This window comes from Microbacterium sp. BWR-S6Y, from assembly GCF_041379845.1.
In the GTDB taxonomy this organism is placed as follows: Bacteria; Actinomycetota; Actinomycetes; order Actinomycetales; family Microbacteriaceae; genus Microbacterium; species Microbacterium hydrothermale.
The window spans coordinates 1-54,295 of record NZ_JBFECV010000003.1 but is presented as its reverse complement, the minus strand read 5'-3'; the positions used below and the strand labels follow the sequence as shown (position 1 = coordinate 54,295).

The 54,295-nt window shown below is 68.5% G+C and carries 59 protein-coding genes, 2 tRNA genes and 2 pseudogenes (1 of these 63 cut by a window edge); 28 read left to right on the top strand and 35 right to left on the bottom strand.

The features are described 5' to 3' along the window. From nadD to rplU, 7 genes are all read right to left on the bottom strand, one after another. Window positions 1–386: the 5' portion of a nicotinate-nucleotide adenylyltransferase gene (nadD, locus tag AB1K56_RS07295; protein ID WP_371205113.1), read on the bottom strand. 211 nt of this gene lie to the left of the window's left edge; 386 of the gene's 597 nt are visible here — the first part of the coding sequence; it begins with the start codon at window positions 384–386; its stop codon lies beyond the left edge, outside the window. 10 nt (window positions 387–396) lie between these two features. Further along, entirely contained in the window at window positions 397–621 is a 225-nt protein-coding gene (locus AB1K56_RS07290; RefSeq protein ID WP_076675817.1) for a hypothetical protein, read from the bottom strand. A gap of 55 nt (window positions 622–676) precedes the next feature. Continuing rightward, the gene (locus AB1K56_RS07285; protein WP_371205112.1) at window positions 677–1,936 is read right to left on the bottom strand and encodes a glutamate-5-semialdehyde dehydrogenase; all 1,260 of its coding nucleotides are present in this window, start codon (window positions 1,934–1,936) and stop codon (window positions 677–679) included. A gap of 4 nt (window positions 1,937–1,940) precedes the next feature. Further along, window positions 1,941–2,777, bottom strand: a complete 837-nt coding sequence (gene proB / locus AB1K56_RS07280) for a glutamate 5-kinase (protein WP_136585534.1) — start codon at window positions 2,775–2,777, stop codon at window positions 1,941–1,943. Beyond that, window positions 2,774–4,318: a GTPase ObgE gene (gene obgE / locus AB1K56_RS07275; protein WP_371205111.1), complete on the bottom strand. Its 1,545-nt coding sequence runs from the start codon at window positions 4,316–4,318 to the stop codon at window positions 2,774–2,776. Before obgE ends, proB begins: the two co-directional genes overlap by 4 nt. Before the next feature lie 150 nt (window positions 4,319–4,468). Next, complete coding sequence (gene rpmA / locus AB1K56_RS07270; protein ID WP_058596273.1) at window positions 4,469–4,726, bottom strand: 50S ribosomal protein L27; 258 nt, start codon at window positions 4,724–4,726, stop codon at window positions 4,469–4,471. A gap of 18 nt (window positions 4,727–4,744) precedes the next feature. Then, window positions 4,745–5,053, bottom strand: a complete 309-nt coding sequence (gene rplU, locus AB1K56_RS07265) for a 50S ribosomal protein L21 (RefSeq protein ID WP_076675829.1) — start codon at window positions 5,051–5,053, stop codon at window positions 4,745–4,747. A 214-nt stretch (window positions 5,054–5,267) separates the two neighbouring features. Here rplU and AB1K56_RS07260 point away from each other — a divergent pair, with 214 nt between their 5' ends. Further along, a complete protein-coding gene (locus tag AB1K56_RS07260) occupies window positions 5,268–5,546 on the top strand; it encodes a DUF4031 domain-containing protein (protein ID WP_136585532.1) in 279 nt (92 codons plus the stop codon). A gap of 138 nt (window positions 5,547–5,684) precedes the next feature. Here the strand turns inward: AB1K56_RS07260 and AB1K56_RS07255 are convergent, their stop codons facing one another. Then, on the bottom strand, window positions 5,685–8,309 hold the full coding sequence (locus AB1K56_RS07255) for an Rne/Rng family ribonuclease (protein WP_371205110.1): 2,625 nt from the start codon (window positions 8,307–8,309) through the stop codon (window positions 5,685–5,687). A 292-nt stretch (window positions 8,310–8,601) separates the two neighbouring features. On the opposite strand from AB1K56_RS07255, the gene AB1K56_RS07250 reads away from it, so the two are divergent. Genes AB1K56_RS07250 through AB1K56_RS07220 form a run of 7 tightly spaced genes read left to right on the top strand, consistent with a single transcriptional unit; the run spans window position 8,602 to window position 12,510 of the window. Next, window positions 8,602–9,009: a YbaB/EbfC family nucleoid-associated protein gene (locus tag AB1K56_RS07250; protein ID WP_371205109.1), complete on the top strand. Its 408-nt coding sequence runs from the start codon at window positions 8,602–8,604 to the stop codon at window positions 9,007–9,009. Continuing rightward, window positions 9,006–9,305, top strand: a complete 300-nt coding sequence (locus AB1K56_RS07245; RefSeq protein ID WP_371205108.1) for a WXG100 family type VII secretion target — start codon at window positions 9,006–9,008, stop codon at window positions 9,303–9,305. The genes AB1K56_RS07250 and AB1K56_RS07245 overlap by 4 nt, the downstream gene beginning before the upstream one ends. Continuing rightward, the gene (locus AB1K56_RS07240; protein ID WP_371205107.1) at window positions 9,302–9,751 is read left to right on the top strand and encodes a hypothetical protein; all 450 of its coding nucleotides are present in this window, start codon (window positions 9,302–9,304) and stop codon (window positions 9,749–9,751) included. The genes AB1K56_RS07245 and AB1K56_RS07240 overlap by 4 nt, the downstream gene beginning before the upstream one ends. After that, window positions 9,748–10,065 carry a hypothetical protein gene (locus tag AB1K56_RS07235; RefSeq protein WP_371205106.1) on the top strand — a complete coding sequence of 106 codons (318 nt, stop codon included), beginning with the start codon at window positions 9,748–9,750 and terminating at the stop codon, window positions 10,063–10,065. The genes AB1K56_RS07240 and AB1K56_RS07235 overlap by 4 nt, the downstream gene beginning before the upstream one ends. Further along, window positions 10,062–11,588 carry a hypothetical protein gene (locus AB1K56_RS07230; protein WP_371205105.1) on the top strand — a complete coding sequence of 509 codons (1,527 nt, stop codon included), beginning with the start codon at window positions 10,062–10,064 and terminating at the stop codon, window positions 11,586–11,588. Before AB1K56_RS07235 ends, AB1K56_RS07230 begins: the two co-directional genes overlap by 4 nt. Window positions 11,589–11,634: 46 nt before the next feature. Beyond that, window positions 11,635–12,231 (top strand): vitamin K epoxide reductase family protein, encoded by a 597-nt coding sequence (locus tag AB1K56_RS07225; protein WP_371205104.1) that lies wholly within the window; start codon window positions 11,635–11,637, stop codon window positions 12,229–12,231. A 42-nt stretch (window positions 12,232–12,273) separates the two neighbouring features. After that, entirely contained in the window at window positions 12,274–12,510 is a 237-nt protein-coding gene (locus AB1K56_RS07220; protein WP_371205103.1) for a PLDc N-terminal domain-containing protein, read from the top strand. A 465-nt stretch (window positions 12,511–12,975) separates the two neighbouring features. On the opposite strand, the gene ndk is transcribed toward AB1K56_RS07220, so the two are convergent. From ndk to AB1K56_RS07175, 9 genes are all read right to left on the bottom strand, one after another. Further along, entirely contained in the window at window positions 12,976–13,392 is a 417-nt protein-coding gene (gene ndk / locus AB1K56_RS07215; protein WP_013586434.1) for a nucleoside-diphosphate kinase, read from the bottom strand. A 3-nt stretch (window positions 13,393–13,395) separates the two neighbouring features. Then, complete coding sequence (locus AB1K56_RS07210) at window positions 13,396–13,809, bottom strand: DUF4233 domain-containing protein (protein WP_371205102.1); 414 nt, start codon at window positions 13,807–13,809, stop codon at window positions 13,396–13,398. Further along, window positions 13,797–15,149, bottom strand: coding sequence for a folylpolyglutamate synthase/dihydrofolate synthase family protein (locus AB1K56_RS07205; protein ID WP_371205101.1), 1,353 nt, complete (start codon window positions 15,147–15,149; stop codon window positions 13,797–13,799). The genes AB1K56_RS07210 and AB1K56_RS07205 overlap by 13 nt, the downstream gene beginning before the upstream one ends. Then, window positions 15,146–18,550: an isoleucine--tRNA ligase gene (ileS, locus tag AB1K56_RS07200; RefSeq protein ID WP_371205100.1), complete on the bottom strand. Its 3,405-nt coding sequence runs from the start codon at window positions 18,548–18,550 to the stop codon at window positions 15,146–15,148. The genes AB1K56_RS07205 and ileS overlap by 4 nt, the downstream gene beginning before the upstream one ends. 394 nt (window positions 18,551–18,944) lie before the next feature. Next, the gene (locus AB1K56_RS07195; protein ID WP_371205099.1) at window positions 18,945–20,567 is read right to left on the bottom strand and encodes a dipeptide ABC transporter ATP-binding protein; all 1,623 of its coding nucleotides are present in this window, start codon (window positions 20,565–20,567) and stop codon (window positions 18,945–18,947) included. Then, window positions 20,564–21,400 carry an ABC transporter permease gene (locus AB1K56_RS07190; protein ID WP_371205098.1) on the bottom strand — a complete coding sequence of 279 codons (837 nt, stop codon included), beginning with the start codon at window positions 21,398–21,400 and terminating at the stop codon, window positions 20,564–20,566. The genes AB1K56_RS07195 and AB1K56_RS07190 overlap by 4 nt, the downstream gene beginning before the upstream one ends. Continuing rightward, a complete protein-coding gene (locus tag AB1K56_RS07185) occupies window positions 21,397–22,374 on the bottom strand; it encodes an ABC transporter permease (RefSeq protein ID WP_371205097.1) in 978 nt (325 codons plus the stop codon). The genes AB1K56_RS07190 and AB1K56_RS07185 overlap by 4 nt, the downstream gene beginning before the upstream one ends. A 14-nt stretch (window positions 22,375–22,388) precedes the next feature. After that, window positions 22,389–24,002: an ABC transporter substrate-binding protein gene (locus tag AB1K56_RS07180; RefSeq protein ID WP_371205096.1), complete on the bottom strand. Its 1,614-nt coding sequence runs from the start codon at window positions 24,000–24,002 to the stop codon at window positions 22,389–22,391. Between the two features lie 462 nt (window positions 24,003–24,464). Beyond that, a complete protein-coding gene (locus tag AB1K56_RS07175) occupies window positions 24,465–25,055 on the bottom strand; it encodes an endonuclease domain-containing protein (protein WP_371205095.1) in 591 nt (196 codons plus the stop codon). Window positions 25,056–25,904: 849 nt separating this feature from the next. Between AB1K56_RS07175 and valS the strand changes: the two genes are divergently transcribed. Both valS and AB1K56_RS07165 read left to right on the top strand, forming a co-directional pair. Next, on the top strand, window positions 25,905–28,475 hold the full coding sequence (gene valS, locus AB1K56_RS07170; RefSeq protein WP_371205094.1) for a valine--tRNA ligase: 2,571 nt from the start codon (window positions 25,905–25,907) through the stop codon (window positions 28,473–28,475). Next, complete coding sequence (locus AB1K56_RS07165; RefSeq protein WP_136585521.1) at window positions 28,475–28,723, top strand: hypothetical protein; 249 nt, start codon at window positions 28,475–28,477, stop codon at window positions 28,721–28,723. The genes valS and AB1K56_RS07165 overlap by 1 nt, the downstream gene beginning before the upstream one ends. 225 nt (window positions 28,724–28,948) lie before the next feature. On the opposite strand, the gene AB1K56_RS07160 is transcribed toward AB1K56_RS07165, so the two are convergent. Together AB1K56_RS07160 and AB1K56_RS07155 are read right to left on the bottom strand one after the other, a co-directional pair. Beyond that, window positions 28,949–29,161, bottom strand: a complete 213-nt coding sequence (locus AB1K56_RS07160; protein WP_371205093.1) for a hypothetical protein — start codon at window positions 29,159–29,161, stop codon at window positions 28,949–28,951. Next, window positions 29,158–29,748: a helix-turn-helix domain-containing protein gene (locus tag AB1K56_RS07155; protein ID WP_371205092.1), complete on the bottom strand. Its 591-nt coding sequence runs from the start codon at window positions 29,746–29,748 to the stop codon at window positions 29,158–29,160. The genes AB1K56_RS07160 and AB1K56_RS07155 overlap by 4 nt, the downstream gene beginning before the upstream one ends. A 79-nt stretch (window positions 29,749–29,827) precedes the next feature. On the opposite strand from AB1K56_RS07155, the gene AB1K56_RS07150 reads away from it, so the two are divergent. Then, complete coding sequence (locus AB1K56_RS07150) at window positions 29,828–31,876, top strand: M3 family metallopeptidase (RefSeq protein WP_371205091.1); 2,049 nt, start codon at window positions 29,828–29,830, stop codon at window positions 31,874–31,876. Window positions 31,877–31,978: 102 nt separating this feature from the next. Here the strand turns inward: AB1K56_RS07150 and AB1K56_RS07145 are convergent, their stop codons facing one another. The 7 genes from AB1K56_RS07145 to AB1K56_RS07115 all read right to left on the bottom strand — a co-directional run bounded on the left by AB1K56_RS07145 (window position 31,979) and on the right by AB1K56_RS07115 (window position 37,810). Further along, window positions 31,979–32,500 (bottom strand): hypothetical protein, encoded by a 522-nt coding sequence (locus AB1K56_RS07145; protein WP_371205090.1) that lies wholly within the window; start codon window positions 32,498–32,500, stop codon window positions 31,979–31,981. A 41-nt stretch (window positions 32,501–32,541) separates the two neighbouring features. After that, on the bottom strand, window positions 32,542–33,810 hold the full coding sequence (gene clpX / locus AB1K56_RS07140) for an ATP-dependent Clp protease ATP-binding subunit ClpX (RefSeq protein WP_136585516.1): 1,269 nt from the start codon (window positions 33,808–33,810) through the stop codon (window positions 32,542–32,544). A 324-nt stretch (window positions 33,811–34,134) separates the two neighbouring features. Then, entirely contained in the window at window positions 34,135–34,797 is a 663-nt protein-coding gene (locus AB1K56_RS07135; protein WP_136585515.1) for an ATP-dependent Clp protease proteolytic subunit, read from the bottom strand. 23 nt (window positions 34,798–34,820) lie between these two features. Continuing rightward, a complete protein-coding gene (locus AB1K56_RS07130; protein WP_058231493.1) occupies window positions 34,821–35,405 on the bottom strand; it encodes an ATP-dependent Clp protease proteolytic subunit in 585 nt (194 codons plus the stop codon). A gap of 79 nt (window positions 35,406–35,484) precedes the next feature. Further along, window positions 35,485–35,973, bottom strand: coding sequence for a tetratricopeptide repeat protein (locus tag AB1K56_RS07125; RefSeq protein WP_371205089.1), 489 nt, complete (start codon window positions 35,971–35,973; stop codon window positions 35,485–35,487). A 178-nt stretch (window positions 35,974–36,151) separates the two neighbouring features. Further along, window positions 36,152–37,663 (bottom strand): trigger factor, encoded by a 1,512-nt coding sequence (tig, locus tag AB1K56_RS07120; RefSeq protein ID WP_371205088.1) that lies wholly within the window; start codon window positions 37,661–37,663, stop codon window positions 36,152–36,154. 73 nt (window positions 37,664–37,736) lie between these two features. Beyond that, window positions 37,737–37,810 (bottom strand) — tRNA-Pro (locus tag AB1K56_RS07115). A 199-nt stretch (window positions 37,811–38,009) separates the two neighbouring features. Here AB1K56_RS07115 and AB1K56_RS07110 point away from each other — a divergent pair. From AB1K56_RS07110 to AB1K56_RS07100, 3 genes are all read left to right on the top strand, one after another. Further along, window positions 38,010–38,083, top strand: a tRNA-Gly gene (locus tag AB1K56_RS07110). 143 nt (window positions 38,084–38,226) lie between these two features. Continuing rightward, a complete protein-coding gene (gene xerC, locus AB1K56_RS07105) occupies window positions 38,227–39,327 on the top strand; it encodes a tyrosine recombinase XerC (protein ID WP_371205087.1) in 1,101 nt (366 codons plus the stop codon). A gap of 468 nt (window positions 39,328–39,795) precedes the next feature. Beyond that, complete coding sequence (locus AB1K56_RS07100) at window positions 39,796–40,512, top strand: hypothetical protein (protein ID WP_371205086.1); 717 nt, start codon at window positions 39,796–39,798, stop codon at window positions 40,510–40,512. 103 nt (window positions 40,513–40,615) lie between these two features. Here the strand turns inward: AB1K56_RS07100 and AB1K56_RS07095 are convergent, their stop codons facing one another. Further along, a complete protein-coding gene (locus tag AB1K56_RS07095) occupies window positions 40,616–41,383 on the bottom strand; it encodes a hypothetical protein (protein WP_371205085.1) in 768 nt (255 codons plus the stop codon). Window positions 41,384–41,500: 117 nt separating this feature from the next. Here AB1K56_RS07095 and AB1K56_RS07090 point away from each other — a divergent pair, with 117 nt between their 5' ends. The 7 genes from AB1K56_RS07090 to AB1K56_RS07060 all read left to right on the top strand — a co-directional run bounded on the left by AB1K56_RS07090 (window position 41,501) and on the right by AB1K56_RS07060 (window position 45,180). Beyond that, entirely contained in the window at window positions 41,501–42,091 is a 591-nt protein-coding gene (locus AB1K56_RS07090) for a hypothetical protein (protein WP_371205084.1), read from the top strand. Continuing rightward, window positions 42,088–42,624: a hypothetical protein gene (locus AB1K56_RS07085; protein ID WP_371205083.1), complete on the top strand. Its 537-nt coding sequence runs from the start codon at window positions 42,088–42,090 to the stop codon at window positions 42,622–42,624. Before AB1K56_RS07090 ends, AB1K56_RS07085 begins: the two co-directional genes overlap by 4 nt. Further along, window positions 42,624–42,998 (top strand): hypothetical protein, encoded by a 375-nt coding sequence (locus AB1K56_RS07080; RefSeq protein WP_371205082.1) that lies wholly within the window; start codon window positions 42,624–42,626, stop codon window positions 42,996–42,998. Before AB1K56_RS07085 ends, AB1K56_RS07080 begins: the two co-directional genes overlap by 1 nt. Window positions 42,999–43,531: 533 nt before the next feature. After that, window positions 43,532–43,714: a hypothetical protein gene (locus AB1K56_RS07075; RefSeq protein WP_371205081.1), complete on the top strand. Its 183-nt coding sequence runs from the start codon at window positions 43,532–43,534 to the stop codon at window positions 43,712–43,714. Between the two features lie 20 nt (window positions 43,715–43,734). After that, the gene (locus AB1K56_RS07070) at window positions 43,735–43,926 is read left to right on the top strand and encodes a hypothetical protein (protein WP_371205080.1); all 192 of its coding nucleotides are present in this window, start codon (window positions 43,735–43,737) and stop codon (window positions 43,924–43,926) included. Beyond that, a complete protein-coding gene (locus AB1K56_RS07065; protein ID WP_371205079.1) occupies window positions 43,926–44,204 on the top strand; it encodes a WhiB family transcriptional regulator in 279 nt (92 codons plus the stop codon). Before AB1K56_RS07070 ends, AB1K56_RS07065 begins: the two co-directional genes overlap by 1 nt. A gap of 49 nt (window positions 44,205–44,253) precedes the next feature. Beyond that, on the top strand, window positions 44,254–45,180 hold the full coding sequence (locus tag AB1K56_RS07060; RefSeq protein ID WP_371205078.1) for a tyrosine-type recombinase/integrase: 927 nt from the start codon (window positions 44,254–44,256) through the stop codon (window positions 45,178–45,180). Window positions 45,181–45,213: 33 nt separating this feature from the next. On the opposite strand, the gene AB1K56_RS07055 is transcribed toward AB1K56_RS07060, so the two are convergent. The 3 genes from AB1K56_RS07055 to AB1K56_RS07045 form a co-directional block, all read right to left on the bottom strand. Then, window positions 45,214–45,939 carry a hypothetical protein gene (locus tag AB1K56_RS07055; protein WP_371205077.1) on the bottom strand — a complete coding sequence of 242 codons (726 nt, stop codon included), beginning with the start codon at window positions 45,937–45,939 and terminating at the stop codon, window positions 45,214–45,216. A gap of 20 nt (window positions 45,940–45,959) precedes the next feature. After that, window positions 45,960–46,508: a hypothetical protein gene (locus AB1K56_RS07050; protein WP_371205076.1), complete on the bottom strand. Its 549-nt coding sequence runs from the start codon at window positions 46,506–46,508 to the stop codon at window positions 45,960–45,962. Window positions 46,509–46,607: 99 nt separating this feature from the next. Beyond that, on the bottom strand, window positions 46,608–47,159 hold the full coding sequence (locus tag AB1K56_RS07045) for a hypothetical protein (RefSeq protein WP_371205075.1): 552 nt from the start codon (window positions 47,157–47,159) through the stop codon (window positions 46,608–46,610). A gap of 38 nt (window positions 47,160–47,197) precedes the next feature. Between AB1K56_RS07045 and AB1K56_RS07040 the strand changes: the two genes are divergently transcribed. Beyond that, window positions 47,198–47,371 (top strand): hypothetical protein, encoded by a 174-nt coding sequence (locus tag AB1K56_RS07040; protein ID WP_371205074.1) that lies wholly within the window; start codon window positions 47,198–47,200, stop codon window positions 47,369–47,371. Between the two features lie 83 nt (window positions 47,372–47,454). Here AB1K56_RS07040 and AB1K56_RS07035 read toward each other — a convergent pair whose 3' ends face one another. Further along, window positions 47,455–47,673, bottom strand: a complete 219-nt coding sequence (locus AB1K56_RS07035; RefSeq protein ID WP_371205073.1) for a helix-turn-helix transcriptional regulator — start codon at window positions 47,671–47,673, stop codon at window positions 47,455–47,457. Between the two features lie 14 nt (window positions 47,674–47,687). Here AB1K56_RS07035 and AB1K56_RS07030 point away from each other — a divergent pair. The 4 genes and pseudogenes from AB1K56_RS07030 to AB1K56_RS07015 form a co-directional block, all read left to right on the top strand. After that, window positions 47,688–47,870: pseudogene (locus AB1K56_RS07030) on the top strand (DUF2510 domain-containing protein); the annotation flags it as partial. 57 nt (window positions 47,871–47,927) lie between these two features. Further along, on the top strand, window positions 47,928–48,149 hold the full coding sequence (locus AB1K56_RS07025; protein WP_371205443.1) for a hypothetical protein: 222 nt from the start codon (window positions 47,928–47,930) through the stop codon (window positions 48,147–48,149). 227 nt (window positions 48,150–48,376) lie between these two features. Next, window positions 48,377–48,616, top strand: coding sequence for a hypothetical protein (locus AB1K56_RS07020; protein ID WP_371205072.1), 240 nt, complete (start codon window positions 48,377–48,379; stop codon window positions 48,614–48,616). Window positions 48,617–48,717: 101 nt separating this feature from the next. Continuing rightward, window positions 48,718–48,834 (top strand): recombinase family protein, encoded by a 117-nt coding sequence (locus AB1K56_RS07015; protein WP_371205071.1) that lies wholly within the window; start codon window positions 48,718–48,720, stop codon window positions 48,832–48,834. Between the two features lie 59 nt (window positions 48,835–48,893). On the opposite strand, the gene AB1K56_RS07010 is transcribed toward AB1K56_RS07015, so the two are convergent. After that, window positions 48,894–50,300 carry a hypothetical protein gene (locus tag AB1K56_RS07010; RefSeq protein ID WP_371205070.1) on the bottom strand — a complete coding sequence of 469 codons (1,407 nt, stop codon included), beginning with the start codon at window positions 50,298–50,300 and terminating at the stop codon, window positions 48,894–48,896. Between the two features lie 386 nt (window positions 50,301–50,686). Between AB1K56_RS07010 and AB1K56_RS07005 the strand changes: the two genes are divergently transcribed. Together AB1K56_RS07005 and AB1K56_RS07000 are read left to right on the top strand one after the other, a co-directional pair. Then, window positions 50,687–50,953 carry a tyrosine-type recombinase/integrase gene (locus AB1K56_RS07005; protein WP_371205432.1) on the top strand — a complete coding sequence of 89 codons (267 nt, stop codon included), beginning with the start codon at window positions 50,687–50,689 and terminating at the stop codon, window positions 50,951–50,953. Between the two features lie 20 nt (window positions 50,954–50,973). Next, window positions 50,974–51,255, top strand: a pseudogene (locus tag AB1K56_RS07000) (tyrosine-type recombinase/integrase); the annotation flags it as partial. Window positions 51,256–51,265: 10 nt separating this feature from the next. On the opposite strand, the gene AB1K56_RS06995 reads toward AB1K56_RS07000, so the two are convergent. The 3 genes from AB1K56_RS06995 to AB1K56_RS06985 are packed head-to-tail and all read right to left on the bottom strand — an operon-like array spanning window position 51,266 to window position 53,826. Beyond that, on the bottom strand, window positions 51,266–52,393 hold the full coding sequence (locus tag AB1K56_RS06995; protein WP_371205069.1) for a hypothetical protein: 1,128 nt from the start codon (window positions 52,391–52,393) through the stop codon (window positions 51,266–51,268). A 3-nt stretch (window positions 52,394–52,396) separates the two neighbouring features. Next, window positions 52,397–53,044, bottom strand: coding sequence for a metallophosphoesterase (locus AB1K56_RS06990; protein WP_371205068.1), 648 nt, complete (start codon window positions 53,042–53,044; stop codon window positions 52,397–52,399). 17 nt (window positions 53,045–53,061) lie between these two features. Then, window positions 53,062–53,826, bottom strand: a complete 765-nt coding sequence (locus tag AB1K56_RS06985; protein WP_371205067.1) for a nucleotidyltransferase domain-containing protein — start codon at window positions 53,824–53,826, stop codon at window positions 53,062–53,064. Between the last annotated feature and the right edge of the window lie 469 nt (window positions 53,827–54,295).

Sequence of the window (54,295 nt, the reverse complement as noted above, 5' to 3'; positions counted from 1 at the left end):
GCCAGGTCCCACAGATCCTGATGGTTGCGCCAGCTGAGGATCTGCGCGACGGCATCGGCTCCCGTGATGAAGAAGAGCTCCGCGCCCGGACGCTGCTCCTGCAGGTCGCGCAGGGTGTCGATCGTGTAGGTGGGCCCCGCGCGGTCGATGTCGACGCGGCTCACCGTGAACTGGGGGTTGGATGCCGTCGCGATCACCGTCATGAGGTAGCGGTGCTCGCTCTCGGTGACGTCGTCCTTCTGCCACGGGCGACCCGTCGGCACGAAGACGACCTCGTCGAGATCGAACGATTGGGCGACCTCACTGGCCGCGACGAGGTGACCGTGATGGATGGGATCGAACGTCCCACCCATGACCCCGATACGAGGGGCGCGCGTCACCGACATACGGTGGCCCTCAGTGGCCGTGTGCCTCGGGCGTGGGCGTGCCGTGCTTCTGCGTGTAGGCCTCGGCCTTGTGCGCGTGACGGTTGGACACGTTGCGGTAGGACAGGGTGACCAGGCTCAGCGCGACGAAGACGACGAAGGCCACCACGCCGTACCAGAAGGTCGAGGCCTGGACGTTGCCCCCGTGGTGGGCGCCCTCTTCAGCGGCCTGGGCGAGAAGTGACACGAAAGTCATCAGTGCTCCGTTCGAAGTGTGCGCGCATCGCGATGCGCCTTGCCATTTTAGGCGGTCAGGCGCGGACCTGGCCGCCGCCGCGCCCGAGCCACTTGGTGCTCGTCAGTTCGGCGAGCCCCATGGGGCCACGGGCGTGGAGTTTCTGGGTCGAGATGCCGACCTCGGCGCCGAAGCCGAACTCGCCCCCGTCGGTGAAACGCGTCGAGGCGTTGACCAGCACGACGGCCGAATCGACCTCGGCCAGGAAGCGGTCGGCGGCGGTCTGGTCGGCCGTGACGATCGCCTCGGTGTGCTGCGTGGAGTACCGGCGGATATGCGCGAGCGCCTCGTCGAGGTCGTCGACCACCCGCACCGCGAGGTCGAGAGTGCCGTACTCGCGTGCCCAGTCGTCGTCGGTGGCCGCCACCACGCGGTCGTCGCGAGCCCGGGTCGCCTCATCGCCGTGCACCGTGACGCCCGCGTCGGACAGGGATGCCAGCAGCTCGGGCAGCAGGCGATCGGCGGCGGCGCGGTGCACGAGGACCGTCTCGACGGCGTTGCACACGCTCGGCCGCTGCGCCTTGGCGTTGAGCACGATGTCCCGCGCCCAGTCGTCTCGGGCGGTGGCGTCGAGGAAGACGTGCACGACTCCGGCCCCGGTCTCGATCACGGGGACGGTCGACTCGGTCACCACGGTCTCGATGAGCGAAGCGCTCCCCCGCGGCACGAGCACGTCGACCAGCCCCCGGGCGTTCATGAGGGCACGCGCCCCGTCGCGGCCGAAGTCGTCGACGCTTTGAATCGCCTCGGGCGTGACGCCCTGAGCGCTCAGAGCCTCGCGCATGACGCGCACGAGCGTGGCGTTGCTGCTCTGCGCGGCCGAACCGCCCCGCAGCACGACGGCGTTGCCGGAGCGGAGGGCCAGCGAGGCGATGTCGACGGTCACATTGGGACGCGCTTCGTAGATCGAGCCGACGACGCCGAACGGCACCGCGACTTTCTGCAGCGCGAGGCCGTTGGGCAGCGTGCGCTCGTCGAGGATCCGGCCGACCGGATCCGGCAGCTCCGCGACGGCGCGCACCGCGGCGGCCAGGGCGGCGACCCGGGCGTCGTCGAGGCGCAGTCGGTCGAGGAGGGCCTCGCCGATGGCATCCGCTCGTCCCCGCTCCAGATCGTCGGCGTTGGCCGCGACGATGTCGGCGGTGGCGGCGACGAGGCCGTCGGCCACCGCGTTCAGCACGGCGCTCTTGCGCGGCCCGTCGAGCAGGGCGATCTCGCGCGCCGCGTCTTTGGCCAGACGCAGGCGCTCGTCGACGGAGGCGGCGATCACGGTCATGCGCTCAGTGTACCGGCGCACCCACGGCGCCCACGGGGCCCGTGGCGAGGGTGACGGGGTCGGGATTCGGGGCGAACCAGGTGCCGACGGCGTCGCCGTCGAGAGCGGATGCCACGAGGTCGGCGCTGGTCACGAGGACCCCCACTCCCGCGGTCGACGCGAGCTTGGCTGCGGAGGCCTTGGTGGCCGCTCCCCCGGTGCCGACGCCGTTGACGACGCCCGCGCCGAACTCGAAGTCGGACAGGTCGTCGCCCCACGCGACATCGGTGATCGGGCGCGCGCCGGGCTCGCTCGGCGGCCGGGTGAAGAGGGTCTCGATGTCGCTGAGCAGCACGAGCGCGTCGGCGCCGATCAGCTGGGCCACCAGCGCGGCCAGCCGGTCGTTGTCGCCGAAGCGGATCTCGTGGGTCGCGACGGTGTCGTTCTCGTTGACGATGGGGAGGATGCCGAGACCGAGGAGCCGCTCCATGGCCCGGCGGGCGTTGGAACGGTGCGTGGCGTTCTCGAGGTCGCCGGCGGTCAGCAGCACCTGTCCGGCGAGGAGGCCGAAGCGGTCGAGGGAGGTCTGGTAGCGCCACATGAGGACGTTCTGCCCGACCGCGGCCGCGGCCTGCTGCGTCGCCAGGTCGTTCGGACGCCCGCCGAGATCGAGCAGCGGGAGGGCGGTGGCGATGGCGCCCGACGACACGAGCACGACCTCGGTGCCCGCACCGTGGGCGCGCGACAGGGCCTCGACGATCGTGTCGATGCGGTGCGCACCGTCTCCGCTGATCGACGACGAACCGACCTTCACCACGACGCGGGCGGCGCCGGGGATGTCGGCGCGCGTCGTCGCGGTCATCGCTCCTCGTCCTCGAACGTCAGCGCGGACGAGTCGCCGTCGGGCGAGATCCCCGCGGCCCGCGCCGCGCGGCGCTCGGCCTCGAGTTCGGCGCGGGCGTCGGCCTTGGCATCCATGCGCTCGTGATACTGCTCACGACGCTCGGACGACGTGCGGCGGTTGTTCTGCACGAGGCGCGGGTCGGTACCGCGCGGGGCCGTCATGAGCTCGGCCGCCGAGGTGAGGGTGGGCTCCCAGTCGAAGACGATGCCGTCGCCGGGGCCGATCACCACGGTCGCGCCCGCGACCGCACCGGCGCGGAACAGCCCGTCCTCCACGCCGAGGCGCGCGAGGCGGTCGGCGAGGTAGCCCACGGCCTCTTCGTTCTGGAAGTCGGTCTGCTGCACCCACTTGACTGGCTTCTCGCCGAGGATCCGGTAGACGGGGCCGTACGTGCCGCCCTCGACCTTGATCTCGAAGTCCTTCTCAGCGCCCTTGGGGCGGATGACGACGCGCTCCGCCGGAGCGGCATCGACCGTGGCGCGGCGGTGCTGCTCGACGATGTCGCCGAGGGCGAAGGTGAGTTCGCGCAGGCCCGCACGGCTGACCGTGGAGATCTCGAAGACGCGGAAACCGCGGGCCTCGATGTCGGGGCGGACGAAGTCGGCGAGCTCGTGCGCCTCGGGGACGTCGATCTTGTTGAGCACGACGATCTGGGGCCGCTCGAGCAGCGGGAGCTGCCCCTCCGGCACGGGGTAGGCGGCCAGCTCGGCGAGGATGATGTCGAGGTCGCTCAGCGGGTCACGACCCGGGTCGAGGGTGGCGCAGTCGAGCACGTGGACGAGGGCCGTGCAGCGCTCGACGTGACGGAGGAACTCCAGGCCCAGGCCCTTGCCTTCGCTGGCCCCCTCGATGAGGCCCGGCACATCGGCGATCGTGTAGCGCGCATCGCCCGCCTGCACCACGCCCAGGTTGGGGTGGAGGGTGGTGAAGGGGTAGTCGGCGATCTTCGGACGTGCCGCCGACACCGCGGCGATGAGGCTCGACTTGCCCGCGGAGGGGAAGCCGACCAGCGCCACGTCGGCGACGGTCTTGAGCTCGAGGACGACGTCGCCCTCCCAGCCCGGGGTGCCGAGCAGCGCGAAGCCCGGGGCCTTGCGCTTGGGAGACGCCAGCGCCGCGTTGCCGAGACCGCCGAGGCCTCCCGGGGCGGCGACGAAGCGCATTCCCGGGGTGAGCATGTCGACCAGGACGTTGCCGTCGGGGTCTTTCACGACGGTGCCGAGCGGGACCGGCAGTTCCTGGTCTTCGCCGAGGGCGCCGGAGCGGTGGTCGCCCATGCCGAATCCGCCGTTGCCGGCGGAGCGGTGCGGCGAGTGGTGGTACGACAGCAGGGTGGTCACCTGCGGGTCGGCGACGAGTACGACGTCGCCGCCGCTGCCCCCGTTGCCGCCGTCGGGACCGGCCAGCGGCTTGAACTTCTCACGGCGCACCGAGACGCAGCCGTTGCCGCCCTTGCCCGCACGCAGGTGCAGGGTCACGCGGTCGACGAAGGTGACCATGGCGGGTCCTTCCGGGTGGGCGGCGGCGGGGCCGACGCGGCGGAGACGGGGATGCCGTCGGTGCAGGCGGGTTCGGGTCGCCCCTGCACGGGAAAAAAGACGAGGGGGCGGGCAGTGCCCACCCCCTCGGAAGCGCCGGAGCGCTGAGGATTACTCCGCAGCGGCGACGATGTTGACGACCTTGCGGCCGCCCTTGTTGCCGAACTCGACCGCACCGGCGGCCAGAGCGAACAGCGTGTCGTCGCCACCACGGCCGACGTTGGCGCCGGGGTGGAAGTGCGTGCCGCGCTGGCGGACGAGGATCTCGCCGGCGTTGACGGCCTGGCCGCCGAAGCGCTTCACGCCGAGGCGCTGTGCGTTGGAGTCACGACCGTTGCGGGTGGAGCTTGCGCCCTTTTTGTGTGCCATCTCTGCGTCTCCTGGCTCTTACTTGATGCCGGTGATCTTGACGCGCGTGAGGTCCTGACGGTGGCCCTGGCGCTTCTTGTAGCCGGTCTTGTTCTTGAACTTCTGGATCACGATCTTCGGACCGCGCTCCTCGCCGAGCACCTCGGCCGTGACCGAGACCTTCGCGAGCTTGTCGGCGTCGGTCGTGACCGCGTCACCGTCGACGAACAGGACGGCGGGCAGCTGGATGCTCTCGCCGACCTTCGCCTTCTGGCGGTCGAGCACGACGACCGTGCCGACCTGGACCTTCTCCTGGCGGCCGCCGGCGCGCACAACTGCGTAAACCACTTCACACCTGTTTTCGTTCGGGAGCGCACGGCTCCGGTTGTCTGATGACGTCGGGAGGGTCTGACGACCCAAGTCTCGGTGCGATCCGGCCGACGAAAGTCAGCGGGGTCACGCTCCGACGAGAGCGGACGCGACGCACCAAGGGTCGAGTTTAGCTCACCCGGAGGCATCCGGCAAAAGCATCCGCCCCGCGTGTCGCCCGTAGGATCGCGGGATGGCGATCCTCATCGACGACCCGCAGTGGCCCGCGCACGGACGGCTGTGGGCGCATCTGGTGAGCGACAGCGATCTGGCCGAACTGCACGCGTTCGCCGAGGCTGCGGGGATCCCCCGCCGCGCCTTCGACCTCGATCACTACGACGTCCCCGACGAGCGGCACGCCGACCTCGTCGCCGCGGGCGCGGAGCACGTGGGCGGCAGAGAGCTCGTCCGGCGTCTGCGCGCCTCCGGGCTGCGCATCACCGCGCGCGAGCGCCGCGACGCGGGACGCTGACACCGACCCCGCGGGAGATCGAGTCGGACGCGGACGCGCGCGAGCGCGGCATCCGCCCCTCCGACGTGCGCGAGGGGCCGCACGCTGCCGCCGGAACGAGGTCCGGCGACGGGGTGCGACCCCTCACGGACGGCGGGTTCAGGACTCCTGGGTGGGCTGCGCGTTGACCGGCGTGCCGGTGAGGGCGGCGGTGGTCACCCGACGACGCGAGCGCCCCTGACCGGGGGCCTTGGGCTCGGGGAGAGCCTCGAGCACCGACTCGAGGAGGGCGTCCTTCTCGGTGCGCGGGGCCTTGGGCTCGCGCTTCTTGCGGGGGCGCTTCTCGCGGGCGGGCGCGGCCGGCGCCTCGCTCTCGGCCTTGGCCTCGAGGACGGCCTCGACGGAGGCGACGACAGCCGCCTCGACGACGGCGGGGTCGTCGAGGGTCGGCTTGACGGTGGATGCCGCGATCTGTGCGAGCGCGGACTTCACACCCTCGGTGATCACGTGCGTGCCGCCCGCGGCGGCCGCGGACGCGCCGCCGTTCTGCGCGGAGCCGTTCGCGCCGCCGTGGGAGCCGCCGTTGCCGTTTCCGTTGCCGTTCGGGGAGCCGCCGTTGCCGCCCCGCCCGCGGCGGTTGGAGCCGCCGTTGCCGTTCCCGTTGGCGTTGCCGTTGCCGCCGTTGCCCGACGAGGAACCGGACGCGCGGTGGCGCACGACGGGGTCGTGGTGGACGATGACGCCGCGGCCGGCGCACACCTCGCACGCCTCGCTGAAGGTCTCGAGCAGGCCGAGGCCGAGCTTCTTGCGCGTCATCTGCACGAGACCGAGCGAGGTGACCTCGGCGACCTGGTGCTTCGTGCGGTCGCGGCTCAGGCACTCGATGAGGCGTCGCAGGACGAGGTCGCGGTTGGACTCGAGCACCATGTCGATGAAGTCGACGACGATGATGCCGCCGATGTCGCGCAGGCGCAGCTGCCGCACGATCTCTTCGGCCGCCTCGAGGTTGTTCTTGGTGACGGTCTCTTCGAGGTTTCCGCCCGACCCGACGAACTTGCCGGTGTTGACGTCGACGACGGTCATGGCCTCGGTACGGTCGATGACCAGCGAGCCGCCGGAGGGCAGCCAGACCTTGCGGTCGAGCGCCTTCTCGATCTGCTCCGTGACGCGGAAGGCGTCGAAGGGGTCCTGCTCGCCCTCGTACTTCTCGACGCGCTCGAGCAGGTCGGGGGCGACGCCCTTCAGGTACGACGAGATGGTCTGCAGCGCCTCGTCGCCCTGGATGAGCATGCGCGTGAAGTCCTCGTTGAAGACGTCGCGGACGATCTTGACCAGCAGGTCGGGCTCGGAGTGCAGCAGGGCCGGGGCCTGGATGGTCTTGACCTGGCTCGACACGTGCTCCCACTGCGAGGTGAGGCGCTGCACGTCGAGGGTCAGCTGCTCCTCAGTGGCGCCTTCCGCCGCGGTGCGCACGATCACGCCCGACGACTCGGGCAGCACCTCTTTGAGGATCTTCTTCAGGCGCGCACGCTCGGTGTCGGGCAGCTTGCGGGAGATGCCGTTCATCGTGCCGTTCGGCACGTAGACGAGGTAGCGGCCCGGGAGCGAGATCTGGCTCGTCAGGCGGGCGCCCTTGTGGCCCACGGGGTCTTTCGTGACCTGCACGAGCACGCGGTCGCCCGACTTGAGGGCGAGCTCGATGCGACGCGGCTGGTTGTTGGTCTCGACGCCGTCCCAGTCGACCTCGCCCGAGTAGAGCACCGCGTTGCGGCCGCGACCGATGTCGACGAAGGCGGCCTCCATGCTGGGCAGCACGTTCTGGACACGACCGAGGTAGACGTTGCCGATCAGCGACGCGTCCTGATTGCGAGCCACGTAGTGCTCGACGAGCACGTTGTCTTCGAGGACGGCGATCTGGATGCGACCGGCCTTGGAGCGCACGACCATGACGCGATCGACGGCCTCGCGGCGCGCGAGGAACTCCGCCTCGGTCACGACGGGGCGGCGACGGCCGGCCTCGCGACCGTCGCGGCGACGCTGCTTCTTGGCCTCGAGGCGCGTGGAGCCCTTGATGCGCTGCGGCTCGGTGATCACCTCGACCGCGCGCTGGCGGACGGGGGCCGGGGCGGAGACCTCGGTGCTGTCATCGGCGGGGCCGGCGTTCGCTCCCCCGCGGCGACGGTTGCGACGGCGCGCGTTGGCGGAGCCGCGCTCGTGCGGACCGTCGTCGTCGCGGTCGTCGCGGTCCCACGACTCCTCGCGGGCGGGCAGCGGGGGCAGCTCCGGCGCATAGAAGTGCAGGGCCGTCGACACGGCAGACACGAAGTTCTCGGGCAGCAGGCCGAGCGAGACGGCCGTGGGGCGCGCGGGCTTCTCGGGCTCGGCGGGGGTTTCGGGCTCGGCGGGGGTTTCGGGCTCGGCTGGAGCCTCGGGCTCGGCGGGAGCCTCGGGCTGGACGGGAGCCTGGGGCTCGGCGGGAGCCTCGGGCTCGGCGGGAGCCTCGGGCTCGGCTGCGCCGTCGGACCCGGACGGCTCCCCCGCCGCCTCCGCGCCGGTCGGCTCCTGCGCGACGCCGGACGGCGCAGCGGTAGCGTCGTCGGGCGACGGGATGTCGGTCACGTCGAGCACCGCGGGAACCTCGGTGTCGTCGGATGCCGCGTGAGCGGCATCCTGCACCGCCGCCGGCTCTTCGTCGACCACGCCGCCCTCCGTGGCCGACGCGGCGGTGTCGGGAGAGACCTGCGTCTCGTCGGCGGTGTTCTGCTCGTCTGTCACATCGGCCATGTCGGGGTACTCCCTGGCGGACGACACCGCGCGTCGTCCGACGAAATCTCATGCGGCGCCGCACCCGGCGGGGCCGCGAACTCACTCGGTCTGCAGCCGGCCTGCGGCTCAGGCTGCGAAGGGCGGTCATCGCCCGAAGTCTTCTGGGTGATGTTCCTGCGGCGCGGCCGCGGTCACATCAGCCTTCATTATCGCACGAACGGCTGTGAACGCTCGCGACGACGTCGGCCGACACGCTCCCCCGTTCGGAGGAGGCATGGGTATCGTCGGAGTTCCGGCGAAGGGGGCACCCATGAACTTGTCCGAAGACTCGCTGCTCGCTCTGGAGCAGGCACGCGCACGCGTGCAGGCTCAGACGGCGCAGGCGAGAACGCTCGCGCACGACGCGTCCCGCATGGCGGCCGACGTGCGCACGGCCGCCGCCACGCGCAGCTCGGTCGGTGGTGAAGTACGTGTGTCCGCCACCGCCGGCGGGCGTGTGGAGCGGATCGACGTCTCCGCGAGCGCGATGGATCTCGATGCCGCCACCCTGTCGCGCCTGCTCACCGAGACGGTTCGCGAGGCGCAGCGTGACGCGGCGGATGCCGCGCTCCGACGGATGGCGGAGAGCCTCGGCGGGTCCTCGGAACTCGTCGCCGCGACACGCCGACGCATCGACGACCAATACGCCGGTCCGACGACGGGAAGGCTGGACGCATGATCGACCATCTCGAGGTCACGCCGGCGCGGCTCGCGACCACCGCGCAGAGCATCCGTGACGCGGGTGCGCGGATCGACGGGTTCGTCGAGACGCTGACGCGCGAGGCCGCCACGCTCAGCACCCGGTGGAGCGGTGAGGCGCAGCAGGCCTACGCGCTCGCGCAGGCGCAGTTCGGGGAGAGTGCCGCCAGCCGCACGGCACTGCTCGCGCGGATGTGCGGGGCGCTGGAGGATCTTGCGACCTCCTACAGCGACGCCGATCTCGCCGGTGCTCGCGGTCTGGGGGCGACGGCGTGAGGGGCTCCCTGCGCGCGGTCGCGGTGGTCGGGCTGGCGGTCGTCGCGAGTCTCTTCGCGGGCTGCAGTCAATCGCCGCTCGCCGACGATTCGTACAAGACGGAGATCCCGGCCGCGCTCGAGGCGGCCGACCTCGGGATCACGGGTGCCTACGCCGACGTCAGCCTCGACGGATTCACCGAGACGCTGACCGTGGGGGGCACCGTCTCCCTGCCCGAGGGCGAGACGACGCAGGCGTCGCCGGAATTCGTTCGGAGCGTGATCGGGATCGTGCTGGACGGGCGCGACCCGAGCATGAAGTACCTCGACATGGCCTTCCGAGACGCCGAAGACGCGCGGGTCGACGTTGCAACGGCGCTCACGAGTCTCGGCGCGGCTCCGGGCTACGACGGAACGAGCATCACGATGGACGAAGCGAGGACGATCGCGGAGGGCGCAGCACGATGACGGCGGCGAACCAGCACATCGAGGTCGACGGCGGCGTGCTGAAGAAGCAGGCGTCGATGGCCCGGGAGGCAGCGGGCGCGTTCGCGGCAGCGAGCGACGGCGTGCGCGCCGATCTGCCCCAGGATGCGTTCGGTCTGCTGAGTCGCGGCCTGGTCGTCCCCGTCGCGAACGCCGTGGCGGGTCGTGCGCGCGAGCTGCTCGCTTCGGCGCAGGATCTGGCGGATCGTGTGGCGGACGGGGTGGACGATGCGACCGACCGGTTCAGCACGGTCGAACAGGACGCCGTGGACGTCTTCGGAAGGGGCGACGGATGACCGCGGCATCCGTCATCAGTTCGGAGCTGGCCGGAGGCAGCTGGGCGAACGGACTTCCCACGACCGGTCCCGGAGGCGACGCCTGCTCCCGGATCCCCGGTATCGCGGGCGTCGTGCTGCAATACGTTCAGCCCCTGCGCGAGTGGTTCGATCAGCTGGTCGGCGATCCCGCGGCGACCGCGGCCGTCGCGACCGCGTGGGAAGACGCCTCTCGCTCGCTGATCGGCATCCCCGACACCGTCCGCAGTGCGCGCGCCTCACTCGGCGAGCTCGACGGTCGTACGGTGCGCGCGCTACGTGAGCGCCACGAGGACCTCCACCAGGTCGCCCTCGACGCCGCGGAGTGGACGGCGGCCACCGCGGCCGCACTACGCCTGGCCTCCCGCATCGTGGATGCCACCCGGTCCTTCGTCTGCGATGCTCTGGTGCAGCTGGCGCGGTTCGCCGACGATCTGTTCTCGTTCACCCTGAATCCCTTCGAGGTCGCCGACCGAGTCGAAGACTTCGCGCGCGGGGCCTACGACCTCATCGAGGCGACCGGGCGCCTCGTCACCGATCTGCTCGAGGCCCTCGCCGCGCTCGGTTCGCTCCTGGACAGGCTCCTGCCGATCATCGCCGAGGGCCTCGACGAGCTTCGGCAGATCGTCGCGCAGATGCTCCCGAGTCTGGGGGCTCTCGCGGGGGTGCCGTTCGGTCCCCTCGGGGTGGCCGCCGGCCTCGTGCTCGGCGGGGCGGGCCAGAACTTCCTGCAGAGATCGACCGACGTCGAGGAGCTCGACCCCGACACGTTGACGGGTGACCGACTCGAGGCGTGGAAGCGGTCGCAGGAGGTCACACGACTGTCCACGCTCGCCGACCTCGTCTCGGTCAACGGCACGACGGACATGATGGGCGGAGCGGATCGGACGGTCATCGACATCAAGAAGATCGTCGGTCCCGACGGGGCGGAGCGGTGGGTCGTTTCGCTTCCGTCCACCCAGGACTGGCAGTTCGGCCCCGATGCGGGTGCGTTGAACGACCGGGATTCGAACGTGGCCCTCATGATGGACAATCCGGTTCTGCGCACGGCTTACGAGCGCGCGGTCCTCGAGGCGATGAGCGACGCGGGCGTGCCCCCGGGGAGCGACGTCGTCCTCACCGGGTTCAGCCAGGGGGGCATCATGGCGGCGAATCTGGCGTCCGATCGGACGTTCCCCTACAACACGGTCGGTGTCGTCACAAACGGTTCGCCGGTCGACTCCTTCGATGTACCGCCTGATGTCCCGGTCTACGCGTTCCAGCACGCGACGGATGTCGTGCCGACGCTCGACGGCAACGCCTTCGGCGACACCGCCTCGAACGTCCACCGGGTGCTCATGCCCGGACCGGCGAGCCCGATCGACGCGCACAACAACAAGGCCTACACGAACTCGGTCCACGCGTGGGAGCAGCAGTACGCCGCACAGCACGGCGGACCGCCGCCCGGCCTCGATCTCTTCACGGGCGAGGTGGTCGACCACAGCGTGTTCGCCACGCACGAGTGAGACCGTTTGGAGCGGGGCCACAGTGCGACGGTGGGAGAATCTCGCCATGAGTGAAATCGCCGCCCCCCGTCGTCCGGTCGTCGTCGCGCTCTGGCTGATCTTCGCCGGGGCGGTCGGCTGGTGGGCGGCGTTCTCGCTCACGATGGAACGCTTCCACCAGCTCGCCAACCCGGGCGACGCCGCGTCGTGCGACTTCAGCGTGCTCGTGCAGTGCTCGACCAACCTCCAGTCGGCGCAGGGAAGCGTCTTCGGCTTCCCCAACCCGATCATCGGGCTCGCGGCCTGGATCGCGCCGATCGTGGTGGGCATGGCTCTTCTGGCGGGGGCGCGATTCGCGCGCTGGTTCTGGGCCCTGTTCTGGGTCGGATTCGCGTTCGCGATCGGCTTCGTCATCTGGCTCATCGCGCAGAGCCTGTTCGTGCTCGCGACGCTGTGCCCGTGGTGCATGGTCACGTGGTCGGTCGTGATCCCCTCGTTCTTCGTCGTGACCCTGCACGTGCTGCGGGAGGGAGTGATCCCGGGCGAGCGAGTGCGGCAGGTCGCCGACCGCCTGATGCCCTGGGTTCCACTGGCCACCTTCCTCGCCTACGTGGTGGTCGCCGTGCTCGCTCAGCTGCGCCTGGACGTGCTCGCGCAGCTCTGATCCGCATCACAGCGGGTGGCGGACGGGCGGTAGGGTGCGGACATGATTGCTGCGAACCCCCTGATTCCCGCCACGTCTGACCTCGTGTGGTCGGGCCTCGCCGTGGTGGCCCTCGGTTTGGCGGTCTGGGCGGTCGTCAGCCTGTCGCGTCGCGCCCGTGATCTGTCGTCGGCGGTCGTTGCGGTGTGGGCCGTCGTGATCCTTCTCGTGCCCGTGCTGGGTCCGCTCGCGTGGATCCTCGCCGGCCGCCGCGCCCGCGGTGACGTCGCGCGTTCCTGACCGCGGGCGTTTCGGCTGGAGCGCGCTGTCCGCGCGCAGCCTCCGCGTTCCGCGCAACCTCAGCCCGGAAGCCCCGGATGCCACTGACCCCGCGCGAATTCCTGAGGTTATGCCCGCGCGAGCCCGGGACGCGCCGCGCGCATCCTCCGCGTTCCGCGCAACCTCAGCCAGGAAACCCCGGATGCGACTGACCCGGTGCAAATCGCTGAGGTTATGCGCGCGCGAGCCCGGCACGCGCCGCGCGCATCCTCCGCGTTCCGCGCATCCTCCGCGATCCGCGCAACCTCAGCCCGGAAGCCCCGGATGCCACTGACCCGGTGCGAATCGCTGAGGTTACCCGCGAACGAGCCCGGGCGCGCACCCCGCGCACCCTGGACGGGCCCCTCAGCCCACGGCGCGACCCGCCGACACCGACGACGAAGGCCGCCACCCCTCTCGGGGCGGCGGCCTTCTCGGCATCCGGGATCAGGCGAACCAGATCGCGAGCTCGCGCTCGGCGGATTCGACGCTGTCGGAGCCGTGGACGAGGTTCTGCTGCACCTTGAGGCCCCAGTCGCGGCCGAAGTCGCCGCGGATCGTGCCGGGAGCGGCCGTGGTGGGGTCGGTGGTGCCGGCGAGGGAGCGGAAGCCCTCGATCACGCGGTTGCCCGCGAGGCGGATCGCCACGGACGGACCGGACATCATGAACTCGAGCAGCGGCTCGTAGAACGGCTTGCCCTCGTGCTCGGCGTAGTGCTGGGCGAGGGTCTCGCGGTCGGGCTCGACGAGGCGGATGTCGACGAGCGCGTAGCCCTTCGCCTCGATGCGGGCGAGGATCGCGCCCGTGAGGCCGCGGGCGACGCCATCGGGCTTGACCAGGACGAGGGTCTCTTCGGTGGCCATGGGTCATTCTCCGTTCGAGAGGTCGGGGTCGGCGGCCCGCCGCGCGTTCGCGCGATCGAGGGCCGCTCCCTTGATCGTCGCATACGCCCACATGCCGCCGAAAATGAGCGCGACGACCGCGAGGGCCGGCACGAGGAAACCGCCGAGCAGCAGCAGCACCTGCAGCCCCCATCCGGCGAACAGCGCCCAGCGGTGACGCAGCAAGCCCGACACCGCGACCATGGCGACGGCGAGGACGATGCCGCCGACGATCCCCCACCAGGGTTCGATGCCGAAGGGGAGCACCTTGAGGCCGTAGACCACGAGGCCGCCAAGGAAGACGATGATCGACTCGAATCCGAGCACGACCGCGCCGAGCGACTCCTGCGCCCCCCGCTGGCGGCGGGGTCGGGGCTGTCGCGGACTCACTCCTGCCACCCGGCCTTCCAGTCCTCGAGCGCGGCGAGACGAAGGGCCTCCCCGGCCAGCACGACCGACCCGGCGATCACGACCGCGCGGCGGTCGGACTCCGCGGCCCATGCGCGAGCGGCGTCGGCGGCGTCTTCGAGGGTCGGGTGCACGGTGACGGGCAGGTCGGCCGCCTCCGCGACGTCGGCGATCGCATCGGGGTCGGTCGCGCGGTCGCTGTCGGGGGCGGTCGCGAAGACCCGCGCGACGGCCGGAGCGAGCGTCGACATGATGCCCGCGGCATCCTTGCCCTCGAGGATGCCGACCACGGCCCCCCACTCGTCGATGTCGAACGACTCCTTCAGCGCGGCGACGAGGGCGCACGCGCCGTGCGGGTTGTGCGCGGCGTCGACGAAGACCGTCGGCGCGGTGCCGATGAGCTGCAGGCGCCCCGGGGAGGTCGCGTTGCCGAGGCCGTCGGCGACCACGTCGGCGTTCAGCGCCTGCTCTCCCCCGCCGATGAGCGACTCGACGGCCGCGACCGCGAGGGCCGCGTTGGCGCCCTGGTGCGCGCCATAGAGCGGAAGGTACACCTCGCGGTACGAACCGGCGATGCCCCGCAGGTCGAGCTGCTGGCCGCCCACGGCGAGGGTCTGCCCCTCGAGGGCGAAGCCGTCGCCGGCGACGGCCACGGTCGCGCCTTCCTTCTCGGCACGCGCGCGGATCGCGCGCAGCGCCTCGGGCGGCTGGGGCGCCGAGACGACGGCCGCCCCGGGCTTGATGATCCCCGCCTTGACGGTGGCGATCTCGGCGATCGTCGACCCCAGCCGGTCGGCGTGGTCGATGTCGATGGGCGTGAAGACCGCGACGTCGCCGTCGGCGGTGTTCGTCGAGTCCCACTCCCCGCCCATTCCGACCTCGAGAACGAGGACGTCGATCGGCGCGTCGGCGGCGACCACGAACGCGAGCACCGTGAGCAGTTCGAAGAAGGTCAGCGGGGCGTCTCCGGATGCCGCGAGCTCGGCATCCACCATGTCGACGAACGGCTGGATCTCGTCCCACGCGTCGGCGATCGCGGCATCCGCCACGGGCTCCCCGTCGATGAGGATGCGCTCGGTGAAGCGCTCGAGGTGCGGGCTGGTGAACAGGCCGGTGCGCAGGCCCATCGCGCGCAGCAGGCTCTCGATCATGCGGCTGGTCGAGGTCTTGCCGTTCGTTCCGGTGACGTGGATCACGCGGTACGTGCGCTGCGGGTCGGCGAGCAGCTCGAGCACGCGGCGGGTGCGCTCGACGCGCGGCTGCACCCACTGCTCCCCCTGCCGCTCGAGGAGCGCGCTGTAGACGGCGTCGGCGCGGGTGCGGTCGCTCATGCGGGGGCTCCGATCCGCGCGACGGCGACCGTGACGGCACCGGCGTTCGCATAGGTCTTGGCGGCGATCTGCGCCTCGTGCTCGGCGGGGAGGGCCCGGCCGCTCTCGATCAGTCGTCCTCCGGGACCGGCGAGCACGACGGCCTCGGCGAGGGTCTCGGATGCCACACCGGCGACCTCGAACGCCTGGGCGACGGCCTGCGCGTCGGCGTCGTCGGCGAACGTGAGCGAGAGGAAGATCCGGTCGCTCACGTCGAAGCCGGCGGCCTTGCGGGTGTCCTGGATGCCGCGGATCATGTCGCGCGCCAGGCCCTCGGCCTCGAGCTCGGGGGTGGTGACGGTGTCGAGCAGCACGAAGCCGCCCGACGACAGCACGGCCAACGCCTCACCCTCGGGACGACCCGCGGTCTCGACGACCAGGTCGTACTCGGCGGGCTCGAGCGGGATGCCGCCGGCGACGACCTTCCCGTCGACCTCGCTCCAGTCGCCCTCGCGCGCGGCCTTGATGGCCTGCTGCACCTGCTTGCCCAGGCGCGGACCCGCGGCGCGGGCGTTCACCGAGAGGCGGTGGGTGATGCCGTACTCGGCGGCCGTTCCCTCCCGGAGGGCGACCTGCTCGACCGCCTTGACGTTGAGCTCTTCGCGGAGGATGTCGTCGAACTGCGCCAGGCCCGCGGCATCCGGGGTCACCACCGTCAGGCGCGGCAGGGGCAGGCGCACGCGCTTGCCCTCGCGCTTGCGCAGGGCGTTCGCGACGCTCGAGACCTCGCGGACGGTGTCCATCGCCGTGCGGATGTCCTCCGCCGCGGGGAACGCCGCGGCATCGGGCCAGTCGGCCAGGTGCACGCTGCGCCCGCCCGTCAGGCCCTGCCACACGCGCTCGGTGACCAGCGGCAGCAGCGGAGCGGCGACGCGGGTCAGCGTCTCGAGCACCGTGTAGAGCGTGTCGAAGGCCTCGCGGCTGCGCGGGTCGTCGGTCACGCCCACCCAGAAGCGGTCGCGCGAGCGGCGGATGTACCAGTTGGTCAGCACCTCGGCGAAGTCGCGCAGGCGCTCGGCCGCGGTCGTGGAGTCGAGGCCTTCGAGGTCGGCGGCCACGTCGCGGACGAGGTCGCCGGTGAGCGCCAGGATGTACCGGTCGAGCACGTCGGTCGAGTCGGTGCGCCACTCGGCGGTGTAGCCCTCGGGGCCCGAGGCGTTGCTGTAGGTCGCGAAGAAGTACCACGCGTTCCACAGCGGCAGCAGGAACTCGCGCACGCCCGAGCGGATGCCCTCCTCGGTCACGACGAGGTTGCCACCCCGCAGGACGCTCGACGACATGAGGAACCAGCGCATCGCGTCGGAGCCGTCGCGGTCGAACACCTCGCGCACGTCGGGGTAGTTGCGCAGCGACTTCGACATCTTCTGTCCGTCGTTGCCGAGCACGATGCCGTGGCACGACACGCCCGTGTAGGCGGGGCGGTCGAACAGCGCGGTCGAGAGCACGTGCATGACGTAGAACCAACCGCGGGTCTGCCCGATGTACTCGACGATGAAGTCGGCGGGGGCGTGCTCGTCGAACCACTCGTGGTTCTCGAACGGGTAGTGCACCTGCGCGAACGGCATCGAGCCCGAGTCGAACCACACGTCGAGCACGTCTTCGATGCGGCGCATCGTGGACTGCCCCGTCGGGTCGTCGGGGTTCGGACGCGTGAGGTCGTCGATGTAGGGACGGTGCAGGTCGACCTCGCCGTCGGCGTTCACCGGCAGGCGGCCGAAGTCGGCCTCCATCTCGGCGAGCGAGCCGTACACGTCGACGCGCGGGAAGTTCGGGTCGTCGCTCTTCCACACCGGGATCGGCGAGCCCCAATAGCGGTTGCGGCTGATCGACCAGTCGCGCGCCCCCTCGAGCCACTTGCCGAACTGGCCCTCCTTGACGTTCTCGGGCACCCAGGTGATCTGCTGGTTGTTCGCCAGCAGATCGTCCTTGATGTCGGTCACGCGCACGAACCAGCTCGACACGGCCTTGTAGATGAGAGGGTTTCGGCAGCGCCAGCAGTGCGGGTACGAGTGCTCGTACGACGCCTCGCGCAGCAGGCGACCGGCCTGCTTCAGCAGACGGATGAGGGGACGGTTGGCCTCGAGCCACAGCTCGCCCGCGACGTCGGTCACGGCCGACAGGAACCGTCCGCTGTCGTCGAGCGAGATGATCGTCGGCAGACCCGCGGCATCCGCGAGGCGCTTGTCGTCCTCACCGTAGGCGGGGGCCTGGTGCACGATGCCGGTGCCGTCGGAGACCGTGACGTAGTCGTCCACGAGGATCTTCCACGCGTTCTGCGTGCCCCACGTGTCGGCGTCGGCGTAGTAGTCGAACAGCCGGTCGTACGCGACGCCCTCGAGCTCCGCGCCCGAGATCGTCGTCTGCACGGCCTCGCGGGCGGCATCCGCGCTGTCGTACCCGAGGTCCTTGGCGTAGTTCGCAAGCAGGTCCTCGGCCAGCAGGTAGCGGTGCGCGACGGCCTCGAACGCCTCGTCGGGCGTGCCGTCGGGGGTCGTGTGCACGTCGGCCGCGCCGTTCGGGCCGCCCTCGACCACCGCGTACCGGATGCCGGGACCCACCGCGAGAGCGAGGTTCGTCGGCAGGGTCCACGGCGTCGTCGTCCAGGCCAGGGCGCGGACGCCGGTGAGGCCGAGCGACTCGGCCTTGGCGCCCACGAGCGGGAAGGTGACCGTGACCGAGGGGTCCTGGCGCATCTTGTAGACGTCGTCGTCCATGCGCAGCTCGTGCGTCGACAGCGGCGTCTCGTCGCGCCAGCAGTAGGGCAGCACGCGGTAGCCCTCGTAGGCGAGACCCTTGTCGTGCAGCGTCTTGAACGCCCACAGGACGCTCTCCATGTACGTCGTGTCGAGCGTCTTGTAGCCGCGCTCGAAGTCGACCCAGCGGGCCTGGCGGGTGACGTAGTCCTGCCACTCGCGCGTGTACTCGAGCACCGACTCGCGGGCCTTCGCGTTGAAGGTCGCGACGCCCATGCGCTCGATCTCGTCCTTCTCGGTGATGCCGAGCTGCTTCATCGCCTCGAGCTCGGCGGGAAGGCCGTGCGTGTCCCAGCCGAAGACGCGGTCGACCTTCTTGCCGCGCATCGTCTGGAAGCGCGGGAAGACGTCCTTCGCGTACCCGGTGAGCAGGTGTCCGTAGTGCGGCAGGCCGTTCGCGAAGGGCGGGCCGTCGTAGAACACCCACTCCTCGGCGCCCTCGCGATTCGCGATGGAGGCGCGGAAGGTGTCGTCGGCCTTCCAGAAGGCGAGCGTGTCGTCCTCGATCGCCGGGAAGCGGGGGCTCGGGACGACGGATGCGGTCGCTGTGACGGCGGCGCTCTGCGCGTCGGCGGCCGGGCCGAAGGATGAGGGGCGAGGGTAGGTCATGTCTCTCCGCGGGTCGAGGTCTCCTCGCCGGGACGATCCTCTCGGACCGCGGTACCACCCTGCGTTGCGCCGGACCCTTCGACGAGCTCAGGGGCCGGCACCGCTCTCACTGCGGCTGTGACGGGCCTGCCCCGCGCGGTTCTACTTGTTCGGTCCCTGAGCGTGTCGAAGGGCCGGAGGTTCTTCCGCGAGCTCCCCGGTGATGGCCGGATCGGTGCTGATCGCTCCATTCTACGCGAGCCGCGCGCGGTGCGCTGCGGGTCGTGTCGACGGGTGCCCGCCCCGCGGAGTGTCCGAGAAATCCGGAGGCCGGGGCGCTCGCGTCCGGGTGTTGTGGACGCTCGGGTGGGGAGCGCACCCGCGCGGAGCGGCGCCGGCGGACGCGACCGCCGGTTCAGGCGCGGGCAGGGCCCAGACCCGCCGCGGCCAGCAGCTCCCGGGTGAACGGATGCCGCGGGTCGGCGAAGACGCACGACACGGTGCCCGAATCCACGACGCGCCCGTCCTTCATCACGATCACGTCATCGGCGATACCCGCGACGACGTCGAGGTCGTGCGTGACGAACACCATCGCGAGGTCGCGCTCGGCCTGCAGGGCGAGGAGGCGGTCGAGGATGCGCGCGCGCACCGACGCGTCGAGCGCCGAAACCGGCTCGTCGAGCACGAGCAGGTCGGGCGAGACCGCGAGGGCGCGGGCGATCGCGACGCGCTGCCGCTGACCGCCCGACAGCTGCGCGGGCCGGCGGCGCACGAACGCCGGTGACAGGCCGACCTCCTCCAGCAGGGCGGCGACAGCGGCTCGGCGGGCGGGACGCGCGACGCCTCCCGCGGCCACGGCCTCGGCGAGTGTGCGTCCGATCGTCCACCGCGGGTCGAGGGCACCCCAGGGGTTCTGCTGCACGAGCTGGACGCGGGTCCGCGCGGCGCCGCGCGCGACGCGCGAGGACCAGGGACGTCCGTCGAAGCGAAGGGAGCCGGCATCCGGGTCGTCGACCCCGACGAGCAGGCGCGCGAGCGTCGTCTTGCCCGAGCCGGACTCGCCGACGACCGCCAGGGTGCGGCCCCGGCGGACCTCCAGCGATACGTCATCGACCGCGACGCGCCGACCGAAGCTCTTGCGCAGCCCCTCGACCGCGATGAGGGGGGCGTCGGTGCGGGGAGCGCGTCCGAGGGGACGGTGCGACACCGCCTCGACGAGGGTGCGCGTCTGCGGATCGTGCGGCGCGGCGAGCACCTGCGCGGTCGGGCCGGTCTCGACGACCCGCCCCTCGTGCATCACCACCACCCGGTCGGCCACCCGCGCGACGGCCGCGAGGTCGTGACTGATGAACACCACCGCCACGCCGTCGTCGGCGATACGACGCAGGAGCGCGAGCACGTGGGCCTGCACCGTGGCATCCAGGGCTGTCGTCGGCTCGTCGGCGACGAGCACGGCCGGTCGAGCCGCAAGGGCCGAGGCGATGAGGGCGCGTTGACGCTGCCCCCCGGACAGCTCGTGCGGGTACCGGCGGGCGCGCTCCTCGGGCTCGGGGAGGGCGACGCGCTTGAGGCTCGCCCGCACCCGAGCCGACAGCGCCTCACCGCGCACGGCCGGCTCGTGGATGCGGATCGCCTCGGCCACTTCGGCACCCACGCGGCGCAGGGGGTCGAGCGAGACGAGGGCATCCTGCGACACCAGCGCGATGCGACGTCCGCGCAGCGCGCGCCACTGCCGCTCGCCGAGGCCGCTCGCATCGACGCCGTCGATCTCAAGAGCATCGACGCGGGTCGAGAGACCGCGCGGCACGAGCCCGAGCAGGGCGCGGGCGCTGAGCGACTTGCCCGTGCCCGACTCCCCCACGATCGCGACGCACTCGCCCGGGGCGACGTCGAGGTCGAGTCCTCGCACGAGCGCGCCGGCGGGACCGTCGATGCGCAGACCGCGCAGACGGATGCCGCGGCCCGACGCCGCGTAGACACCGGGGGTCGCGGAACCCGGCCCCGAACCGCCGGCACGAAGCTCCCCGTCGCCGCTCATGCGCCCCGCTCCTCGGTTCGCGCCCGCAGAACACGGCCGACGACGCTGACGCTCACGACCGTCGCCGTGATTGCCGCTCCCGGGAACACGGCGACCCAGGGCGCCTGCAGCAGCAGATTGCGCCCGGCCGACAGCATCAGCCCCCACTCCGGGGTCGGCTCGGTCGGCCCGAGGCCCAGGAAGCTCAGCCCCGCCGCCGCGAGGATGCTCGTGCCGACGCCGATCGTGGCGAGCACGCTCACCGCCCCGAGGACCCCCGGCAGCACGTGCCGCACGTGCACGACCGCCGCGGGCACACCGATGAGCCGCGCGGCCTCGACGTGCTCGGCGGCGGCGAGGGAGCGCGTCTGCGCCCGGGCGAGGCGCACGTACACCGGCACCGCGGCGATCGTCACCGCGACGGCGACGTTGACCGGTCCCGGGCCCAGCACCGCCACCACGAGCAGGGCGACGAGGAACTCGGGGAACGCCAGCAGCACGTCCACGATGCGCATGGCCGCGGCATCCGCCCACCGCGGAGCGACCGCCGACAGCGACCCGGCGATCACCCCCGCCACGAGGGCGAGGCCTGTCGCGAGCAGGCCGATCCCCACCGAGCGTCCGGCGCCGAAGACCACGCGCGAGTACACGTCGCGTCCGCTCTGATCGGTGCCGAACCAGTGCGCCGCACTCGGCGGTTGAAGGCTCGCGCGCACATCGGTCACGAGGGGGTCGTGCGTGGCGAGCAGCCCGGGGGCGATCGCGGCGAGGGCGATCACGACGAGCACCGCTCCGGCCGTCGAGAGCGCGATCGCCCGTCCCGTCCGCGGGCGCGACGGGGCCGCGACGCTCACGCGGGGACCCCCGCCCGCACGCGCAGCGCCGTCCGGTCGGTGCGCAGGCGCGGGTCGAGCAGGGGCACGACGAGGTCGACGAGCGTATTGACCACGACGAACACGAGGGCGCTCAGCAGGATCACCCCGGTGATCACGGGCAGATCGCGATCGGTGATGGCCGTGAGGGTCACGCGGCCGATCCCCGGACGCGCGAACACCGTCTCGACCAGCACCGCGCCACCCAGCAGCGAGCCAACGAGGTAGGCCGCGAGCGTGACTCCTCCGACGCCCGCGTGCCGCAGCGTGTGGTGCACGCTCTCGCGCAGCGGCGTCGCCCCGCGCGCCCGCACCGTCAGCAGGAACGGCTCGCGCTCGGCCGCCTCGACCCCGTCGCGCAGCACCTGCGACAGCAGGGCCGCGACGGGAAGGGCCAGGGTCACCGCGGGCAGCACGATCGCCGCGGCGTCCCGCGCCCCCGACACCGGGAACCATCCGAGCTGGAACGAGAACACGCTCAACAGCACGAGGCCCGTCCAGAACACCGGCGACGACAGCACGACGAGTTCGATCCCGGATGCCACGGCCCGGCCGGTGCGCCCGCGCACGAGCAGGGCGGATGCCAGGGCCAGCACCACCGCGATCACCAGCGCGAGCGCCGAGAGCTGCAGCGTCGGGCCGAGCTGGCGGCCGATCACCTCGACCACCGGCTGACGCAGCTGATACGACTCCCCCAGGTCGCCGCGCGCGAGGCGCGCCAGGAACATCGCGTACTGCTCGAGCACGGGGCGGTCGAGGCCGAGCTCGCTGCGGATCCCGGCCTTGACGGACTCCGCGACCTGCGCCTGCGGACCGAGCATGACCGACACGGGGTCGCCCGGGATGACGCGGAACGCCGCGAACGCCAGGGTCGCCGCCCCCCACAGCACGAGGACGACGGATGCCACGATCCCGGCGATGCGCCGGACGAGGGCGCGCGAGCGGGAGCGTGGCATCCGAGGGTCCGGGCTCAGCCGACGGAGGCGGTCGCGAACAGCGGACGACCGTACAGGTCGAACGTCAGCCCCGACACGTCCGGACGCACGGCGCTGATGAGCGTCGGGCTGTACAGGGGCACGATCGCGGCGTGCTCGGCGTTCCACTGCTGCACCTGGGCGTACACGTCGTCGCGCGCGGCCTGGTCGGCCGTGGAGGCGCCCTGCTCCAGCAGCGCGTCCATCGCGGGGTCGCTCACCTGCGAGGCGTTCTGGAATCCGTCGGTGGCGAGGTGGCTGCGCAGCAGATCGGGGTCGACGCCCGAGAAGCCCCAGTCGGTGACGTCGTAGGTCTTGGGCCCGTACTGCTCGTTGTAGGCGCCCGGCTCGAGCACCTCGCGCTGCAGGTCGAAGCCGACCGCCTTGAGGTCGCTCTGCACGGCGTTCGCGAGAGCGGCGCGGTCGTCGGGCACCGGGGTCCAGGCGATCCAGCGCGCGGAGAGGCGCTGGCCGTCCTTGGTGCGGATGCCGTCGGCATCCCGCCCCGTCCAGCCGGCCTCGTCGAGCAGGGCGTTGGCCGCCGCCTGATCGAAGGGCCAGCTGTTCTCGAGGCTCGCGTCGTAGCCGGGGGTGGTCGCCCCGAGGATGCTCCAGGCGCGGGGGTACTGCCCGAAGAAGATCTCGCTGACCGCGGTGTCGACGTCGATCGCTCGCGTGAACGCCTGGCGCACCTTCTCGTCGGCGAAGACGCCGTACTTCTCGTTCAGGAACAGCGAGTAGGGCAGACCCGGGTAGGCGATCGATTCGACGGTGTCGTCGGCGGGCACCTGCGACACGAGGTTCGGCGGCAGGTTCGTCACGACATCGGCCTGACCGCTCGACAGGGCACCGACGCGCACCGAGGCCTCGGGCAGGATGTCGACCCGCAGAGTCTTGAACGAGGGCTTCCCGGCGCCGTCGGGGCCCCAGGTGTAGTCGTCGTTGCGCGTGTACACGATGTCCTGATCGGGCGTGTACTCGGTCAGCTCGAACGGACCGGTGCCGACCGTGACGTCGGGGCCGCCCGCGGCGAGCTGGTCGGCCTTGGTCTCGAGCACCGCCGGGGAGTAGAAGCCCAGCAGGGCCGTGCTCGCCGCCTGCAGGAACGGCGCGTAGGGCTGCGAGAAGCGCACGCGCACAGTGTGCTCGTCGACGACGTCGGTCCCCGCGTACAGGTCGCCGCCCAGCATGCTCGCGGCCTGCGCCGAGGCGGTCGCGGGGTCGGCGATGCGGTCGAAGTTCGCCTTGACCGCGGCGGCGTCGAAGGGCGTCCCGTCGTGGAACGTCACGTCGGTGCGCAGGCGGAAGAGATAGCTCGCGCCGCCGTCCTCGATGTCCCACGACTCGGCCAGCCACGGCGAGAACGACCCGTCTGCCTCTTGGAAAACGAGCGAATCGAGCACGGCGCGCTGCACCATGGCCGTGACGTCGAGCTGGCTGGTCTGGGGGTCCATCTTGCCGGCCGACAGGTTCGCTCCCTCGATCGCCCAGACGATCTCGCCGTCACCGGATGCCGCGGGGTCGGTCCCGGCGCAGGCGGACAGAGAGAGGGCGGAGGCGGCCGCGACAGCGACCGCCGACAGCACGCGACGCGAAAGCGGAGAAGGCATGGGGAATCCTCGGAAGTTCTGGTGGGGAGGCTTTCAGCTTACCGGGGTTCCTGGACCGGGTTCGAAAAGTGCCCCGCCGGGCTCACGCCGACGGCGAACGGCCGCGCGGCGGTGCGTGATCTCCGCGATTCGCTCAATCTCCGTGATCCGCGCAATCTCAGCCAGCATCCGTGCCCCTGGTCCGACATTGCGCGAATCGCTGAGCAGGCGCGAAGACCTCGCCCCGCGATCGCGCGACCTCAGTGATTCGTGCGACGTCAGTCGGCATCCGCGCTCCCGCGCTGACATTGCGCGATTCGCTGAGCGGGTGCGAATACCTCGCCCCGCGATCGCGCTGCCTCAGCGATTCGCGCAATCTCAGTCGGCATCCGCGCTCCTGCGCTGACATTGCGCGATTCGCCGAGCGGACACGAACAGCGGAGATCCCGGCTCGTCGGCTCCGGGGAGGTGCGGGTGGCCGGTTCACGCCCGATGCAGCCCCTGGGCGATGGCGTGCATGATCTGCTCCTGCACGTCGGGCCAGCGGTTCATCACCTGGTCGTACCCCACGCGGATCACGTGATACCCGAGCAGCATCAGCTCGGCATCGTGGCGGATGTCTTTCGCGCGTTGCGCCCCGACGTGGTGTCCGCCATCCACCTGCAGGACCAGTCGCTCGCCGATCAGGAAATCGACCCGGTGGCCGGAGATCCAGATCTGCACCCTGATCGGCAGCCCCAGCCACCGCAGTCGGATGATGACGAAGGTTTCGAGCCCGGAGTCGGCCCACGGCGACGCCTCTTCGACGAGTCGCCGTGCCGTGCCGCTCCACGGCAATCGTCGGAGGTGTCTCAGGTCCACCACCTTCTTGTTCAACGCGGAATCCCAGACCGCGCGCGCCGTCTCATAGGGCTGACACGAGGCGACCGTGAGCAGGATGTTCTCGATGTCGTCCTCGAGCAGATCCGGATGCCGCGGAACAATGCCGCGCTGCCAGTGCACGACAGCCGCCGGGCCGTCGATCCTCCCTCGGCCCGGATAGGCGACATGCGGCCGGTCCGGGTGCTCGGCCACCCACAGTCCGCGGCGTTCCGCGGCGGTGACGCACGACAACACGACTCCCGTCCGAGCCGCCGCCACGAGGTGAGCGTCCGCGGAAGGGAGGGCGACCCAATCCCGTCTGACACGGACGATGAGGCCGCTCTCGAGTGCCTGACTGATGCGATACCGGCTGTGTCCCTCGCGGACGAGACGCGTCGCGCGAGGGACACCTCCGAGTTGTGCGGTGCGGGTCGCGACGGCACGCGCCGCAGAGTCGTTCATAGCGGCAAGGATCGACCCGCGCGGTGCAGGTTTCGTGCCAGTTCCTCCCGACTGTGGATGAATCGTGTGCTGGGGAGGAGGCCATAGAGCAGCGCGCGGCGCTCGTGCAATCTCTGCGAACCGCGCAATCTCAGTCGGTATTCGCCCCACCTCACTGACATTGCGCGAATCCCTGAGCGGGCGCGACGACCTCGCCCCGCGCTGGTGCAATCTCAGCGATCCGGGCAATCTCAGTCGGCATCCGCCCCACCCCACTGACATTGCGTGAATCGCCGAGCGGGCGCGACGACCTCGCCCCGGGCTCGTGCAATCTCAGCGATCCGCGCAATCTCAGCTGGCATCCCCGCCGCTGCACTGACAATGCGCGGATCGCTGAGCGGGCGCAAAGGCCTGACCCCGCGCTCGCGCAACCTCAGCAATCCGCACAACCTCAGCAATCCTCATAACTTCGGCCGGCATCCGCCCCACTCCCCTGACAACGCGCGAATCGCTGAGCCTGCGCGCCCCGACGCGCGCCCGCGTGAGACCCCCGCTATCGTTGAGGTCACACCCATCAGGCACGCTCACACAGTGCCGCCTATATCGCTCGAGGAGTACCCCATGGCTGCCACCATTCCCGACAAGCCCGCGCTGGAAGGCCTCGAGCAGAAATGGGATGCCGCGTGGCGCGAGCGCGGAACCTACGTCTTCGACCGCATCCGCGCGGCCGAGGCCGGCCGACAGGGCGTGTACTCGGTCGACACCCCGCCCCCGACGGCATCCGGAAGCCTCCACATCGGGCACGTGTTCTCGTTCACGCACACCGACGTGAAGGTGCGCTTCGAGCGCATGCGCGGCAAGACCGTGTTCTACCCGATGGGCTGGGATGACAACGGCCTCCCCACCGAGCGTCGCGTGCAGAACTACTACGGCGTGCGCTGCGACCCCTCGCTCCCCTACGACGCCGACTTCACCCCGCCCTTCGCGGGCGGCGACAACAAGAGCAGCAAGGCCGCCGACCAGGTGCCCATCAGCCGCCGCAACTTCATCGAGTTGTGCGAGCAGCTCACCGTCGAGGACGAGAAGCAGTTCGAGGACCTCTTCCGCGAGCTCGGCCTCAGTGTCGACTGGACGCAGACGTACCGCACGATCTCCGACGACTCGATTCGCACGAGCCAGCTGGCGTTCCTGCGCAACATCGAGCGCGGCGAGGCGTACCAGGCCCTCGCGCCGACGCTGTGGGACGTGGACTTCCGCTCCGCGATCGCCCAGGCCGAGCTCGAGGACCGCGACCAGCCCGCGGCCTACCACCGCGTGGGCTTCGCCAAGACCGACGGTTCGGGCGAGGTGTTCATCGAGACCACCCGTCCCGAGCTGCTCCCGGCGTGCGTGGCGCTCGTGGCGAACCCCGACGACGAGCGTTACCAGCCGCTGTTCGGCACGACCGTGCGCACCCCCTTGTTCGACGTCGAGGTGCCCGTGCTCGCGCACCCCCTCGCGCAGAAGGACAAGGGCTCGGGCATCGCCATGATCTGCACGTTCGGCGACGTCACCGACATCATCTGGTGGCGCGAGCTCGACCTGCCCAACCGCACGATCATCGGCAAGGACGGCCGCATCGTCGCCGACGCCCCCGAGGTGATCGTGACGGATGCCGCGAAGGCGGCGTACGGCGAGCTCGCGGGCAAGACCGTGTTCAGCGCCAAGAAGCGCATCGTCGAGCTGCTGCAGGAGTCCGGGGCCATGGAGGGCGCGCCCAAGCCCTTCACGCACCCCGTGAAGTTCTTCGAGAAGGGCGACCGCCCGCTCGAGATCGTGTCGACGCGCCAGTGGTACATCCGCAACGGCGCGCGGGATGCCGAGCTGCGCGAGCGTCTGATCTCGCTCGGTCGCGAGATGTCGTGGCATCCGGACTTCATGCGCGTGCGCTTCGAGAACTGGACCAGCGGACTCACCGGCGACTGGCTCGTATCGCGCCAGCGCTTCTTCGGCGTGCCGATCCCGGTCTGGTACGGCCTCGACGAGAACGGGGAGCGGGACTACTCGCGCGTGCTGACGCCCGATCTCGCGTCGCTCCCGGTCGACCCGACCACCGACGTGCCCCCGGGCTACACCGAGGACCAGCGGGGCGTGCCGGGCGGGTTCGACGCCGAGCGCGACATCCTCGACACGTGGGCGACGTCGTCGCTCACCCCGCAGCTGGCCGGCGGCTGGCAGCGCGACGAGGAACTGTGGAACCTCGTGTCGCCGTTCGACCTGCGCCCGCAGGGTCAGGACATCATCCGCACCTGGCTCTTCTCGACGATGCTGCGCAGCGCCCTCGAGGACGACCGGAGCCCCTGGTCGGATGCCGCGATCTCGGGCTTCATCGTCGACCCCGACCGCAAGAAGATGTCGAAGTCGAAGGGCAACGTGGTCACGCCCGCCGACATCCTGAAGCAGCACGGCTCCGACGCGGTGCGGTACTGGTCGGCGTCGAGCCGCCTCGGAACCGACGCTGCCTTCGACCCCCAGAACCCCACGCAGGTCAAGATCGGTCGGCGCCTCGCGATCAAGCTGTTGAACGCGGCGAAGTTCGTGCTGTCGTTCCCGGTGCCCGAGGGAGCCGAGGTCACGCACGCTCTCGACGCGTCGATGCTCGCGACCCTGGATGCCGTGGTGCGCGACGCCACGGCCGCGTTCGAGGCGTACGACCACGCGCGGGCGCTCGAGATCACGGAGTCGTTCTTCTGGACGTTCTGCGACGACTACCTCGAGCTCGTGAAGGAGCGCGCGTACGACCAGTCCGACGCCGGTCAGGCGTCGGCGGCTCTCGCGCTGCGCACGGCCCTGTCGACGCTGGTGCGCCTGTTCGCCCCCGTGCTGTCGTTCGCGTCCGAAGAGGTGTGGTCGTGGTTCGAGGAGGGCTCGGTGCACACCTCCGCGTGGCCCGAGCCGAGCGGCTCGGAGGGAGACCCCGCCGTGCTGACCGCGGTGAGCGCCGCGCTCATCGGCATCCGTCGCGCCAAGACCGAGGCGAAGGCCTCGCAGAAGACGCCGGTGACCTCGCTCACCGTGTCGGGCCCCCACGTCGAGGCGCTGCGTCTCGCCGAGGGCGACCTGCGCGCGGTCGGACGCATCGAGAAGATCTCGTTCGCCGAGGCCGACTCCACCACCGTCACCGACATCGTGTTCGCACCCCAGGAGGCCTGATGCAACTCGGAACCCGTTGGACCGCTCGTGAGCAGCCGCCGAAGGCTGTTCCCGAGGTTCTGCACGCGCAGATCGCCGCGGTCGAGGCAGCCCTCAACCCCGACGGTCTGAGCGCTCCCGCCCCGCGCTGGACGCTGACCTTCCTCGAGGGGCGCCCCGTCGCCGAGCTCGACACGGGGGTCATCGTGAGCCAGGATGCCGCGGGCGAGGTCGTCGTGCGCTACGACGACGACGCCGAATTCGCCTGAGCCCTCCCGCCAGAGCGACGGAGCCCGTCGACGCTTTCACGCGTCGGCGGGCTTCGTACGTGAGAGCGGGGAGGTGACTGAGCCTGTCGAAGCCGCCGGAGGCTTGCCGGTGCCGGTCGCTTCGACGAGCTCAGGGACCTGGGGATCGGGAGGTGGCTGAGCATGTCGAAGCCACCGGAGGCGCGCGGGTCGAGGTCGCTTCGACGAGCTCAGGGACCTCTGTGATCAGCGCGGCAACAGGTACCGCGCGGCATCCGCCGACATCGCCTGCGACGCGGACCGCCCGGCTCGACGCACCGGCTCCACTGCGACCGCGTCCGCGCGTCGACGCATCCGTTCCTCCGCCCAGCGCGCCACCTCGCGCGAGAGGGCGAGCAGCGCCGCTTCGACGGGAGTGGGACGGCCAGGGAGCGAGACGGTGTGCGTGACGGCGCTCATGCGGAGCCCCTCTCGGTCGGAAGCGGGAAGACGTCGTTGCGGATCGTGACGGGGCGGACGCCCTCGCCGGTCTGGTCGCGGTAGCGGGCGACGGTCTCGTCGACCAAGGCCTGGATCCGCCGCACGAGGTCGCGCGACTGCTCCGCCGTCAGCCGCGCGGTCGCCGTCGAGATGATCGCGGCGTCACGCCACTGTTCGGCCTCGTCCCAGCCGTGGGCGGCGAAGTGCATGAGCTGCTGGTGGCGCAGGGTGAGCGTCTCGGACTGGACCGCTTCCATCACGGCGCGCCCCGCGGGGGTGTTCTGCATCTCGGGGTTCGTGAGGGTGACGATTCCGGCGGGCCGTTCCCACCAGCGTTCGCGCGCGGTGCCGCGGCCGGCGACCTCGCGGATGAGGTCGTGCCGTGCGAGAGCGCGCAGGTGGTAGCTCGTCGCCCCCGTCGACTCCCCCGTCAGCTCGGCGAGGGAGCTGGCCGTCTGCGGACCGTATTGGCTGAGGATGTCGTACAACCGGACGCGCAGGGGGTGCGCCAGGGCACGGAGCGCTCCGGCATCGAGGACGCGCTCGGCGCGGGGCTGCGAAGTCATGGTGCAAAGATATCTTTGCAAGGTTTCTTTTGCAACGTCTTCTCTGCACCCCGTTGCTGTTGCGACGTAGGCTGGACCGATGACGGATGCCCCCAATCCCCTCCTCTCCCCGCCGGCACTCCCCTACGACCTGCCGCCCTACGGCAGCATCGCGGTCGAGCACTACCTGCCCGCGTTCCACGCCGCCTTCGCGGCGCAGCGCGCGGAGGTCGATGCGATCACCGCCCAGACGGCGGAGCCCACGTTCGAGAACACGCTGGTCGCCCTCGAGCGCAGCGGAGAACTGCTCGACCGCGTCGCCCGCACGTTCTACACCGTCACCGGTGCCGACGAGACGCCCGAGATCCAGCAGGTCGAGGAGCAGCTCGCCCCGCTCATGGCGGCGCACCGCGACGCCATCCAGCTCGACACCGCCCTGTACGGCCGTATCGCGGCGGTCCACGCGCAGCTCGACGATCTCGACCTCGACGCCGAGAGCCGGTACCTGGTCGAGCGGCACCACCGCGAGATGTCCCTCGCGGGCGCGGGGCTCGACGAGGCGCAGAAGACACGCCTGACCGACCTGAACCAGCGTCTGTCGGTCCTCACCAACACGTTCGAGAAGAACCTCCTGGCCGACACGAACGACCTCGCCGTGGTCTTCGACGACGCCGCCGAGCTCGACGGTCTCGGCGAAGGCGAGCTCTCGGCCGCGGCGCAGGCCGCGACCGCCCGCGGTCTCGACGGCCGCTACGTCGTGACGCTCACGCTGTACACCGGTCACCCGTATCTGGCCTCGCTGACCAACCGCGAGAGCCGTCGTCGCCTGCTCGAGGCGTCCCGCGCGCGGGCGACGCGCGACAACGAGTACGACAACCGGCCCGTCCTGCGCGAGATCGTCCGCCTGCGCGCCGAGCGCGCGGCGCTCCTGGGCTACCCTTCCCACGCGGCCGCGGTGCTCGCCGACCAGACCGCGGGTTCGCCCGAGGCCGTCGCGTCGCTCCTCCGACGCCTCGCGGCCCCCGCCGCCGCCAACGCCCACCAGGAGCAGGCCGCGCTCCAGCGGATCGCCGATGCCGACGGCATCCGGATCGACGCCCACGACTGGGCGTTCTACACCGAGAAGGTGCGCGCGGAGCGCTACGACCTCGATCGCGCCGCACTCCGGCCGTGGTTCGAGGCCGAGCGGGTGCTGCGCGACGGCGTCTTCTTCGCGGCGGAGCAGCTCTACGGGATCCGCGTGAACGAGCGCCACGATCTGCAGGGCTATCACCCCGAGGTCCGCGTCTTCGAGGTGCACAACGCCGACGGCAGCGAGCTCGGGCTGTTCCTGCTCGATCTCTACACGCGCGACAGCAAGCGGGGAGGCGCGTGGATGAACTCGATCGTGACGCAGTCGGCCCTCCGCGCCACGGCCCCGGTCGTGGTCAACAACCTCAATGTGAACAAGCCCGCGCCCGGAACCCCGACGCTGCTCACGCTGGATGAGGTCACCACCCTCTTCCACGAGTTCGGTCACGCCCTGCACGGCCTGTTCGCGACGGTGACCTACCCGCACTTCGGCGGCACGGCCGTCTACCGTGACTTCGTCGAGTTCCCCAGCCAGGTGAACGAGATGTGGATCCTCTGGCCCGAGATCCTCGCGAACTACGCCCGCCACATCGACACCGGCGAGCCCCTCCCCGCCGACGTGGTCGAGCGCCTGCACGCCTCGGAGGCGTTCAACCAGGGCTTCGCGACGAGCGAGTACCTCGCGGCATCCTGGATCGATCAGGCCTGGCACGGACTCTCCGTCGACGAGGCGTCCGCTGAGATCGACGTCGCCGCCCTCGAGGCCGACGCCCTCGCCGACATCGGCCTCGACAACCCGGCCGTGCCGACTCGCTACGCCTCGACGTACTTCGCGCACGTGTTCTCGGGCGGATACAGCGCCGGCTACTACTCCTACATCTGGAGCGAGGTGCTCGACGCCGACACGGTCGAGTGGTTCCGCGAGAACGGCGGGCTCACGCGCGAGAACGGCGACCGCTTCCGGCAGAGGCTGCTGGGGGTCGGTGGGTCCGGCGACCCTCTGGCCGCGTATCGCGATTTCCGGGGCCGGGATGCCGAGATCCAGCCCCTCCTGGAGCGCCGCGGTCTCACGGGCTGAGCGCAGCCCCCTCCGTCGCGGGGCGGGCGAGGTCGACCCGACCCGCCCGTCCTGGGGACTCAGCTGACGCCGTGAACCCCGACACCCTCTGGACCGTGTCGCTCAGCGCCATCCCAGCACGTCGCGCACGAACGCCTGCGAGGCCGGGCTGCCGTCGTTCGGGATGCCGTGCAGCGGCGTCCGCGAGACGACGTCGCCCGTCGCCTCGACGCGGTCGAGGGCCGCGTGTACGAGGGGCCCGGCGTCGTTCGACGAGGTCCACCCGCGCACGGTCGGATGCGCGAAGACGACGACCTCCGCGCCCTGCTCGTGGGGCCTCGCGCTCGCGACCACCACGGTCGGGGTGGCGCGGCGCCACAGGCCGGGGACGAACGCGAGGACGGTGTCGGAGAGCACCGCGTCGGCCATCCCGGTAGTCCACGACGGGTCGGGGCGGCCGATGCGCACGTCCTGCGCGACCCACTCCGACTCTCGCTCCCGCAGGGCACGGGCCACGCGCTCGTCGCCGAGGTCGAAGCGCTCCGTCACGAGGGCGTCGAGGGTCGAGGACAGAGCCTCGTCGGGCGGGCGACGCACGATGAGGCGCGCGCCGCGCGTGATGCGCCCGACCGAGAACGGACGCACGCGGAGCGAGGCTCCGCGCCCCCTCCACCCGCGCTGAGCGCTCAGGCGCTACGACGCTTCTGCGCGAGGACGATCGTGGGCTGCGCCCCGTCTTCGACCGCCGCGCGCGTGATGACGACCTTGGCGATGTCGTCGGCCGAGGGCACGTCGAACATGATCGGTCCGAGCACGTCTTCGAGGATCGCGCGCAGGCCGCGCGCACCGGTCTTGCGGGCGACGGCGAGGTCGGCGATCGCGCGCAGCGCGTCTTCGTCGAACTCCAGCTGCACCCCGTCGAGCTCGAACATGCGCTGGTACTGCTTGACCAGCGCGTTGCGCGGCGCGGTGAGGATCTCCATCAGCGCCTCCTGGTCGAGAGGCGAGACGGATGCCACGACGGGCAGACGGCCGATGAACTCGGGGATCAGACCGAACTTGTGCAGGTCTTCGGGCAGGGCCTCGCTGAAGAGGTCGGGCGCGTCTTCTTTGCGCTGGAGCGGAGCGCCGAAGCCGACGCCGTGCTTGCCGACACGGGCGGAGATGATCTCTTCGAGCCCCGCGAAGGCGCCGGCCACGATGAACAGCACGTTCGTCGTGTCGATCTGGATGAACTCCTGGTGCGGGTGCTTGCGGCCACCCTGCGGCGGAACCGAGGCGACCGTGCCCTCGAGGATCTTCAGCAGGGCCTGCTGCACGCCCTCGCCCGACACGTCGCGCGTGATCGAGGGGTTCTCGGCCTTGCGGGCGATCTTGTCGACCTCATCAATGTAGATGATGCCCTGCTCGGCGCGCTTGACGTCGAAGTCGGCGGCCTGCAGGAGCTTGAGCAGGATGTTCTCGACGTCTTCGCCGACGTATCCCGCCTCGGTCAGCGCCGTGGCATCCGCCACCGCGAAGGGCACGTTGAGGCGCTTGGCCAGCGTCTGCGCGAGATACGTCTTGCCGCAGCCCGTGGGCCCGAGCAGCAGGATGTTGCTCTTGGCGATGTCGATCTCTTCGGCGCGGGCCTCGGCGGGCTGCAGTGTGCCGTGGGCACGGACGCGCTTGTAGTGGTTGTAGACGGCGACCGCGAGGGCGCGCTTGGCGGGCTCCTGGCCGACGACGTACTCCTCGAGGAACGAGAAGATCTCGCGCGGCTTGGGCAGGTCGAACTCGGCGACCTCGCCGGCCGACGACTCGGCCATGCGCTCTTCGATGATCTCGTTGCACAACTCGACGCACTCGTCGCAGATGTACACGCCGGGACCGGCGATCAGCTGCTGCACCTGCTTCTGGCTCTTGCCGCAGAAGGAGCACTTGAACAGGTCGGCGCTCTCACCGATGCGTGCCATGGCCGGTTCCTTCCGTCACCCGGCCCCCGCCGGTGTGTTACCCGAGCCTAACCCGAGGCCACGACATCCGAGGGCATTTGCGCTCTCGGCGGTGTCGTGATCGCTCGCGGCGGACACGCGGCATCCGTTCGCTCCCCCGCGCGCACGGCCGGATGCCCGTCGCGCCGAGACGCCATCTCGCTGACATCTCGGCCGCAGCCCGCCGCCGATTCGTCGGGGAATCGCCGTCTCGCGGCGCCGGGGCGAGGATGCGCGGCGATCGCGCGCACGACGAAGCCCCGCAGACCGGGAGGGGTCTGCGGGGCTTCGTCGTACGCGAGCGCGTCAGGCGGTGAGGGCCGCCGGGGTGCGCTTGCGCGTGGTCAGCACCTGGTCGACGATGCCGTACTCCATCGCCTCGTGCGCAGAGAGGATCTTGTCGCGGTCGATGTCCTTGTTGACCTTGGCGACGTCCTGTCCGGTGTGGCGGGCCATGGTCTCTTCGAGCCAGGTGCGCATGCGGAGGATCTCCTGCGCCTGGATCTCGATGTCGGACGCCTGCCCGTGCCCGGCCTCGCCCATCGCGGGCTGGTGGATCAGGATGCGAGCGTTCGGCAGGGCGAGACGCTTGCCGGGGGCGCCGGCGGCGAGCAGGACGGATGCCGCGGAGGCGGCCTGTCCGAGCACGACGGTCTGGATCTGCGGCGAGACGTACTGCATCGTGTCGTAGATCGCCGTCATAGCCGTGAACGAGCCGCCGGGCGAGTTGATGTACATGATGATGTCGCGGTCGGGGTCCTGCGACTCGAGCACGAGCAGCTGGGCCATGACGTCGTCGGCCGAGGCGTCGTCGACCTGGACGCCCAGGAAGATGACGCGGTCCTCGAACAGCTTGTTGTAGGGGTCCTGGCGCTTGTAGCCGTAGGCCGTGCGCTCCTCGAACTGAGGGAGGACGTAGCGGCTCGAGGGCATGTGCGCTGCGGCGCCGCCGAAGGTGGGGATGTTCATGATGGTGTCCTTTTCCTCTCGACTCAGGCCGCGGTTCCGCCGCCGCCGGTGACGTCGGTGGCGTGCTCGCGCATGTGGTCGACGAAGCCGTACTCGAGGGCTTCCTGAGCGGTGAACCAGCGGTCGCGGTCACCGTCGGCGTTGATCTGCTCGACGCTCTTGCCGGTCTGGTTCGCGGTGATCTCGGCGAGACGGCGCTTCATGTCGAGGATGAGCTGCGCCTGCGTCTGGATGTCGCTCGACGTTCCGCCGAATCCACCGTGGGGCTGGTGCAGCAGCACGCGCGCGTTGGGCGTGATGTAGCGCTTGCCCTTGGTGCCGCTGGTCAGCAGGAGCTGGCCCATCGACGCGGCCATGCCGATGCCGACCGTGACGATATCGTTCGGCACGAACTGCATCGTGTCGTAGATCGCCATGCCGGCCGTGATCGAGCCGCCGGGCGAGTTGATGTAGAGGTAGATGTCCTTCTGCGGGTCTTCTGCGGCGAGCAGGAGGATCTTCGCGCAGATCTCGTTGGCGTTCTCGTCGCGCACCTCCGAACCGAGCCAGATGATGCGGTCCTTCAGCAGCCTGTCGAAGACGCTCGTTGCCATAAGGGGTTCGGGCATTTAGTGCTCCTCTTCCGGTGATCTGCAACGAATCTACCGGCGGGGTCCGACACCGGATGCCGTGTTCGCCGCGGGCGGATCAGTCGAGGCGTTCGGCGATTTCTCGCGCGTATCCGGTCACGGAACGGGTATAGCGGGGCAGGTGCGGCGCGAGGGCCTGAAGGGCGACGGATGCCGCCCGCTCGGGCTCTCCGCTCGACACGAGGGCGAGGGCGTAGAACGCGGCGGCCGCGTCGTGCAGGGGTCCGCGTGGCTCGCGCTCGTACTCGGCGCGGAGCATCTCGAGCGATTCCTCGGTCTTGCCCAGGTTGCGGATCGTGCTCGCCAGCTGGATGGTGGCCTGCGTCCGGCGCTCGTCGTCGAGCCCGATCGCGAGGGCGCGCCGGTAGAGCACCTCGGCCTCGTCCTCGACGCCGGCCGAGTCACGTGCCCCGGCGCGCTCGAACAGCGCGACGGCGTCGTCGGTGGGACGCTCCGCCGAGAGCTCGTCGATCCGGGTGATGACGTCTTCGGGGCTGAGGGTCTCGTCGGCCCAGACGGCGTCCACCCTGTTCTGCCAGTCGTCCATTCGTCGCATCCTCATCCTCGTTCCGAACCCGCGCTCACCCTCCCCGAGTCTCCAGAACATCCGGAGGCTTCGAGACGTCCTCCGCGCGTTCCGAACGATCGACGGGGTGGTTTCCCGGACGGCGCCCGGGGACGGGAAAGGGGGCGGATGCCGCGGCATCCGCCCCCTTCCTCACGACTTACTCGCTGTCAGCGGCCTCGTCGGTCTTCTTCTTGGCCGGCGCGCGCTTCTTGGCGGGAGCCTTCGCGGGCGCCTCCTCCGCGGCGGCCTCGTCGGCCGGAGCCTCGTCGGCGGCCTTCTTCTTCGCGGGGGCGCGCTTCTTGGCGGGAGCCTTCGCGGGGGCCTCCTCGGCGGCGGGCGCCTCGTCGGCGACCTCGGCAGCCTCGTCGTCGCCCTCGGCGGGCTCTTCGCCCTCGACGGCCACGAACCCGGTCAGGTCGACGGGCTTGCCGGCGGTGTCGACCACCGTGACTTTGCCCAGCGCGATCGCGAGCGCCTTGTTGCGCGCGACCTCGCCAACGAGCGCGGGCAGCTGGTTGCCCTGCTGCAGCGCATTGACGAAGTCCTGCGGCGCCATGTTGTACTGCGCGGCCGACTGGATGAGGTACTGCGTCAGCTCGTCCTGCGACACCTGGACGTTGGCGTCTTCGGCGATCTTGTCGAGGACCATCTGCGTGCGGAACTGCTTCTCGCTCGCCTCGGTGACCTCGGCGCGGTGCACGTCGTCCTCGAGGCGGTTCTCACCCTCGAGGTGGTTGTGCACCTCGTCCTCGATCAGCTGCGGCGGCACGGGGATCTCGACGGCCTCGAGGAGGGCGTCGATGAACTTGTCGCGCGCGGCGGAGCCCTGCGTGAAGACGGCCTGCTGCGCCACGCGCTCGCTGAGCGACTCGCGGAGCTCGGCGATGGTGTCGAACTCGGACGCCATCTGGGCGAAGTCGTCGTCGGCGTCGGGGAGCTCGCGCTCCTTGACGGCCGTGATCGTGACGGCCACCTCGGCCTCTTCGCCGGCGTGCTCTCCACCGACGAGCTTCGAGCGGAACGTGGTCTGCTCGTCGGCCGTCAGCGATTCGATGGCCTCGTCGATGCCTTCGAGCAGCTCGCCGGAGCCGATCTCGTACGACACGCCCTCGGCGCGGTCGATCTCGTTGCCGTCGATCGTCGCGACAAGGTCGAGCTCGACGAAGTCGCCGGTCGTGGCAGGACGGTCGACCGTCACGAGCGTGCCGAAGCGCGCGCGCAGGCGGTCGAGCTCGGCGTCGATGCCGGCCTCGTCGGCCTCGGCGGCGTCGACGGTCACCGTGATGGTGTCGTAGGCGGGCAGCTCGAACTCGGGGCGCACGTCGACCTCGACGTCGACCACGAGGTCGCCGGAGAAGTCCTTGAGCTCGGGGAGCTCGACGATCTCGGCGCTCGGGCGACCGATGACGCGCAGGTCCTGCGCCTCGACGGCCTGACGGTAGAACCCGTCGAGACCCTCGTTGACGGCGTGCTCGATGACGGCGCCGCGTCCCATGCGCTGGTCGATGATGGGGGCGGGGACCTTGCCCTTGCGGAAGCCGGGGATCTGCACGTCGCGGGCGATGTGCTCGTAGGCGTGGGCGATGCTCGGCTTGAGCTCGTCGGGCGAGACCGTGATGTGGAGCTTGACCCGGGTGGGGCTGAGCTGCTCGACGGTGCTGTTGACCATGCGGTGTGTTCTCCTCGTGTGGCCCGCGCGCACGCGGGGGCCGTGTGGGCCTGTGGTCTGTGGGGCCGTTGCGTCGGGGCGACAGGATTTGAACCTGCGGCCTCCCGCTCCCAAAGCGGGCGCTCTACCAAGCTGAGCTACGCCCCGGGGCGACGCGCGCGAACGCGTTCGACGAAACGACCTCGGAAAGTCTAGTCGATCGACCCGGGAGCGCCGGATTTCCTGCGGTGCGCGGCGGATCCGACGCCGGGAACCGGCGCACACAACCGCGGCGGCGTTCGCGACGGCTCGCGCGGTGTCGTAGAGTGGTGATGTTCGAACGCTTCACCGTTGGGGTGAAGAATTCGGGGCTGTAGCTTAGTGGTAAAGCCTCTGTCTTCCAAACAGATGATGCGAGTTCGATTCTCGTCAGCCCCTCCACAGTAAGTGCCTGGTCAAGCACCGTTTCCGTAGCTAGTTCGGCTCCCTCCGCTGGAGCCGATTGGCGTCCGTGGACAATTCATGGACGAAAGCCTTTCTCTGCGACCGCTCTCCGGCGTATCACGTCCATGAGAGAAACCAAGATGCGTAAGCGCACCCACGGGACCGGAACCATCACCCCCTACAAGGACGGCCATCAACTGAAGTGGTCGACGCCTGATGGCGGACGACCGTCGAAAGTGTTTCGACCGTCGACCCGCAAGCAAGCGGAGCAGGAGCTACGACGCATCCTGACCGAGATCGACAAAGGTGAGTACAGAGACGACCGGCGCGGATCGGTCACCTTCGACGCGTTCTGGAAGGACTGGCTGGCCTACCGCGAGATGGAGGTGAAACCGAGCACTTTCAAGAACCTCGTGAGCATTCACAAGACCGCGCTTAGCCCTACGTTCGGCGGGCAGAAGATCAACACGATTACGCGACGGGCGGTCGACATCTGGTGGGCTCAGCACAAGATCCATCCGGTCCAGCGACGCAACAGCTACTACGCGCTGAAGGGCGCGTTCGACCAGGCGGTCGACTGGGGCCTGGTCACCACCACACCCTGCCAGGTGAAGGACGCGGGAAAGGATGTGTCCCGAGATCGGCCCGATTGGCAGGTGGAGGACTTCGACACCGTGCTCGCCCACGTCTCCTCTTTCTACAGGCCTGCGCTGGAGATCATGTTCTCGGGCCACCTCCGCCTCGGTGAACTCATCGCTCTGGACTGGGCGGATGTCACCCGCACGGGCGTGATCACCGTGACAAAGCAGAGGCTCGGGCTCGGATTCACCGCCGACACCAAAACCGGCCAGCACAAGCGCATCCAGATGCTCCAGCGTGGCGTGGTCGCCCTCCAGGCTCTCCCCCGCGGCATCGGGTCCACTCCCCTGCTGGCTGGCGAGCGCGCCACCCGAATGCCGCGAAACAGTCTTCGCGACAGGTGGAACGATGCGGCAAGCGCAGCGGGTTTCGTGAACTTTCACGTGCACGACATCAGGCACATCGGCCTGTCCCTCGTGGCCGAGGCGGGCGCGCCTGAGCGCGTCGTCCAGGAGCGGGCTGGGCATGCGTCGGCCACGTCCACAAGGCGCTACCTGCACTCGAACGAGCGCATGCACGCCGACGCCGTGCAGAAGGTCGACGCCCTCGTCCATCGCCTATCCGCGGGTGGTCAGTCCCACGCCGCCAAGGTCGCGAACTAGGCCGCGTTGGCGCACGGCGTGCACATATTCGGTTAGCGCGTGACGGACGAAAAAGGCCCTCTCTTCATGTAATGGAGAGAGGGCCTTTCGTGTTGTCCCTGGCGTCCCGGCCAGGACATCAGCTTATCGAACGACGAGCCTTCGCACATACTGAAGAATAACCCGGGGTTGACGCGCGTTCGCGCTAACGAACCGCGGCAAAAGAGGGGGGTTAATGCTTATTCGCGCTAACGGTCCCTGAAGAACAACCCATAGATCGACCCTGAAGAATAACCCCTGTGTTTCCAGAGGAAACACCATAGGCACTCTCGGCTGTCAAATCATGCTTGCGTGTGAAGCGCGATGCGGTGGAGAATGGACTCCGAGCAAGGGCCCGATGTCGAGGCACCGAGGCTCCCGCAGAGAGACCGGCGAGGTTCCAGGCCGGACGTGTTGTCACCGTCCCGTCCCGCCGTCCCCGGAGTCCCGATGTTCCCCCTTCCCGACGTTCCCTGGAAGTTCGACCCCTCCTACTGGGCCCAGGTCGGTGAGTGGATCGAAGCCGTGGCCGGTCGCCACCTGAGAGCGACCGAGAACACCGAGGCCTTCCCCGCCACCGCTTCCGACCTCGCAGAGCACATCTGGTCGGAGATCCGGATCTCCACCAACGGCCAGCACCCCTGGGAGCGCCGCTACGGCATGACCAGCGCCGCGATGGACAAGCGGGTCTGGGCCAAGGCCGAGCACATGCTGGCCACCTTCGCGCCCGCCGTTCCCCGTGGGCCATTCCCTCGCCGCTTCACGCGCCCGTTCACGACCGAGGAGTCCAGCAGGGGTGGGCGGGCGTCCAAGCGCCCCAGCCGCGTCCTGGCGGGCCTGCGGACGCTCCCCGCCGACATCACCGCTGCAGCCGCCGCCGAGGCCCTGGGGTGCACCGAACGGCAGGTCTACACGGCGCGGGCGGTCCTGAAGGAGGAACGGCGCGTGCGTTCCATCGAGGAAGAGCTGAACGCGCTGTTCGGGCCAATATACCCCGCCGACACTGAGACCGACCGAGACTCCCGCGAGGCTGACGCACGTGAGCCCGACGACCCCGAGGCCGACACCACGTTCGAGGACTTGATGGCCGAGGCGGGCATCGGGGTGGATGCCGGAAGCGACTGCAATGCACGTCGCGCGCTAAACCCCCTCCGTGACGCGCACTGATTCCACATGAGGATGAATCTGTGGACAATTCAGATTTGCGAATTAGACGCTCAAATAATGCGCATCACGCGCTAGTGGACCACGTCAGATAAGCGCAGGACCGTTAGCGCGTACGCTGCGGGAACTTGGGCCGCTTGCCCGTGGTCCGCTCCCGCTCTTTCGCCCACTGTTCGTTCCGCGATTTCCATTCCGCGTTCAAGCGCTTTGTCTCCGCAGGGGTGGGCGTGCGGAACGGGCTTGTCTTGGGTGTGCGGATGTACCAGATGAACGGTCGCAGCATGTCGGCGTTCACGTCTGAATTGGGAATCACGATGTGATGGCGTGTCCGGTCACCCGCGCTGTGCGCGTCAGCAAACCGAGGCCCGCGAGCATTGCCCCGGTCCCATGGCCAGCGCACCTGGGCCCACTGGGCCAGCAGCTCGGGCCGCGCCGCGCTCCAGCCGCCCGCCAGGTTGTTCGTCGTCAGCAGGTAGCCCCCTGGGCCGGGGTCCGCGCGTGGCGTGCCCTTCTCCTGGAGGTAGTACAGCGGGTCGGCCCAGCCCGCATGGAACTCGACCGCCGCCCAGAACGCGACGACATCTTCCCCGGGCTCGAAGAGATCCAGTGCCTGGGCCGTCAAATCGTCGTACTTCTCGCGAACGGCTGAGACCGGATCGGTGGAGTCCTCGATGTATGCGCGGTCGAAGCGGCCATCATTGATGGCTCGCGCCTGCAGGGCGACAGCGCGCGCCATCAGCGAGATAATCTGACGCCGACGCTTACGCCGCTCCCCCACCGTGGACAGCCACGCGCGCACCACCTCGGCCAAGAGGAACAGCACGAGACCGACCGCGAGCGGGGCCACGATGAGCGCGAATACGTTGTCATCCACGACCGCAGCCTATGAGGCATCGATGCGTTAGCGCGTGACGCACGTGCCCTCAGTGGCGGTTCAGCGCCAGAATCACGCTCGGAGCAGAACGCTCCAGGTGCGGTCGATATTCATTGCATGACCACCTCGAGCACAGCGCCCGCACGACGCGTAGGACGCCCCTGTGCCGTGTGTGCTCTCCCTGCACCGCAGCGTGAGCAGGTCGAGATCGCCCTTGCGCAGGGCACCTCAATTTCCAGCATTGCCAAGCAGCACGGGGCCCCTGGGCGCGAGTCGATCACGCACCACATCAAGGCTGGCCACGTCCGCGCCGACCTAGACGAGAAGATCGCCCGGGCCCAGGGGATGGATTGGACCACCGTCAGCGCCCGCATCGCCGAGATCGCGCAGCGCGCACGAACGACGGCCCTGGAGGCCGCTGAAGCCGGAGACCGTCAGGGCGTCCTTCGTGCTGGAGACAGCGAGCTTCGCGCCCTCAGCGTGCTGGCCACCAGCGGGGCCGACAGCGAGTACGAGATCGCACGCAACGCATGGACTCAGGATGTCGCCCTTGCCGTTGTCCGCGTGGGCCGTCGCGGCGACCAGGCCGTCGATGCCGTGGCCAACGAACTCGTAGCACTGCACCGACCCGAGATCGCCGACGAGATCCGCGCCCTGATTCCCGAATCGCGAACCAACACCACCGACGCCCTGGAGGCCTCCGCATGAGCACCGAGACGACCAAGCCCGAGACGACCACCGACCCGGCCAAGCAGGAGCCCATCGGCGTCCAGCGCCTTCGACTTGCTCGTGAGCGCGCCGCAGCCCTACAGGCCGCGCAGCCCGTCACCCAGACGACCGCCAAGCGGGTGGAGGTGGGCGACGTGGTGCACGCCGTGAACACGGGCCTCCAGATCCACCGCAGCGCTTCGCTGTGGGGTGGCGACCCTGCCCTGATGCTGAAGCGCGGCGACAGCTTCGTCGTGACTGCCGGGATGCTGGAGGCCGACCTGGACCGCAATGGGAAGCCGTCGTGGTCCGTGCTCGTGCACGACCCAGACGCGCAGTACGCCCGCTGGGGAAAGTTGTACTTGGCCCCCGGTGAGGCCCCAGCCGACATGCAGCCTTGGATCGTCGGCGACGCCGACTGGAAAGAGGCACGAGAGGCCGCACGACAGCGCGCGTGGCGCATCGTGGACGAGCAGGAGCAGAAGGCCGCGTTCCAGGAGATCCATCGCCTCTACGGGCCGGGGCGCGACTGATGGTCGCCCCCGGGAACCGCAATCACCGCACGCACCGCGCTGTGGTGGATCTGGCGCGCGAATACATCGCCGGGGAGGGTCTGCCTGTCACGAGCTACCCGCGCCCCACGCGCTTGATGGACATCAGCGACGAGATCCACCCCGACCTCGACGTGGCGGGCGTCGCGGTCTCCGTGACGAGTCGGCGCACCCTCAGGCTCAGCGACGATCTCGACTCCGCTGTGGGCATCGCGAACCTGTCGGGCTCGCCCGTGGGCGCGGTGTTGCAGTGGCGCGGCGACAAGCCAATCTCCGACGCCTACCTGATCACGAGGTTGAGCGACTTCCTCACGCTCGTGCACACCGCACGGGCCAACATTGACGCCGCCCCCTAGATCGAAAACTCAACAGACGACCGCAGTGCCCTTGTAGGCACGGGAGCACTGCGGCTTGCTCGATGGGACACCCTTCTCCGTTTCATTCGAGCACCCCGGCCCGACTGCGGAAGTGATGTCCCGCTGACGGCCACCCCCGGCCCACCTCGCCATCGTCGCCGTCATCGTCACGGCGAGGTGGGCCACCTCGGGGCCCGCACAAGATCCGCCCATTAGGGTGGCGGGCCCCGAGGACCCCCTCAGCACGAAAGAGATACACCCATGCCGCGCCACGCAGCATCCGTCATCCATCCGTTCAGAACGTCGGGCGTCAACAAGCCCGGGTACAGCCGTGCTCCCCAGCAGGTCCCCCAGGCCCGCCAGCAGGCCCCCAGCGGCGACATGTCCGTGGATCTCGGCAACCTTGGCCCGATGCCACCGCGTACCTCGCGGCAGCTGAGGAGGCGAGCGTGACCCTTGTGCCGCCGTTCAAGGTGGACCCTGCTACCCCGTGCGCCACCGTGCGTGCCGGTCGGTTCAAGGTTCGTATCCCGATGGGCTGGCAGGTCAGCGCGAGCAAGTCTCGCCTTGGCGGGTGGATCGTCTTCGTCCTGGAGCCGAACTACACGCTCCACGTCCTCGCGGAGCGCGAGGGCCGACTGTGGGAAATGGCCAACCTCCCCCAGCAGATCATCGACGACTTCGTCGGCAAGCAGTTCCAGGAGAACCCGCGGTGAGGGGCGTCAGAATCGTCTCCGTGGGCCACACCGAGCACACCGTCATGCTCGATGGCTTGGCCGAGGTGAGGGTGTACGAGCGCGAGACCGTCGTCCTGGAGACCACGGGCGTGCGCAGGCTCACCGTGGTGAACGGCGACATCCGCGACGAGAAGATCACCGACCCCCGCGAGCGTGAACGCTTCGTGCGCATGTTCGCCGAGGACGACTGATGCACCGCGCCACCAGGGCCTACGCCGACCTGCGCGAGGCCATGCGCGACAACCTGCCGTCGTGCCTCGGCGACGACAGGTTCACCTCCGAGACCGCCGCCCCCGAACCCTTGATCAAGATCTGCGCTGGGTGCCCGCTGTACTCGCAGTGCCGCGCCATGGCCATGTCCAGCAACAAGGGGCCGATCTTCGGTGTCCTCGGTGGGCTCGTGCGTCGCCCTGACAATCCGAGCACAGGGGCGGGGCCCAGGCGCGTGCTCGACGGCATCTACGGCTGACGTTTTCAAAGGCCAACACACACACGATAATGTCAGTTATCATGTGTGTATGACCGCCGTCTCCACCCACGCCTCGACCAACGCCGAGCGGCACGGATCTCTCGCGGGTGAATGGCTCGTCTCCCTCACTTCCGAAAACACCCGGCGCGCTTACCGTCGCGACCTGCACGAGTTGTTCGCCTTCCTCGACTCCGGCGACGTGGATGCCCTCCAGGCCGAGCGTCGCCACATCGACCTGTGGCGCACGACACTGACGGGCGCGGCGTCGACCACCGCACGCAAGCTCGCCGCCGTGTCGTCGTTCTACACCTACGCGTTGAGCGGCAGCTACGTCAGGACGAACCCCGTGACGCTCGTGAAGCGTCCGAAGATCAACGCCGACTACTCCGCGACAAACGGCCTCACCGAGCAGGAAGCTCGTGCGCTCATCGCAGCCGCACACGAGGATGGTCCCCGCTCTGTGGCCCTCGTCTCACTCCTGCTTGTGACGGGGGCACGTTTGGCCGAGGTCCTGAACGCGCGTGTGGACGATCTCCAGCACGACGCGGGCCACCGCGTGCTCGTCGTTCACCGCAAGGGCGGGAGAATCTCTAAGCTCGTCGTACCTGCGCCGGTCGTCCACTCCCTTTCGACCTACCTGGGGCAGTCGACGGCTGAGGGCACCGAGTTGGCCAGCACTGCCTCACCCACCGACAACCCTCCGATCTTTACGACCCGAACCGGCAGGGGGTGGGCCGCGTCGGAAGCGTTCCGCACCGTGCAACGCCTCGCCCGTCGTGCGGGCATCGCCGCCAGCATCTCGCCGCACTCACTCCGCCACACGCACGCGACCCTGGCCCTAGCGAACGGCGTAGCCCTTCACGATCTCCAAGACTCCATGGATCACGCCGACCCGCGAACGACCCGCCGTTACGACCGATCCCGCCGTCGCCTAGAGCGCAGCAGCGCCTACGCCGTCGCCTCTGCGTTGGCATAACGGGACGAGTCTCGCCGTCGCGGCACGCCGAGATCAGTCGTACCAGTAGCGAGTCATTACGGCGTCAACTATCGAGGTGCACTCGATGTAATGCTGTTCTGCCCGCAGCACCATGGCGAGAACGTCGTCGTACGTCACAGGTGGACGAGCGACGATTCTCGAAACAATCGGACTACTTGAACGAATGTCGTGGAACTGGTCAGGGCTCCACGGAAAAGACGGGTGAGCGAAGAGCGCACGCATTGCGAACGGTTGCACGAGTGCGGCGTCGTCGTGCGCCTTGTGCCAGTCTGCGACGCTAGCAGTGTAGGAGTCCTCGACCAGTTGCTGGGAAATGGAATGTTGCAGAAACGCGTCAAACTTGCGCGAAGCACCACGGAGCTCGGTGGCAGCCTTCGAGAACTCATGGAGACTTCGCAACTCATCGCTCTCCAAAACATCGGCCCAACTCGCGAGAGGAATGTCTTCTACCAATTTGAGAAGGCCGTCATTCCGGTGAGCGAATTCATCCAGCGAATCCATGATGACGCGCCGGTCCCACGGGTCCAGAAGCTCCGCGCCCACCCGAGGGCGCAGGGCTTCCCACCGCAACTCGATCTCCCGGCGTTCCTTTTTCGTTGCCGCGCGGGCCTGCGTCCACGCGAGGATCAAACCGACCGTGAGGCCCGTGAAGACGCCGACGATCAGGTCTGGCACGAAAGAGCCCCAGTTCGAAGCCACATCCGGCCCGGGTGTGTCGAAGATTGGAATCGGCAACATCCGGTGAGCTTATCTATGGACTAGAGCGCGCCGCGCAGCAGATCGGCGGCGCGGCCCTCTACGGCTTGGAACGCCTCGCGCACCTGCCGGTAGTGGGCCCAGGCGTCGCCGAGGGCGTCGCCCGGTGTCTTGCCCGCTTGGATGCGCTTGCCGTCGTCGATAAGGGCGAGCATGGGCTCGCTCTCGGACATTTTGGCCGTCGCCTCCGCGATCCGAGCGAGCAGTTCCTCGTCGCCCACGATCAGGCGTAGCTCGCCTCCGGTGCGGGTGATCGCCAGTGAATGCTCACGGATCGTTTTGCCGCTATCGGTGTCGGGCCACTCCAGCCAGAACGTCCGGTCCTTCGCGTTCTTTTGGAAGAACGGGACCATGTTCCAGTTGGCGTCGGCCCACTGCGTGCCCGCCTCAACGAACTGCGCCAGCAGGGCGCGGGCGTCACGACGCCGATCCTCGCGGCGAGCGGCCTCCGCCTGGCTACGGCTGTAGCGATGAGTCAGAATGACGCCGACGATTCCAGACGTAAGGGTGAATGCTCCGGTGAGCAGAGCTACCCACACTGTTTCCGACATGGGCCGACCATAGCTTCATGAGCCTCGCACCCATGAATTGAGAGCCCTAGCGAGAGTATGTGCGAAGCCGTCGCAAGATAGATGAGGCGGATCACGAGCCTAATAGGTCGGGCCTTTTCGCAGTCGGCGGCGCTTCGAGTCCGACTCCGTCACGGGAAGAGTTGGGCGCGTGATTTTCGTACCCGTATCTCGTTCGAAGATGGCTGCCGCCTGAGCAGACGATATTTCGCCGCGCGCCCACATCGGGATCAACGCTGTAGCGGTGCCGCTCGCCTTCATGGCGGCAGGTCCAGCGTCATGAGCTAGCAGCGCCTCCCGTGCGATAGCCGCCATCTGCCACTCTTTCGGGCCGAGTAGAACACCGAAGCGCGCATGAGCTTTTAATGACTCAGCCATTGCAACGACGCTAGCGCCAGGGATGGCTCCCATTGTGCCCTTCGAAATGAGCCGCGGAATCACCTCAGCTAAATCATCGTGGCGCTGTTGAGCGAATTTTGCTTTTGCTTCTGAGCGCCTGATGAGGAACGGAGCAACGAGTGTGCCAGCGAGCGTTCCCATCGTTGCGAGAACTCCAACTGTGATCGTTCCGATGAGTCCAAGACGGGCTGCTTCCAGCGCAACCTCAGCGGCGGTCATCTCTTCAGCCCCCATCTCTACAGCGTATTCGCCGCGGTCGTTAGTCTTGGGCAATGGCAACCTTTGAGATCGACTCCATTTTCCCCGACGTGACGACTGTCGACGCTGACTCTTTCTACGTGAAGGATGGCTTCGTACACTTCGCCAACCGTGTGGGGCAGAACGACGTTTCGTTCCTGGCCATGCGTGCGGACCTGGTCCAGATGGTCCGAAAGGTCGCAGGCTAGGGCCACGCCGCCCGTCGTCTGGAGATCGCTCGCGGCAGTCTTGCCACTTGATGACACGTGCTGAGGGCCGCGGGAACTTCCGCTCAATCCAGCGTGCCGAAGAACTCAGCGGACGTGACACCGAGGGCGTGAGAAACCTTGTACCAGGTGGCAACGGTGCCGCCGCGCTCGCCCGTTTCCAGGGCGATCACACCCCTCCTGCTTAGACCGGATGCCTCTGCCAACTGCTCGTAAGTGAGACCACGGTCGGCTCGAAGTTCTTTCAGCCGACGTGCGAGACGTGATACATCAGGCTCGGCCACGGACACGATGATCTATGCCACTAGAGTCAGCGGGAGAACACAGTGCACACCTGTGCACCAGGCGAGGAGGAGTCATGTCGGGATCAGATCAGGCACGCGTGCAGGGGGCGGTACAAGCTGGGTGGTTTCCTGATCCGCAGGGTGGGGCGCAGCTTCGCTATTGGGATGGCACCGTATGGACCGCCCACACCAGTTCGGGGACGCAGCAGGGCTCTGTCCGCGTGCCACTTCCCGTCCTGGCGATAATTGCCGTCGTGGCCGCGTCGTTCGCGTGGTTCCTTGGCTTCGTGTCGTCGAATGCGGTCCCCGCCGTCGCGTTCTTGCTTGTGCTCAGCACGGTTACGGCGATAATTCTCGGCGTGATCGGCATCGTGCGCGCACGGCGGACCGGACGCGGGTTTACGACATCGGTTGTGGCCACAGTCATGGGCGGTCTGATTGTCGTGAGCGGACTGTCCGTGCTGGTCCGCGGGTGATAGCTACCAGCGTGGTTCGGGAGCGTCGAGTTGCCATGTGAGCGCCGTTCTCGTCCGATCTAGACAAACCAGGCTGCGTCGGTCCAGCAACCATCTTGAATTGAGCGATTACATCAGCGGCACCTTCGGCGTATCACGTGCATGAGCGGCCCCGAGGCGGACCGCATGACGAAGGAGCAAGCTGACTTATGAGCCCCTTGACCGACCGAGAGATCCGACTTCTAGACATGGCTGCCCGCCAGGGGCTGCTCCTCCGCAGGCCGAGCGCGCGGGATTCCGTGGCGGGCCGCTACGGTTTGATCCCCGCCGATCTAGAGACCCCTGCGCTGGGAAGAGCGCGTCTTGCTGAATTCTCGATGAGCATCGACGAGGTCGAGATCTATCTTTCCGGCGCGACGAGCCTTGATGCTCACTTCCAGGACGTGCCCGATGGTCACAGTCAGGCGGAAAATCCGCGTCTGGAGTAGCCGATGGGTTGTAGACAGTCCCGGCCCGCATCACTCTCGACCCGCGCCGCCGCCCGCCCCCTGGGTGGCGCGTCATCGCGACGAGCGGCGACGACCTGTCGATGAACGCTATTGCCCGCACGCTCAACGATGAGGCCGTGCCGACTGCGCGGGGTGGCAAGTGGCACGCCAGCACCGTGCGTGCCGTCCTGACGAGCGAGACCGCCGAGGCCCTCTAGCTCACGGAGCCCGTCCCAGGCCCTCAGATCGCCCCGTGTGGGTTTCTGGGGGCCTAGAGTCAGTCACCATCCCTACGAACGAGGGGACGGGGCACCAAAGTGCCGTCCTCCGTGATCAAGAAGCCCGACTCCAGAAATTGGTTCAGCACCCGAGCGAGGTCTCGGGCGCAGAATCTCTCGATGAAGCCCGCCGACTCCGGAAGTTGCGCGACAACGACGAGTCGAGCCGACAACTGAGAGACATTCGCTGCAAGTCGAAGGTGGTCTTTATCGGTGGGTCTCATCTTGTCGAAATGCTTGATCGAGTTGTACGTGTTCGCGATCAGGCGAGCGACCCCGATCTCCGGAACCTTCAACAGGTCCCAGGGCACTGTGAGCTCTCTCAGGGCCCTCAGCACCCTTGTCGCCGTCGTTGGCGATTTACCTCTACAGGTTGCCTCTTCCCCTTTGACGGGTGGCAACAGGTGGCCCGCCGCCTCCAAGCTGATGTTCGCTTGAAGGATGATGTCCTCCACCGCGAAGATGTCACGGTTGAGCAGCAGGATGAGCGGATCGATGGCACGAGACCACTCGGCGCGGAGCAGCGACCACGCCTCCAGCGACTCCGCGGAGATGTCGCGCGCCCAGAGAATGGGCTGTCGTGCGGTCGGGACGACAGGTAGGAAGAAATCGTCCTCTGTTTCGCGCACGATGAGATCGCGAAATGGCGGAGCCGTAACCTGCGTCCGCCGAACGTCGGATGGCATGGACGGGTCGGAGGCCGCGTGCCGCCGAAACCTTATGGGCGTCCCGAAGGACAGGATCATCAGATCCCGCAGCACCTCCTGCGCGGCGATGTGCCGGTCAGGTAGTGCTCCGTCCTCAAATGTGCTGGAGACCGTAACCCACTCATGGACCCCTGGGCCCTTATCTCTGTCGCGACCCTCCCAGTAGGTGCCAAGCGTCATCGTCGCGCCCGCGTGGCTCCACGTGAGGTCAGTCGTGCCCCTCACCGTGATGCTCATCGACTGCACCAAGTTGTTGTCGTCCAACTCATGCTCGACGAGGGTTCCGCTGTAGTCCGTCCACCGCCTGAGCCCGTCCATCTGCGAACGCACGGTCTGAACCTCGAACGGTTTCGACAGCGACCGATTGAACAGGACGGCGTACTTAGCAACCATTCGACCAACTGCAACGCCCCGCCCGTAAACGCGACTGCGTGAAGCGAACCTGCATTCGTACAGCGTCACGTTGATGTCCTCGCCGCGAAACAGGACGGCCTCCGGCATCTCACGGTGCTCAAACCAAACCGCAGCGGCACGGAACTGCTCGCGGTCATGAGCGGTGGAGAAAGCGTACGGCACCTCTAGAAGCAGGCCCTGGTCCTCTTTGAACGTCAGGGTCCCGACTGCCTGCTGTGCGTCATCGCCCAAGCTCGTCACAACTCCGCTGTACACCTTGTCGGTCTGCAACTGCCTGTCCAACATCGTCCCCCCGCGAGCCTTTATCCTCGGTCACCGTATCTGCTCGTCGCGACGCGGGAGCCTGTTGGTGAATTAGCCGCCGCCCGCGGGTGAAGTTCGCGGACCGGCGACGTGTCCGATGACCCTGTGAGCATGCCAACTTTCTCCGTCCGTGCCACCGCCCGCTAGCTGGGCATCCCATGACGCCCTTTCCGAGCCTGGTCCGACAGCGGCGTCAGCCCGCTCCCTGATCAGCAGGGACAGTACGACAGAGCCACGGTCGGAACGCGGGTCGAAGAGATGGCCGACCAGCTACCGCTTGCAGACAGTGCGACGTTGCCCGGGCCCACCGAGCACGCCACGTCGCCCGCCCCCGAGTAGACGCCGATAACAGCGCGACCCGCGGACTCATCAAGGCCGAGGCCGTCGCCTTCCTCGACGCCACCGCGCGGGATGGCCTCCGTTCTCGTGCGCTGGCGACACTGCTCGTGTACACCGGCGTACGCATCTCCGAGGCCCTGGTCGCCACCCTCGCCGACCTCCAGCACGACACCGGGCACCGCGTGCTCGTCGTCACCCGCAAAGGTTGCAAGCACGCCAAGATTGCCTTGCGCGCCGCCGTCGTTGATGCCTTTCGCGCCTATCTCGGCGACCCCACCGCCCCGGAAACGAGGTAAGAAACGCCTCCGCGCAGAGGGACGCCCCGATCTTCACCACGGCCACCGGCAAGCGCTGGGCCGCATCCGAGGCGTTCCGCACGGTGCAGCGCCTCGCACGTGCCGCGGGCATCGAAGGGCGAGTCTCGCCGCACTGCCTGCGCCACACGCACGCCACGCTCGCCCTCGACGCAGGGGTGCCCCTCGGCGACCTTCAGGACAGCATGGGCCACGCCGACCCCCGCACGACCCGGCGTTACGACCGCGCTCGCACGCGACTGGAGCGCAGCAGCGCCTATGCCGTGGCCGTAGTGCTGAGGTGACCGGTGTGAGCTATCTGTCGAAAATACGCACTGTGACGGCGAAGTTCTCGAGGCTCGCTTCATGGCTTAGGTCGTTCTCAAGCCCCCTCGGGTTCCGCAACAGACCCTTGTGGTCGAACACAAGGCATACCAGATGGCGGATATTGCCCATGCTGGAGTAGCGCTGCCGATCCACTATCAACTCTTCACCCAGGATCTTGTCGGTAAGGGACGGGCGTACGAATTTCAGTTCCACCGCGAGCTCAAAATCCGGCAGCAAAAAATCGATTCGTGCAGACGCGCCAGAGTTCTCGGGTGTATGCGTCTCTGGTTGCACGTTCTCGAAGAAAATGCGCAACATCGAGCGGAAGAGGTCTTGACTATCGAACTCATCGGTGATTCTGATGGTAGGGCGGTTTCCGTACCGATGCGACAACTCTCGTTCTACGAGAAGCATTCGTTCGCCGAGGACTTGCACCACCGCGACGGCGTCTAGCTTCGTACCTGCAAATTCCATGCGGCCAACCGAGTTTGCGGTTTGCAAGCTGCCATTAATAAAGGCGGCCAAAGTCCTTGCGATTAGTGATGCCTTCTCTGCCGTCGAGTTCTCACAGGCCTTGTAATCTCCGTTTGCCAGAGCCGCCACTTCCTCTGGGCCTGTCTTGAAGAATGGCATGTAGAAGCCGTTGAGCGTGAAGAGGCTCCTCATCTTGGGATGACGGGCGTATTCCGAACCATAGGTGGACTCAATCATAAAATCGAGGTCGTAGAGGCGGTCCTCTTTGATAGCTGCCGGGGCATCCACGCCGAACAAGTAGCGATAACGAGCAGCGATGGCGGGCAGGCCGTAGGACGGCTTGTTCATATTCCAGTGCACCCAATGCGTGTCAGGGTGAAGCGTGGTGTATTCGTAGAACCGGGCTAGCAAGTCTTTTTCACGCGCGACGGAATCGTCGTCACTTAGCGCATTTGCCACGGAGAAAACCTCAGACCGTGATCCATCACCCGAGTCCGTAAGCTCAGTAATTGCGATGGCTGTAACGGCCAATGGCCTATCTTGAACGTTGTGAAAACTTTCGCAGGAATAGTGTATGCACACCACTCGCTCACCGCGCGCGAGGGCGCGGCTGAGATTCTGCGTTGCTTGCTGCGCATCCATACATTAGCTCCCGAAAGTAATTACTTCTCTATTTGGATATAGGACCATCGACAAGGGAGCGCCCGGTATCGCCCCGCAGCCGGAATCGACGCAGATGAACTGAGAGGAAACGAATGGCGTCCGCGTTCGTTGCGCATAGTGACCTGCAATCACAACTTTTGGAAGAGCTGTCCCGGGGTCGAAGAGCGATGCGTGACTGCCGCATACCACATCCGCGACTTCCCTGCTCTGAGGCGAAGACGGGTTGAGGCCTGAGTGCGACACGAAGACATCGGAACCCTCCCAGAAGTCCTCGAGCAAGTCCAAGAATTTATAATGAGTGGGTGGAAATTGCGACCGAAATGCTGTCAAAGGGTTATCCGCCACGGCGTCTCCGAGATAGCTATGAAGGGTGACAAGCCCACCGTGCGCAAAGAACCTCGACGGATCATCGCCATTAAGAAAGTCGAGCAAAGCAAGGTCGTGATTGCCTCGCAAGAAGGTCGCTCGATTGCCGAATTCTGATTTGAATTCGATCAAGTCTTCGATGACCTCCCGTGAGAACAACCCACGGTTCACGTAATCGCCCACAAATATCAATCGACCACGCCAGCCTCGTAACCAGGTCAGCGCGCGACGAAGAGGCGCGATTTCGCCGTGAATGTCCCCCACCACGGCTATCTGCGAGGTCAGAATGGCGGCACCGTCAGCGCGCTGTACTCGATTTGGCCGTCGCCAAGGACTGTCATGAAGAGGGCCGCCATGTCCTGCGAGGTGCTGTGCGCAACGGCGAAGCTGAGGACGGATCGATCTTCGTTTACGACCGGGAGTGGGAGCACCCGAGGTAGAACTTCAGCTATTGCCGATAGTTGATCTAGCGTAAAGTCCTTTGAACGCCGCCATCTCAGAACCTCCGACAGGCCACGCACCCCCAGACGCTTTGCCGCAGCGTCCACATCGAAGCAGGGATTTCCTTGTTCAATAGCGTGAAGATAGGCGGCAGTGCGAAGCACATACATCCCCAGGCGACCCAACCCGTGAGAATGTTCGGATGCGTCAGGTGATCTCGGGTTCACAATTCCCGCCGCAGCAGACAGTTGTTCCCAGATTGGTGCGAACGAAACCGGCTTTGCATACTGCGAAAGCGTCCGCTCCAGGGTGCCGTGGGGATCGTGCAGCACTTTCCCGTCCGCAATTAAATGCATCACAAACAGGCTGCCTCGTTGCGACATCTGAGCCAGGTGAGCGGGTGTGTATTGCGTCACATTGATGCGACCAGAGGAACGCGGCGATGGACTGTCGGCCACCAACTCAAGGATGTCGATGTCGGAGCCTTCATCATCAGTGCCTCTGGCGTAGCTCCCATAGACCATCGCAGCGATGGCCGTGTCCGAAACGTGGTCAGACAGGTCCGCGAGCCTTGCCTGGTGGGCCTCGATGGTTGTCGACGACATAGGTTGACAATAACGTGCAGTGATCTCATGACACGTAGGCAGGCGGGGGCCGCGCCGAACTCGCGCAGGCAGCCGAAGTAACCTTGTACCAGGTGGCAACGGTCCCGCCGCGTTTGCCTGTCTCCAAAGCGATGATGCCTCGTCTGCTCAGACCGGAGACCTCGGTGAGTTGCTCGTACGTCAGCCCTTCGCGCGTGGTCCGACACCGGCGTCGGTCCACTCCCCGACAAGGAGGGGCGCTGAGACCGCAGCACGGTGGCGGCATGGCGCGGAGAGACGACGGGCGGGCTAAGGGCGCTGTTCAGGCCCACCATGCACGCCACGAGCGCGGCGACGACGGCCTAGCTGTGATGTCCAGGGACGTTGTTTCGGCGACACGGCTATGAGGAGCTAAAAAGCGAGGGCCTCCGGTTGTGAAGTGGAGCTGTTGAGTTCAACCGCTTCACGAACCAGGAGGCCCTCATGTCCC

Coding starts and splice junctions, on each gene's coding strand:
- AB1K56_RS07290 (WP_076675817.1), bottom strand. CDS start 621: ATGACTTTCGTGTCACTTCTCGCCCAGGCCGCTGAAGAGGGCGCCCAC.
- AB1K56_RS07285 (WP_371205112.1), bottom strand. CDS start 1,936: ATGACCGTGATCGCCGCCTCCGTCGACGAGCGCCTGCGTCTGGCCAAA.
- proB (WP_136585534.1), bottom strand. CDS start 2,777: ATGACCGCGACGACGCGCGCCGACATCCCCGGCGCCGCCCGCGTCGTG.
- obgE (WP_371205111.1), bottom strand. CDS start 4,318: ATGGTCACCTTCGTCGACCGCGTGACCCTGCACCTGCGTGCGGGCAAG.
- rpmA (WP_058596273.1), bottom strand. CDS start 4,726: ATGGCACACAAAAAGGGCGCAAGCTCCACCCGCAACGGTCGTGACTCC.
- AB1K56_RS07260 (WP_136585532.1), top strand. CDS start 5,268: ATGGCGATCCTCATCGACGACCCGCAGTGGCCCGCGCACGGACGGCTG.
- AB1K56_RS07255 (WP_371205110.1), bottom strand. CDS start 8,309: ATGGCCGATGTGACAGACGAGCAGAACACCGCCGACGAGACGCAGGTC.
- AB1K56_RS07250 (WP_371205109.1), top strand. CDS start 8,602: ATGAACTTGTCCGAAGACTCGCTGCTCGCTCTGGAGCAGGCACGCGCA.
- AB1K56_RS07245 (WP_371205108.1), top strand. CDS start 9,006: ATGATCGACCATCTCGAGGTCACGCCGGCGCGGCTCGCGACCACCGCG.
- AB1K56_RS07235 (WP_371205106.1), top strand. CDS start 9,748: ATGACGGCGGCGAACCAGCACATCGAGGTCGACGGCGGCGTGCTGAAG.
- AB1K56_RS07230 (WP_371205105.1), top strand. CDS start 10,062: ATGACCGCGGCATCCGTCATCAGTTCGGAGCTGGCCGGAGGCAGCTGG.
- AB1K56_RS07225 (WP_371205104.1), top strand. CDS start 11,635: ATGAGTGAAATCGCCGCCCCCCGTCGTCCGGTCGTCGTCGCGCTCTGG.
- AB1K56_RS07220 (WP_371205103.1), top strand. CDS start 12,274: ATGATTGCTGCGAACCCCCTGATTCCCGCCACGTCTGACCTCGTGTGG.
- ndk (WP_013586434.1), bottom strand. CDS start 13,392: ATGGCCACCGAAGAGACCCTCGTCCTGGTCAAGCCCGATGGCGTCGCC.
- AB1K56_RS07205 (WP_371205101.1), bottom strand. CDS start 15,149: ATGAGCGACCGCACCCGCGCCGACGCCGTCTACAGCGCGCTCCTCGAG.
- ileS (WP_371205100.1), bottom strand. CDS start 18,550: ATGACCTACCCTCGCCCCTCATCCTTCGGCCCGGCCGCCGACGCGCAG.
- AB1K56_RS07195 (WP_371205099.1), bottom strand. CDS start 20,567: ATGAGCGGCGACGGGGAGCTTCGTGCCGGCGGTTCGGGGCCGGGTTCC.
- AB1K56_RS07185 (WP_371205097.1), bottom strand. CDS start 22,374: ATGCCACGCTCCCGCTCGCGCGCCCTCGTCCGGCGCATCGCCGGGATC.
- AB1K56_RS07180 (WP_371205096.1), bottom strand. CDS start 24,002: ATGCCTTCTCCGCTTTCGCGTCGCGTGCTGTCGGCGGTCGCTGTCGCG.
- valS (WP_371205094.1), top strand. CDS start 25,905: ATGGCTGCCACCATTCCCGACAAGCCCGCGCTGGAAGGCCTCGAGCAG.
- AB1K56_RS07165 (WP_136585521.1), top strand. CDS start 28,475: ATGCAACTCGGAACCCGTTGGACCGCTCGTGAGCAGCCGCCGAAGGCT.
- AB1K56_RS07160 (WP_371205093.1), bottom strand. CDS start 29,161: ATGAGCGCCGTCACGCACACCGTCTCGCTCCCTGGCCGTCCCACTCCC.
- AB1K56_RS07155 (WP_371205092.1), bottom strand. CDS start 29,748: ATGACTTCGCAGCCCCGCGCCGAGCGCGTCCTCGATGCCGGAGCGCTC.
- AB1K56_RS07150 (WP_371205091.1), top strand. CDS start 29,828: ATGACGGATGCCCCCAATCCCCTCCTCTCCCCGCCGGCACTCCCCTAC.
- clpX (WP_136585516.1), bottom strand. CDS start 33,810: ATGGCACGCATCGGTGAGAGCGCCGACCTGTTCAAGTGCTCCTTCTGC.
- AB1K56_RS07135 (WP_136585515.1), bottom strand. CDS start 34,797: ATGAACATCCCCACCTTCGGCGGCGCCGCAGCGCACATGCCCTCGAGC.
- AB1K56_RS07130 (WP_058231493.1), bottom strand. CDS start 35,405: ATGCCCGAACCCCTTATGGCAACGAGCGTCTTCGACAGGCTGCTGAAG.
- AB1K56_RS07125 (WP_371205089.1), bottom strand. CDS start 35,973: ATGGACGACTGGCAGAACAGGGTGGACGCCGTCTGGGCCGACGAGACC.
- tig (WP_371205088.1), bottom strand. CDS start 37,663: ATGGTCAACAGCACCGTCGAGCAGCTCAGCCCCACCCGGGTCAAGCTC.
- xerC (WP_371205087.1), top strand. CDS start 38,227: ATGCGTAAGCGCACCCACGGGACCGGAACCATCACCCCCTACAAGGAC.
- AB1K56_RS07100 (WP_371205086.1), top strand. CDS start 39,796: ATGTTCCCCCTTCCCGACGTTCCCTGGAAGTTCGACCCCTCCTACTGG.
- AB1K56_RS07090 (WP_371205084.1), top strand. CDS start 41,501: ATGACCACCTCGAGCACAGCGCCCGCACGACGCGTAGGACGCCCCTGT.
- AB1K56_RS07085 (WP_371205083.1), top strand. CDS start 42,088: ATGAGCACCGAGACGACCAAGCCCGAGACGACCACCGACCCGGCCAAG.
- AB1K56_RS07080 (WP_371205082.1), top strand. CDS start 42,624: ATGGTCGCCCCCGGGAACCGCAATCACCGCACGCACCGCGCTGTGGTG.
- AB1K56_RS07075 (WP_371205081.1), top strand. CDS start 43,532: ATGGGCTGGCAGGTCAGCGCGAGCAAGTCTCGCCTTGGCGGGTGGATC.
- AB1K56_RS07065 (WP_371205079.1), top strand. CDS start 43,926: ATGCACCGCGCCACCAGGGCCTACGCCGACCTGCGCGAGGCCATGCGC.
- AB1K56_RS07060 (WP_371205078.1), top strand. CDS start 44,254: ATGACCGCCGTCTCCACCCACGCCTCGACCAACGCCGAGCGGCACGGA.
- AB1K56_RS07055 (WP_371205077.1), bottom strand. CDS start 45,939: ATGTTGCCGATTCCAATCTTCGACACACCCGGGCCGGATGTGGCTTCG.
- AB1K56_RS07050 (WP_371205076.1), bottom strand. CDS start 46,508: ATGTCGGAAACAGTGTGGGTAGCTCTGCTCACCGGAGCATTCACCCTT.
- AB1K56_RS07045 (WP_371205075.1), bottom strand. CDS start 47,159: ATGGGGGCTGAAGAGATGACCGCCGCTGAGGTTGCGCTGGAAGCAGCC.
- AB1K56_RS07040 (WP_371205074.1), top strand. CDS start 47,198: ATGGCAACCTTTGAGATCGACTCCATTTTCCCCGACGTGACGACTGTC.
- AB1K56_RS07020 (WP_371205072.1), top strand. CDS start 48,377: ATGGCTGCCCGCCAGGGGCTGCTCCTCCGCAGGCCGAGCGCGCGGGAT.
- AB1K56_RS07015 (WP_371205071.1), top strand. CDS start 48,718: ATGAACGCTATTGCCCGCACGCTCAACGATGAGGCCGTGCCGACTGCG.
- AB1K56_RS07010 (WP_371205070.1), bottom strand. CDS start 50,300: ATGTTGGACAGGCAGTTGCAGACCGACAAGGTGTACAGCGGAGTTGTG.
- AB1K56_RS06995 (WP_371205069.1), bottom strand. CDS start 52,393: ATGGATGCGCAGCAAGCAACGCAGAATCTCAGCCGCGCCCTCGCGCGC.
- AB1K56_RS06985 (WP_371205067.1), bottom strand. CDS start 53,826: ATGTCGTCGACAACCATCGAGGCCCACCAGGCAAGGCTCGCGGACCTG.